Annotated in this window: 52 protein-coding genes and 1 pseudogene (2 of these 53 cut by a window edge); 27 read left to right on the plus strand and 26 right to left on the minus strand. The window is 70.5% G+C overall.

Translation table 11 applies throughout. The features are described 5' to 3' along the window. On the minus strand, window positions 1–570 hold the 5' portion of the coding sequence (locus SACGLDRAFT_RS13050) for a LacI family DNA-binding transcriptional regulator (RefSeq protein WP_005465238.1). Its footprint begins 435 nt before the window's first position; only the first 570 of its 1,005 coding nucleotides appear in the window; the start codon lies at window positions 568–570; its stop codon lies off the left edge, out of view. Window positions 571–799: 229 nt separating this feature from the next. On the opposite strand from SACGLDRAFT_RS13050, the gene SACGLDRAFT_RS13055 reads away from it, so the two are divergent. Further along, window positions 800–3,832 carry a glycoside hydrolase family 3 protein gene (locus SACGLDRAFT_RS13055; RefSeq protein ID WP_005465239.1) on the plus strand — a complete coding sequence of 1,011 codons (3,033 nt, stop codon included), beginning with the start codon at window positions 800–802 and terminating at the stop codon, window positions 3,830–3,832. Between the two features lie 3 nt (window positions 3,833–3,835). Here SACGLDRAFT_RS13055 and SACGLDRAFT_RS13060 read toward each other — a convergent pair whose 3' ends face one another. Beyond that, the gene (locus SACGLDRAFT_RS13060; protein WP_040919961.1) at window positions 3,836–5,929 is read right to left on the minus strand and encodes a S9 family peptidase; all 2,094 of its coding nucleotides are present in this window, start codon (window positions 5,927–5,929) and stop codon (window positions 3,836–3,838) included. A 165-nt stretch (window positions 5,930–6,094) separates the two neighbouring features. Here SACGLDRAFT_RS13060 and rocD point away from each other — a divergent pair, with 165 nt between their 5' ends. Together rocD and SACGLDRAFT_RS13070 are read left to right on the plus strand one after the other, a co-directional pair. Beyond that, window positions 6,095–7,330 carry an ornithine--oxo-acid transaminase gene (rocD, locus tag SACGLDRAFT_RS13065; protein WP_005465241.1) on the plus strand — a complete coding sequence of 412 codons (1,236 nt, stop codon included), beginning with the start codon at window positions 6,095–6,097 and terminating at the stop codon, window positions 7,328–7,330. Continuing rightward, window positions 7,327–7,971 (plus strand): phosphatase PAP2 family protein, encoded by a 645-nt coding sequence (locus SACGLDRAFT_RS13070; RefSeq protein WP_005465242.1) that lies wholly within the window; start codon window positions 7,327–7,329, stop codon window positions 7,969–7,971. Before rocD ends, SACGLDRAFT_RS13070 begins: the two co-directional genes overlap by 4 nt. Here SACGLDRAFT_RS13070 and zapE read toward each other — a convergent pair. Then, window positions 7,922–8,962, minus strand: coding sequence for a cell division protein ZapE (zapE, locus tag SACGLDRAFT_RS13075; protein WP_040919024.1), 1,041 nt, complete (start codon window positions 8,960–8,962; stop codon window positions 7,922–7,924). The two genes, SACGLDRAFT_RS13070 and zapE, sit on opposite strands and share 50 nt — an antisense overlap. Window positions 8,963–9,018: 56 nt before the next feature. Here zapE and SACGLDRAFT_RS13080 point away from each other — a divergent pair, with 56 nt between their 5' ends. Continuing rightward, window positions 9,019–9,801, plus strand: a complete 783-nt coding sequence (locus tag SACGLDRAFT_RS13080) for a pyrimidine reductase family protein (protein WP_005465244.1) — start codon at window positions 9,019–9,021, stop codon at window positions 9,799–9,801. Window positions 9,802–9,884: 83 nt separating this feature from the next. Further along, window positions 9,885–11,429, plus strand: coding sequence for an alpha/beta hydrolase (locus SACGLDRAFT_RS13085; protein WP_005465245.1), 1,545 nt, complete (start codon window positions 9,885–9,887; stop codon window positions 11,427–11,429). A 7-nt stretch (window positions 11,430–11,436) separates the two neighbouring features. Here the strand turns inward: SACGLDRAFT_RS13085 and SACGLDRAFT_RS13090 are convergent, their stop codons facing one another. Continuing rightward, a complete protein-coding gene (locus SACGLDRAFT_RS13090; protein ID WP_005465246.1) occupies window positions 11,437–12,321 on the minus strand; it encodes an endonuclease/exonuclease/phosphatase family protein in 885 nt (294 codons plus the stop codon). Between the two features lie 66 nt (window positions 12,322–12,387). Between SACGLDRAFT_RS13090 and SACGLDRAFT_RS13095 the strand changes: the two genes are divergently transcribed. From SACGLDRAFT_RS13095 to msrB, 5 genes are all read left to right on the plus strand, one after another. Then, window positions 12,388–13,662 (plus strand): AMP-binding protein, encoded by a 1,275-nt coding sequence (locus tag SACGLDRAFT_RS13095; RefSeq protein ID WP_005465247.1) that lies wholly within the window; start codon window positions 12,388–12,390, stop codon window positions 13,660–13,662. 47 nt (window positions 13,663–13,709) lie between these two features. Next, entirely contained in the window at window positions 13,710–14,420 is a 711-nt protein-coding gene (locus SACGLDRAFT_RS13100) for a TVP38/TMEM64 family protein (protein ID WP_157608806.1), read from the plus strand. A 171-nt stretch (window positions 14,421–14,591) separates the two neighbouring features. After that, window positions 14,592–16,058, plus strand: coding sequence for a serine/threonine-protein kinase (locus SACGLDRAFT_RS13105; protein ID WP_005465250.1), 1,467 nt, complete (start codon window positions 14,592–14,594; stop codon window positions 16,056–16,058). A 48-nt stretch (window positions 16,059–16,106) separates the two neighbouring features. Beyond that, window positions 16,107–16,406 (plus strand): hypothetical protein, encoded by a 300-nt coding sequence (locus SACGLDRAFT_RS13110; protein ID WP_005465252.1) that lies wholly within the window; start codon window positions 16,107–16,109, stop codon window positions 16,404–16,406. 9 nt (window positions 16,407–16,415) lie between these two features. After that, a complete protein-coding gene (gene msrB / locus SACGLDRAFT_RS13115; RefSeq protein WP_005465253.1) occupies window positions 16,416–16,844 on the plus strand; it encodes a peptide-methionine (R)-S-oxide reductase MsrB in 429 nt (142 codons plus the stop codon). A gap of 60 nt (window positions 16,845–16,904) precedes the next feature. On the opposite strand, the gene hemQ is transcribed toward msrB, so the two are convergent. The 3 genes from hemQ to hemE are packed head-to-tail and all read right to left on the minus strand — an operon-like array spanning window position 16,905 to window position 20,117. Continuing rightward, the gene (gene hemQ, locus SACGLDRAFT_RS13120) at window positions 16,905–17,597 is read right to left on the minus strand and encodes a hydrogen peroxide-dependent heme synthase (RefSeq protein WP_005465254.1); all 693 of its coding nucleotides are present in this window, start codon (window positions 17,595–17,597) and stop codon (window positions 16,905–16,907) included. Between the two features lie 4 nt (window positions 17,598–17,601). After that, window positions 17,602–19,059: a protoporphyrinogen oxidase gene (hemG, locus tag SACGLDRAFT_RS13125; protein WP_005465255.1), complete on the minus strand. Its 1,458-nt coding sequence runs from the start codon at window positions 19,057–19,059 to the stop codon at window positions 17,602–17,604. Continuing rightward, window positions 19,056–20,117 carry a uroporphyrinogen decarboxylase gene (hemE, locus tag SACGLDRAFT_RS13130; protein ID WP_005465256.1) on the minus strand — a complete coding sequence of 354 codons (1,062 nt, stop codon included), beginning with the start codon at window positions 20,115–20,117 and terminating at the stop codon, window positions 19,056–19,058. The genes hemG and hemE overlap by 4 nt, the downstream gene beginning before the upstream one ends. 96 nt (window positions 20,118–20,213) lie before the next feature. Here hemE and SACGLDRAFT_RS13135 point away from each other — a divergent pair, with 96 nt between their 5' ends. The 3 genes and pseudogenes from SACGLDRAFT_RS13135 to SACGLDRAFT_RS13145 all read left to right on the plus strand — a co-directional run bounded on the left by SACGLDRAFT_RS13135 (window position 20,214) and on the right by SACGLDRAFT_RS13145 (window position 23,244). Then, on the plus strand, window positions 20,214–20,768 hold the full coding sequence (locus SACGLDRAFT_RS13135) for a DUF3000 domain-containing protein (RefSeq protein ID WP_005465260.1): 555 nt from the start codon (window positions 20,214–20,216) through the stop codon (window positions 20,766–20,768). A gap of 450 nt (window positions 20,769–21,218) precedes the next feature. Beyond that, window positions 21,219–21,934: pseudogene (locus tag SACGLDRAFT_RS13140) on the plus strand (response regulator transcription factor). A gap of 68 nt (window positions 21,935–22,002) precedes the next feature. Beyond that, window positions 22,003–23,244, plus strand: a complete 1,242-nt coding sequence (locus tag SACGLDRAFT_RS13145) for a ribonuclease D (protein ID WP_005465261.1) — start codon at window positions 22,003–22,005, stop codon at window positions 23,242–23,244. Between the two features lie 2 nt (window positions 23,245–23,246). Here the strand turns inward: SACGLDRAFT_RS13145 and SACGLDRAFT_RS13150 are convergent, their stop codons facing one another. From SACGLDRAFT_RS13150 to dxs, 3 genes are read right to left on the minus strand one after another with little or no spacing between them, the layout of a single operon-like run. Then, a complete protein-coding gene (locus tag SACGLDRAFT_RS13150) occupies window positions 23,247–24,386 on the minus strand; it encodes a sensor histidine kinase (RefSeq protein WP_005465262.1) in 1,140 nt (379 codons plus the stop codon). After that, entirely contained in the window at window positions 24,383–25,078 is a 696-nt protein-coding gene (locus SACGLDRAFT_RS13155; protein ID WP_005465263.1) for a response regulator transcription factor, read from the minus strand. The genes SACGLDRAFT_RS13150 and SACGLDRAFT_RS13155 overlap by 4 nt, the downstream gene beginning before the upstream one ends. Before the next feature lie 47 nt (window positions 25,079–25,125). Beyond that, on the minus strand, window positions 25,126–27,063 hold the full coding sequence (gene dxs / locus SACGLDRAFT_RS13160; protein WP_005465264.1) for a 1-deoxy-D-xylulose-5-phosphate synthase: 1,938 nt from the start codon (window positions 27,061–27,063) through the stop codon (window positions 25,126–25,128). Between the two features lie 192 nt (window positions 27,064–27,255). Here dxs and SACGLDRAFT_RS13165 point away from each other — a divergent pair, with 192 nt between their 5' ends. Continuing rightward, entirely contained in the window at window positions 27,256–28,812 is a 1,557-nt protein-coding gene (locus SACGLDRAFT_RS13165; protein ID WP_005465265.1) for a GMC family oxidoreductase, read from the plus strand. 22 nt (window positions 28,813–28,834) lie between these two features. Here the strand turns inward: SACGLDRAFT_RS13165 and SACGLDRAFT_RS13170 are convergent, their stop codons facing one another. Then, window positions 28,835–29,551 carry a FadR/GntR family transcriptional regulator gene (locus SACGLDRAFT_RS13170; RefSeq protein WP_005465266.1) on the minus strand — a complete coding sequence of 239 codons (717 nt, stop codon included), beginning with the start codon at window positions 29,549–29,551 and terminating at the stop codon, window positions 28,835–28,837. A 95-nt stretch (window positions 29,552–29,646) separates the two neighbouring features. On the opposite strand from SACGLDRAFT_RS13170, the gene SACGLDRAFT_RS13175 reads away from it, so the two are divergent. The 4 genes from SACGLDRAFT_RS13175 (at window position 29,647) to SACGLDRAFT_RS13190 (ending at window position 34,612) form a co-directional block, all read left to right on the plus strand. Beyond that, complete coding sequence (locus tag SACGLDRAFT_RS13175) at window positions 29,647–30,168, plus strand: gluconokinase (RefSeq protein WP_005465267.1); 522 nt, start codon at window positions 29,647–29,649, stop codon at window positions 30,166–30,168. Window positions 30,169–30,216: 48 nt separating this feature from the next. Then, window positions 30,217–31,605, plus strand: a complete 1,389-nt coding sequence (locus SACGLDRAFT_RS13180) for a GntP family permease (protein WP_005465269.1) — start codon at window positions 30,217–30,219, stop codon at window positions 31,603–31,605. A gap of 108 nt (window positions 31,606–31,713) precedes the next feature. Beyond that, window positions 31,714–32,310 carry a TetR/AcrR family transcriptional regulator gene (locus SACGLDRAFT_RS13185; protein WP_005465270.1) on the plus strand — a complete coding sequence of 199 codons (597 nt, stop codon included), beginning with the start codon at window positions 31,714–31,716 and terminating at the stop codon, window positions 32,308–32,310. Window positions 32,311–32,401: 91 nt separating this feature from the next. Continuing rightward, complete coding sequence (locus SACGLDRAFT_RS13190) at window positions 32,402–34,612, plus strand: MMPL family transporter (protein ID WP_005465271.1); 2,211 nt, start codon at window positions 32,402–32,404, stop codon at window positions 34,610–34,612. Window positions 34,613–34,769: 157 nt separating this feature from the next. On the opposite strand, the gene SACGLDRAFT_RS13195 is transcribed toward SACGLDRAFT_RS13190, so the two are convergent. Both SACGLDRAFT_RS13195 and SACGLDRAFT_RS13200 read right to left on the minus strand, forming a co-directional pair. Beyond that, window positions 34,770–35,972 (minus strand): class I SAM-dependent RNA methyltransferase, encoded by a 1,203-nt coding sequence (locus SACGLDRAFT_RS13195; RefSeq protein WP_005465272.1) that lies wholly within the window; start codon window positions 35,970–35,972, stop codon window positions 34,770–34,772. Beyond that, window positions 35,969–38,014: an APC family permease gene (locus SACGLDRAFT_RS13200; RefSeq protein WP_040919030.1), complete on the minus strand. Its 2,046-nt coding sequence runs from the start codon at window positions 38,012–38,014 to the stop codon at window positions 35,969–35,971. Before SACGLDRAFT_RS13200 ends, SACGLDRAFT_RS13195 begins: the two co-directional genes overlap by 4 nt. Window positions 38,015–38,176: 162 nt before the next feature. On the opposite strand from SACGLDRAFT_RS13200, the gene SACGLDRAFT_RS13205 reads away from it, so the two are divergent. Beyond that, window positions 38,177–38,842 carry a potassium channel family protein gene (locus SACGLDRAFT_RS13205; RefSeq protein ID WP_005465274.1) on the plus strand — a complete coding sequence of 222 codons (666 nt, stop codon included), beginning with the start codon at window positions 38,177–38,179 and terminating at the stop codon, window positions 38,840–38,842. Beyond that, the gene (locus SACGLDRAFT_RS13210) at window positions 38,842–39,525 is read left to right on the plus strand and encodes a potassium channel family protein (RefSeq protein WP_005465275.1); all 684 of its coding nucleotides are present in this window, start codon (window positions 38,842–38,844) and stop codon (window positions 39,523–39,525) included. Before SACGLDRAFT_RS13205 ends, SACGLDRAFT_RS13210 begins: the two co-directional genes overlap by 1 nt. A gap of 13 nt (window positions 39,526–39,538) precedes the next feature. Here the strand turns inward: SACGLDRAFT_RS13210 and SACGLDRAFT_RS13215 are convergent, their stop codons facing one another. Further along, window positions 39,539–40,327, minus strand: a complete 789-nt coding sequence (locus tag SACGLDRAFT_RS13215) for a DUF3159 domain-containing protein (RefSeq protein WP_005465276.1) — start codon at window positions 40,325–40,327, stop codon at window positions 39,539–39,541. Window positions 40,328–40,339: 12 nt separating this feature from the next. Then, window positions 40,340–40,720 (minus strand): OB-fold nucleic acid binding domain-containing protein, encoded by a 381-nt coding sequence (locus SACGLDRAFT_RS13220; protein WP_005465277.1) that lies wholly within the window; start codon window positions 40,718–40,720, stop codon window positions 40,340–40,342. A gap of 114 nt (window positions 40,721–40,834) precedes the next feature. Between SACGLDRAFT_RS13220 and SACGLDRAFT_RS13225 the strand changes: the two genes are divergently transcribed. After that, window positions 40,835–41,593: an alpha/beta fold hydrolase gene (locus SACGLDRAFT_RS13225; protein ID WP_040919033.1), complete on the plus strand. Its 759-nt coding sequence runs from the start codon at window positions 40,835–40,837 to the stop codon at window positions 41,591–41,593. Here SACGLDRAFT_RS13225 and SACGLDRAFT_RS13230 read toward each other — a convergent pair. The 3 genes from SACGLDRAFT_RS13230 to dut are packed head-to-tail and all read right to left on the minus strand — an operon-like array spanning window position 41,550 to window position 43,342. After that, the gene (locus tag SACGLDRAFT_RS13230; RefSeq protein ID WP_005465279.1) at window positions 41,550–42,179 is read right to left on the minus strand and encodes a LysE family translocator; all 630 of its coding nucleotides are present in this window, start codon (window positions 42,177–42,179) and stop codon (window positions 41,550–41,552) included. The two genes, SACGLDRAFT_RS13225 and SACGLDRAFT_RS13230, sit on opposite strands and share 44 nt — an antisense overlap. An 11-nt stretch (window positions 42,180–42,190) precedes the next feature. Beyond that, a complete protein-coding gene (locus tag SACGLDRAFT_RS13235; protein ID WP_005465281.1) occupies window positions 42,191–42,886 on the minus strand; it encodes a DUF3710 domain-containing protein in 696 nt (231 codons plus the stop codon). After that, complete coding sequence (gene dut, locus SACGLDRAFT_RS13240; RefSeq protein WP_005465282.1) at window positions 42,887–43,342, minus strand: dUTP diphosphatase; 456 nt, start codon at window positions 43,340–43,342, stop codon at window positions 42,887–42,889. Window positions 43,343–43,376: 34 nt separating this feature from the next. On the opposite strand from dut, the gene SACGLDRAFT_RS13245 reads away from it, so the two are divergent. Then, window positions 43,377–43,877, plus strand: a complete 501-nt coding sequence (locus tag SACGLDRAFT_RS13245) for a DUF3093 domain-containing protein (protein ID WP_040919035.1) — start codon at window positions 43,377–43,379, stop codon at window positions 43,875–43,877. A gap of 143 nt (window positions 43,878–44,020) precedes the next feature. Here the strand turns inward: SACGLDRAFT_RS13245 and SACGLDRAFT_RS13250 are convergent, their stop codons facing one another. Further along, window positions 44,021–44,329, minus strand: coding sequence for a DUF4193 domain-containing protein (locus tag SACGLDRAFT_RS13250; protein WP_005465284.1), 309 nt, complete (start codon window positions 44,327–44,329; stop codon window positions 44,021–44,023). 448 nt (window positions 44,330–44,777) lie between these two features. Between SACGLDRAFT_RS13250 and cei the strand changes: the two genes are divergently transcribed. Next, on the plus strand, window positions 44,778–45,479 hold the full coding sequence (gene cei, locus SACGLDRAFT_RS13255; protein WP_005465285.1) for an envelope integrity protein Cei: 702 nt from the start codon (window positions 44,778–44,780) through the stop codon (window positions 45,477–45,479). A 26-nt stretch (window positions 45,480–45,505) separates the two neighbouring features. Here the strand turns inward: cei and SACGLDRAFT_RS13260 are convergent, their stop codons facing one another. Further along, complete coding sequence (locus tag SACGLDRAFT_RS13260; RefSeq protein ID WP_005465286.1) at window positions 45,506–46,327, minus strand: inositol monophosphatase family protein; 822 nt, start codon at window positions 46,325–46,327, stop codon at window positions 45,506–45,508. An 82-nt stretch (window positions 46,328–46,409) separates the two neighbouring features. Here SACGLDRAFT_RS13260 and ppgK point away from each other — a divergent pair, with 82 nt between their 5' ends. After that, window positions 46,410–47,171 carry a polyphosphate--glucose phosphotransferase gene (gene ppgK, locus SACGLDRAFT_RS13265; protein ID WP_005465287.1) on the plus strand — a complete coding sequence of 254 codons (762 nt, stop codon included), beginning with the start codon at window positions 46,410–46,412 and terminating at the stop codon, window positions 47,169–47,171. A 206-nt stretch (window positions 47,172–47,377) separates the two neighbouring features. Then, entirely contained in the window at window positions 47,378–48,811 is a 1,434-nt protein-coding gene (locus SACGLDRAFT_RS13270) for an RNA polymerase sigma factor (RefSeq protein ID WP_040919038.1), read from the plus strand. Window positions 48,812–48,842: 31 nt separating this feature from the next. On the opposite strand, the gene SACGLDRAFT_RS13275 is transcribed toward SACGLDRAFT_RS13270, so the two are convergent. After that, window positions 48,843–49,685, minus strand: a complete 843-nt coding sequence (locus SACGLDRAFT_RS13275) for an EamA family transporter (RefSeq protein ID WP_005465289.1) — start codon at window positions 49,683–49,685, stop codon at window positions 48,843–48,845. Window positions 49,686–49,951: 266 nt separating this feature from the next. Here SACGLDRAFT_RS13275 and SACGLDRAFT_RS13280 point away from each other — a divergent pair, with 266 nt between their 5' ends. Further along, complete coding sequence (locus tag SACGLDRAFT_RS13280) at window positions 49,952–50,131, plus strand: DUF7455 domain-containing protein (protein WP_005465291.1); 180 nt, start codon at window positions 49,952–49,954, stop codon at window positions 50,129–50,131. Between the two features lie 85 nt (window positions 50,132–50,216). On the opposite strand, the gene SACGLDRAFT_RS13285 is transcribed toward SACGLDRAFT_RS13280, so the two are convergent. From SACGLDRAFT_RS13285 to SACGLDRAFT_RS13305, 5 genes are all read right to left on the minus strand, one after another. After that, window positions 50,217–51,386, minus strand: a complete 1,170-nt coding sequence (locus tag SACGLDRAFT_RS13285; RefSeq protein WP_005465292.1) for an ROK family transcriptional regulator — start codon at window positions 51,384–51,386, stop codon at window positions 50,217–50,219. 25 nt (window positions 51,387–51,411) lie between these two features. After that, window positions 51,412–52,830, minus strand: a complete 1,419-nt coding sequence (locus tag SACGLDRAFT_RS13290; protein ID WP_005465293.1) for a sugar ABC transporter permease — start codon at window positions 52,828–52,830, stop codon at window positions 51,412–51,414. 30 nt (window positions 52,831–52,860) lie between these two features. Further along, window positions 52,861–53,676 (minus strand): ATP-binding cassette domain-containing protein, encoded by an 816-nt coding sequence (locus SACGLDRAFT_RS13295; protein WP_005465294.1) that lies wholly within the window; start codon window positions 53,674–53,676, stop codon window positions 52,861–52,863. A gap of 8 nt (window positions 53,677–53,684) precedes the next feature. Next, the gene (locus tag SACGLDRAFT_RS13300) at window positions 53,685–54,815 is read right to left on the minus strand and encodes a sugar ABC transporter substrate-binding protein (protein ID WP_005465295.1); all 1,131 of its coding nucleotides are present in this window, start codon (window positions 54,813–54,815) and stop codon (window positions 53,685–53,687) included. Between the two features lie 141 nt (window positions 54,816–54,956). After that, window positions 54,957–56,723 carry a DEAD/DEAH box helicase gene (locus tag SACGLDRAFT_RS13305; RefSeq protein WP_005465296.1) on the minus strand — a complete coding sequence of 589 codons (1,767 nt, stop codon included), beginning with the start codon at window positions 56,721–56,723 and terminating at the stop codon, window positions 54,957–54,959. Window positions 56,724–56,920: 197 nt separating this feature from the next. On the opposite strand from SACGLDRAFT_RS13305, the gene SACGLDRAFT_RS13310 reads away from it, so the two are divergent. Continuing rightward, a protein-coding gene (locus SACGLDRAFT_RS13310; RefSeq protein WP_040919042.1) for a YihY/virulence factor BrkB family protein crosses the window boundary here: on the plus strand, window positions 56,921–57,127 show its 5' end (the start). It continues 972 nt past the right edge of the window; only the first 207 of its 1,179 coding nucleotides appear in the window; the start codon lies at window positions 56,921–56,923; its stop codon lies beyond the right edge, outside the window.

Genomic DNA, 57,127 nt, shown 5'->3' on the forward strand with positions numbered 1-57,127 from the left:
CTCGTACACGGTGGGCGAGGGTCCGACGAGCGCCACGTCGGTGTGTCCGAGATCGGCGAGGTGATGCACGCACCGAGCCGCCGCCGCCCGAAAGTCCAAGTCCACACAGGACAGATCCTGCGGATCGTCCGGGACGCCGATGAGCACGGCGGGCCGCAACAACGATCGCAGCACGGGAATTCTCGGTTCGTCGGCCTCGACGTCCATCACGAGGATCGCGTCGGCGATGGCGGACGCCGCGACCCGGCGCAGTCCCTGCGGGCCCTCGTCGTTGGTCAGCAGCAGCACGTCGTGGTCGTGTTCCCTGGCCACCGTGACCACCGAGGTCACGAACCGCATCACCACCGGGACGTCGATGTCGGTGCGCAACGGCATCACCAGCGCGAGCACGTTCGTGCGACTGCTGGCCAAGGCCCTCGCCCCGGCGTGCGGGTGGTAGCCGAGCTTGCGGATGCTGGCCTCCACGCGACGCCGCGTCTCCGCCGAGATCGACCGCTTGCCCGACAACACGTAGGACACGGTGCTCGCGGACACCCCCGCGTCGCGGGCGACGTCGGCGATGGTCACCATCGGCGGCCTCCTTGCGCAGTCGAAGCGCATCGACTCGAAGTCGAGCGATTAGACCGTAGAGCACCTGTCAAGGAACCGACAAGAGTCGACGCCGATTTCCGTTGTCCGGCTCCGGCGATAGGCGGTTGACCGGCACGATCACCGGTGGCATAGTCCCGCTGCACCGCGCTCTACCTCACATAGCAACGTCGCACAGGTGTCGAATCGCTTCGACATGGAGGTGGCCTTCATGCGCCCGCATTCCCCCGACCGGCCCACCGGCTCCCCGTCCCTGTCCCGCCGCCGAGTCCTCGCCCTCGCGGCCGGAGCGGCCACGCTTCCCGTGCTGGCTTCGACCGCTCACGCCTCCGCCGTCACCGCGCCCGCCCCGGCGTCCCGCCCCGCCCGGTTTCGGGACCCGTCCCTGCCCCTGGCCGCGCGGGTGGAGGACCTGCTCTCCCGACTGACCCTCGACGAGAAGATCGCATTGCTGCACCAGTACCAGCCCGCGATCCCCCGGCTGGGCATCGGCCGGTTCAAGACGGGCACCGAGGCCCTGCACGGCGTGGCCTGGTCGACCGACTTCGACAACGGCGGCGCCGTGGTGACGGCGACCGCGACGGTGTTCCCGCAGACGGTAGGGCTGGCCAGCACCTGGAACCCCGCCCTCGTCCGCAGGGTCGGCGAGGTCGTGGGGGTGGAGGCCCGCGCCTTCCACTCCCGACGCCCCGAACTGTGGGGCCTGCAGTTGTGGGCGCCCGTGGTGAACCTGCTGCGCGACCCCCGCTGGGGCCGCAACGAGGAGGGGTACTCGGAGGACCCGTATCTGACCGCGCGAATCGCCATCGCCTACGGACACGGCATCCAGGGCGACGACCCCGACCGGTTGCGCGCGGCCCCGGTGCTCAAGCACTACCTGGCCTACAACAACGAGACCCACCGCGACACCACCTCGTCGATGGTGCCGCCACGGGTCAAACGGGAGTACTACGAGGCCGCGTTCCGCGCCGCGCTGTCGGCCGACGCCGCCACGGGGGTCATGTCGAGCTACAACCTCGTCAACGGCCGCCCCGCGACGGCACACCCCGACTACAACGACGTGGTCCGCACCTGGACCGAACGCCCGCTGTGCAACGTCACCGACGCGGGCGGCCCCAACAACCTCACCGGCAGCCAGGGCTACTACGCCACCCAGGCCGAGGCCGACGCGGCCGTGCTCAAGTGCGGCCTCGACAGCTTCACCGTCGACGACACCGACGCCGGCCCCACCGTCGCGGCCGTCACGGAGGCCCTGGACCGGGGCCTGCTCAGCGAATCCGATGTGGACACCGCGGTGCGGAACATCCTGAGCCTGCGGTTCCGGCTCGGCGAGTTCGACCCCGACGGCGGGCCCCACGCCGGGATCGGGGAGGAGGTCATCGACAGTCCCGAGCACCGCGCGATCAACCGGGAGGCCGCCACCGAGGCCGTGGTGCTGCTCAAGAACACCGAGGCCACGTTGCCGCTCGACGCCGAACGCATCCGCAAGGCGGCGGTGGTGGGGCCGCTGGCGAACACCCTCTACACCGACTGGTACTCCGGCGCCCTGCCCTACCGCGTCACCGTCCTGGACGGACTCCGCGACCGCCTCGCCGCGGCGGAGGTCTCGCACGAGGAGGGCATCGACCGCATCGCCCTGCGCACCGCCGACGGCCGCTACGTCACCGCTCCCACCGAGCCCGGCGCCCTGCGGGCCACGACCGATCCGGTCGAGAGAGCCGCGCACTTCGACGTGGTCGACTGGGGCGAGGGCATCGTGACGCTGCGCGCCGTGGCCAACGGCCGTTACGTCTCCTTCGGCCCCGACCGCACGCTCGTCAACGACGCCGAGCAGCCCCACGACTGGTTCGTGCAACAGCAGTTCAGCCTCGTCCCCCACGGCGCCGGCCACGTGCTGCGCTACGCGGGCAACGAGACCGACGACTCCTGGTTCGGCGACCGGGTCTACGTGGTGGTGGACGAAACCGGGCTGCTCACCGTCACCGCCTCGGCGGAGGCCGACGCCACCGTGTTCACCCGCGAGGTCGTGCGCGACGGCGTCGAGGAGGCCCGGCGGGTCGCGCGGGACGCCGACGTGGCGGTGGTGGTGGTCGGCAGCATGCCGTTCATCAACGGCAGAGAGGACGACGACCGCACCGACCTCGGACTCGCCCCGAGACAGCAGGAGCTGCTGGAAGCCGTGCACGGCGCCAACCCAACCACCGTGCTGGTGCTCAACAACAGCTACCCGACCGCGATCACGTGGGCGCAGGACCACGTGCCCGCCATCGTGTGGACCACGCACGCGGGTGCCGAGACCGGCAACGCCGTGGCCGACGTCCTGGTGGGGGCGGCCAACCCGAGCGGACGGTTGCCGCAGACGTGGTACCGCTCGGTCGACGACCTACCGGACATCCTCGACTACGACCTGATCAAGCACCGCCGGACCTACCAGTTCTTCGAGGGCTCGCCGCTGTACCCGTTCGGCCACGGCCTGTCCTACACCTCCTTCGCCTACGGCGAGCCGACGGTAAGCGCCCGCGTGCTGCGCCCCGCCGGGGAGGTCACCGTCGCGGTGACGGTCACCAACACCGGCTCGCGCGCGGGCGCGGAGGTCGTCCAGCTCTACACGCACCAGCGCCGCTCCCGAAACCCGCAACCCCGGCTGCGCCTGCGAGGCTTCCGCAAGGTGCACCTGGAGGCGGGGGAGACCACCACGGTGCGCATCCCGCTGCGGGCCGCCGACCTGGCCCACTGGGACGTCACGCGGGATACGTGGGTGGTCGAGTCGGCCGTGCACGACGTTCTCGTGGGCGCCTCGGCGACGGACATCCGCGGCACCACCTCGGTGCGTGTGGTCGGGGAACGCATCCCGCCCCGCGACCTGTACGTCGAGACGGAGGCGCAGAACTTCGACGACTACGACGGCATCACACTCACCGACCGCAGCAAGACGCACGGCACCTCGGTGGCGGCCACGCGGGCGGGCGCGTGGCTCGTCTTCCGGGACGTGGACCTGCGCCGCGGGGTCCGCGGAATCGAGGTCCGGGTGGCCAATCCCGCCGCGCCCCGCGGCCGGATCGAGGTGCGGCTCGGCGATCCCGCCTCGGGCCGGGTCCTCGGCGCGGTGCCGGTTCCCTCCACGGGCGACCGGTACGCCTACACCACCGTCCGAGCGGACCTGTCCCCGGCCCGAGGCAGGCACGACCTGGTGCTCGTCGTCGACGAGCCGGTCGTCGTCGCCTCGCTGCGGCTGCTGCGCTGACGCCTACTCGGTGGCGACGCCGAGCTGGCGTTTCAGCCAGCGCACTTGCGTCAGCATGAGGTTCTCGGCCACCTCCTCGGCCTGCGGGGTCATGTGAGTGGCCCCGACCAGCGGCAGGAAGGTGTGGTCGCGGCCCGCGGCCAGCAGCTCACCCGACAACCGCAGCGCGTGGGCGACGAACACGTTGTCGTCGGCGAGCCCGTGCACGATCAGCAGGGGCCTGCGCAGCGACGGCGCGTCGGCGATCAGGGAGTTGTGTTCGTAGACGTCCGGGTTGTCGTCGGGATGCCCCAGGTACCGCTCGGTGTAGGCGGTGTCGTACAACGCCCAGTCGGTCACCGGGGCACCCGCGACGGCGGCGTGGAAGACGTCGGGCCTGCGCAACACCGCCAGCGCCGACAGATAGCCGCCGTACGACCAGCCCCGAATGGCCACGCGGTCCAGGTCCAGCAGGCCGGGGTACCTCTCGGCGACGGCGTGCAGGGCGTCCACCTGGTCGGTCAGGGTGACGTCGGCGAAGGAGTGGTGGATCTCCTTCTCCCAGGCGTTCCCGCGTCCCGGCGTGCCCCGCCCGTCGGCCACGAGCACGGCGAAGCCCTGGTCGGCCAGCCACTGCGGGGTGAGGAACGCGTTTCGGCTCTGCAGGACTCGCTGCGCGTGCGGGCCGCCGTAGGGGTCGAGCAGCACCGGCAGCGCCTCCCCGCCGTCGTCCACCGTGCGTCCCGTGGGCAGGACGAGCGCCGCGCGCAGGGCGCGTTTGCCCACCGTCAGCCACACCGGGCGGGGTTCCAGGCCGGGGTCCATCGGGTACGACACGACGTCGGCGACGTGGTCGCCGTCGCGCAGCACCGACACCTTCGGGCCGCTGTGGGCCAGGCTCCACGTCGAGAGCACGGTCACCTCCGCCGTGCCCGCCCCGACGTGCACGCCATCCACAGTGGACAAACGTTCCACCCGGCCGCCGTTGGTGCGGTAGACGTGGATCTGGGTGGGGTCGTCCTCGGAGGCGGAGAACAACACCTCGTCGCCCACATGGAGCACGGAGCGCACCTGCAGCCCCGGCGGGGTCACCGGCTCGCCGTCCACGAGCACGCGGTAGGTGTCGTCGCGCACGCCCACGTACACGAGCTTGCCGTCGGTGGTCCACGCGGGAACGCCCGTGACGACCTCGACCCACCGCTCGTCGGTCTCGCTGTGCAGCAACCGCGTCGAGCCGTCGCGGGGATCGACCGCGTAGACGTCGATGCGCCGCTGGTCACGGGGCGCCACCGCGATGAGCGGGTCGCCTCCGGCGGACCAGTGCACGGCCACCAGGTACTCCCAGTCCCCTCGTTCCACGTCCACCCGGCTGCCGTCGAGGCCGAGGAACGACAGCGACACCGTCGCGTTGGTGGTGCCCGCGGCGGGGTAGGCCACGGTGGTGGCGGGGGTGTCCGGGTGAGCGGGGTCGGAGATGGTCCACACCGGAACCTCGGACCGGTCGGTGCGCTGCACCAGCAGGCTTCGCCCGTCGGGGGACCACCAGTAGCCGCGCGTCCGGTTCAGCTCCTCGGCGGCGATGAACTCGGCGAGCCCCCACGTGACGTCGGGTCCCTCGTCGGCCACGAGGGCTCGGTCCTGCCCCGTGGCGAGCTCGATCACACGCAACCGACGTTCGCTGACGTAGGCGACGTGGGTTCCGGTTGGGTTCGGCCGCGGGTCCACCACGGCGGCGTCCACCAGCAGCCGGACCTCACCGCTGTCGAGGTCGGCCGTGTAGAGCTTGCCGGACAGCGGGAAGGCCACCAGGCGGAACGCCTCGTCGGTGGCGTAGCCGACCACTCCCCCGGAGGTCTCCCTCGCGCGCTCGCGGCGGGCACGCTCCTCGGGGGGCAGGTCCTCCTCGCCCGGCACCAACGCGGCGGCGTCCACCACCGTGGTCTCCTCGCCGGTACGCAGGTCGAGGCAGAACAGGCTGTTGCGCCGGTCGGTCGCCGTCCGCGACCGCAGGAACAGCAGTCGGGTACCGTCACTGGAGAGGCGGAAGTTCTTCGGCGTCCCCAGCGTGAAGCGTTGGGTCCGGGCCTGTCGACGCAGGAATGAGAGATCGTCTGTCACGAGGTCCCACTGTCGCAGACGCCACACTCGCCGCGCCAACCACGGCACCCATGCGTGGTCGGCGCAACGATTCGTATCCAATTAGGGCAGAATGCGCAACAACCGACAGCATTCGGCAATGTTTTCCGGGTGATTTCGCCGATGGCTTCGCCCTAGTCTGAACGCATGACGACGTTCGCCGAAAAGTCCGCGGAGACCCACAGCGCCACCGACTACATCGCGCTGGACGAGCGCTGGAGCACGCACAACTACCACCCGCTGCCCGTGGTGATCGCCGAGGCCGAGGGCGCGTGGGTGACCGACGTGCGGGGCGAGCGCTATCTCGACTTCCTGTCGGGCTACTCGGCGCTGAACTTCGGGCACCGCCATCCCGACCTGGTTCGCGCGGCGGTCGAGCAGCTCGGCCGGGTGACGCTGACGTCGCGGGCCTTCCACCACGACCAGCTCGGCCTGTTCTGCCGCGAGCTGGCCGAACTCACCGGCACCGAGATGGTGCTGCCGATGAACTCCGGCGCCGAAGCCGTCGAGTCCGCCATCAAGGTCGCCCGGAAGTGGGCTTACCGGGTGAAGGGCATCGCCGAGGAACGGGCACAGATCGTGGTGGCCGACTCCAACTTCCACGGCCGCACCACCACCATCGTGTCCTTCTCCACCGACGACCAGGCGCGCGCCGACTTCGGCCCGTTCACCCCCGGCTTCGTCGTGGTGCCCTACGGCGACGCGGCGGCCCTGGAGCGGGCCGTCACCGAGAACACCGCCGCGGTACTGCTGGAGCCCATCCAGGGTGAGGCCGGGGTCATCGTGCCCCCGGACGGCTACTTCGCCGAGGTCCGCAGGCTGTGCGACCGGGCGGGCGCCCTGCTCATCGCCGACGAGATCCAGTCCGGACTGGCCCGCACGGGCACGATCTTCGCGTTGGACCACGAACGGGTCACCGCCGACCTCTACACGTTGGGCAAGGCCCTCGGCGGCGGCATCGTGCCGGTGTCGGCGGTGGTCGGGCGCGCCGACGTGCTCGGGGTCCTGCGCCCCGGCGAGCACGGGTCGACCTTCGGCGGCAATCCGCTGGCGTGCGCGGTGGGCCGCGCAGTGATCCGGCTGCTGTCCACGGGTGAGTTCCAGCAGCGCTCCACGTCCCTGGGCGCCCGCCTGCACGCGCGACTGTCCGAACTCGTCGGCAACGGACTCGCGGCCGTGCGCGGACGCGGCCTGTGGGCGGGGGTGGACCTTCCCGCCGACGGCCTCACCGGACGCGAGGCGTCGGAGGCGCTGATGACCCGCGGCGTGCTCTGCAAGGAGACCCACGGACACACGCTGCGCCTGGCTCCCCCGCTGGTGATCGAGGAAGCCGATCTGGACCGCGGACTGGACGCGCTCGCCGAGGTCGTCGGCCGCGGATGAGCCACGGCTCTCCCGGTCTCCCGTCCCGTCGCACCCTGGCCCTCACGGCGGTGCTGTGCGGAGCGTTCGCCTTCGCGCTCGGCATCGCCGTGACCGGGCAACGCGTCCCCACCGGGCTCGACGCGGCGTTCGAGGACGGCGTCGAGGCCATGGTCGACGAGGTGTGGGTGCTGTCGGTGCTCGTCGCGCCCACGGAACCCTGGGCGGTACTGGCCGCTCTCGCGATCGTCGTCGGCCTCGGGGTGGTGCGACGCCACCCCGGAACCGTCGTGCTCGCCGTGACGGGGCCCGCGCTGGCGGTGGCGGTCAACACCTGGGTGCTCAAACCCGCCTTCGGCCGCTACTACGACGACCACCTGGCCTACCCCAGCGGACACACCGTCAGCCTGGTCGCCACGGTGACGGTGATCGCGCTCCTCGTCCGTACCTCCCGCGCCCGCCTGCTCACGATCGCGTGCGGCACGCTGCTCACGGGCTGCGCGGCCGTCGGCATGGCGGGCCTGGGCTACCACTACGTCACCGACGTCGCGGGCGGTGCCGCCACCGCCGTGGCGCTGGTGTCGGGGGTCGCGTGGGTCGAAATCGCGACCGTCAGGCCCGAGCTCCGGACTCCGACACGGCGTCCCGAGCCAACGCGGTGAGCCTGCTGACCGCCCTCAGGTACTTCTTCCGGTAGCCGCCCGCGAGCATCTCCTCGTCGAACAGCTCCCCCAGCGAGCCGCCGGAGACCAGCACCGGGATGGCACGGTCGTAGAGCCGGTCGGCGAACGCCACCAGCCGCAGCGCGATGGCCTGGTCCTTCGCCGGCCGGACCCCGCGCAGGTGCACGGCCGCCACGCCGTCGACGAGCCTGCCGTAGCGGGAGGGATGCAGGGTCGCCAAGTGGTCGCACAGAGCGTCGAAGTCGTCCAGCGTCGCGCCCGGCCAGTTCTCCGCCGACGCGACGAGCTCGTCGTCGCCGTACGGCGCGGGCGGCTCGGGCAACCCGCGGTGCCGGTAGTCGGGACCGTCCACGCGCACCACGTCGAACTTCGCCGCCAGCGACTGGATCTCGCGCAGGAAGTCCTCGGCGGCGAACCGGCCCTCGCCGAGCTTGTCGGGCAGCGTGTTCGAGGTGGCGGCGACGAACACGCCCGCGTCGGTCAGCTCCCGCAGCAGCCGGTTGACCAGCATCGTGTCGCCGGGGTCGTCGAGCTCGAACTCGTCGATCGCCAGCAGCCGGTGCCCGGACAACCGCCGCACGGCCTCGCCGAACCCGAGCGCGCCCACCACGTGGGTGAGCTCCACAAACGTCCCGTAGGCCTTCGGACCCGGCACCGCGTGCCAGATCGACGCCAGCAGGTGGGTCTTGCCGACCCCGAATCCGCCGTCGAGGTAGAGCCCCGGCCGGTCCGCCTGCTTGCGACCCCGCCCGAACAACGCCCGCCAGCCCTTCGCCGCGCCACCGGAGCCACCCACCCGCTCGGCGAACGCCGAACACGCGGTCACGGCCTCGGCCTGGCTGGGTTCGTCCGGGTTGGGCACGTAGGTGGAAAACCGCACCCCGTCGAACCGGGGCGGGGGCACGAGCGAGGAGATCAATTCGTCGGGAGCGATCTCGGGACGGCGCGCGGTGAGCTGCTCGGTCGGCATAGGCATCAGCGTAGGTGTCGCCCCCGCGGCGACCGATCCGGTCGGCCCGTGTTGTGATGACTGTTGTGCACCGGCTTCTGCCTCTCCCGGAGAATCTCGCGACCCCGGAACCCGTCACCGACGCGGAGCTCGAACGCCTCTACGACTATCCGGACCGGCTGACCCGCCCGTGGGTCCAGGTCAACTTCGTGGCCTCGGCCGACGGCGCCGTGGCCGTAGCGGACCGCTCCGAGGGCCTGTCCCACCCCGCCGATAAGCGCGTCTTCGCGCTGGGACGCGACCTCGCCGACGTGATCCTGGTGGGCGTGGGCACGGTGCTGGCCGAGGGCTACCGCGGGGTGAGGCCGCGAGAGTTGCGGGTGGAGCGCCGCAGGCGACTCGGGCTGAGCGAACTTCCGCCCATCGCGGTGGTCACGGGCTCGTGCCGCCTCACCCCGAACGACCCGATCGTGACCGACACCACGGTGCCCCCCATCGTCGTCACGACCACCTCGGCCCCGGCCCGCCGCAAGGCCGACCTGGCCGCCGCCGGGGTGGACGTCGTCGAAGCGGGCACCGAGACCGTCGATCCCCGGCTCGCGCTCGCCGCCCTGGCCGAGCGGGGACTGCTGCGCGTCAACTGCGAAGGCGGACCTCAGCTGTTCGCATCCCTGATCGCCGCCGATCTGGTCGACCAGCTCTGCCTCACCATCGCGCCGCTGTTGGCCGGCGCGGGCCCGGACCGCATCGCGGCGGGGACACCGAGTTCGCTGCCCCGGTCGCTGCGCCTGGACTCGGTGCTGCACGAGGACGGCTTCCTCATGCTGCGCTACCGCAGGATCGAACTCCCCCGGTCGTGAGGCCCCGCTCACGACCGCCTCACCGACGCCATGCCAAGGTTGACGGCGAGGAAGGTCAGCCGCAGGAAGTGAGGACCGGTTCCGTGCCACGCCGTGGTCGCGCTCGCCGCCAGCTCGTCACAGCCGTCCTGGTCGGACTGTGCGCGGCGAGTTGCACGGCGGGACCGTCGTCCCGCCCCGCCGTGCTCGAAGGCGAGAACGCCCCCGCCCCGGCCTCCGACACCGAGGACTCGCCCAACGTGCCGCTGCCCGACCTCGCCGAGCCGAGGAACTCCTCCCTGGCGTGGGAGGACTGCGACCCCGACCTGCTGGACGGTCTCGACGTGGCCGACTCGCTGCCGGTGTCCTGCGCGCGGATCACGCTCTCGCTCGACGCCCCCGGCCTTCCGGGGCTCGGCCTCACCCGGATCGGGCTGACGAAGGTGGGCACCGGGCGCATCCCCCTGGTGGTGGTCAACGACGTCGGCGGGGAACCCGGCACCCGGTACGCGGTGCGCCTGGCCGAGACCCTGCCCGAGGACGTGCTGTCGACCTTCTCGCTCATCGGGGTCGACCGCCGGGGCACGGGCATCTCCGAACCGGTGAACTGCATCCCCCAGCCCGAACGCGAGACCCTGCTGGCGCACGACCCGACCACCACGGTCGAGCCGCTCCTCGACGCGGCGAGGACGGCGGGACAGCAGTGCGCGATCGCCCTGGAGGACGTCCAGACCGCCTACGACAGCTGGCGCACCGCGGGGGATCTGGAGGAGCTGCGCGTGCAGCTCGGCGTCGAGCGGCTCAACATCCTCGGCCACGGCGACGGCTCCGTCCCCGCCGCCTACTACGCCTCCCGGTTCCCCGCGCACGCGGGCCGGATCGTGCTCGACGGCGTGCCCGACCCCTCCTCCGACACGGCCTCCGTGCTCTCGGACGTGGCCGCGAGCGCGGAGGCCACGCTCGACGAGTTCGCCGCCGACTGCGCCCGCCGCAACTGCCCCTTGGGGGAGGACGCCCGCGCGGCCGTGACGGAGCTGATCGACGACGCCCGCGCGAGGCCACTGCGCATCGACGACCACCGGGTGAGCGCCACGCTCGTGCAGCGCGCAGTGCTGTCGGGGCTTTCCCAGCCCGCGCGCTGGCCGGAGCTCGCCGACGCCGTCGCCGCCGCCCGGCAGGGAGACGGCGGCCCCCTGTTCGCGTTCGTTTCGTCCTGGGTCGACGACACCGACTACCGCGTTCCGCGGATCGACGGCGTGCTCGTGACCCACTGCAACGACACCGCGACCCGGCTTCCCACCGACCAGCTCCGCGAGACCTCCCGCAAGCTCGGCACCGAGCACCCCGTGTTCGGCCCGATGCTGGCCCAACAACTGGTGTGGTGCGGGCCGTGGCCGAACCGGCAGGAGGACGTCCCGGACCTCGGGTCTCCCGAGGCCCCGCCGATCCTGGTGCTGAGCACCGCCACCGACCCGATGACGCCCGAGAAGGGCACCATCCGGGCGGTGGAGCGGATGCCCGGCGCCGTGCGGGTGGCCTGGCAGGGCGCGGGACACGGCGCGCTCGGCTCCCCGTGCATCGGCGAGGAGGTCTCGGCGTTCCTCGTGGACGGCGAGGTGCCGAGGGACGGGACGCTGTGCCCGGCGTGACCGCCGGTCAGCGCAGCAGCAGGGTGGCCACCACGGGCCGGTGGTCCGACGCCGTCGCGGCGGGCACGGACGCGTTCAAAACCCGCACCGGACCGGCCACGGTCACGTAGTCGATCCGCTTCACCGGCTCGTCGGCCGGGAAGGTGAGCCCGCCGTCCCGAGCACCCCAGGCGTCACGCGCGTAGGTGAACAACGGCGCCAGCTCCGGAGCGTCGGGTTCGGCGTTGAAGTCGCCGAACAGCACCTGGCGCGCGCCCGGTGGGTCCCGACGCAGCACGTCCACCGTCTCCTCCACCTGCTGCCGCCGCACCGTGGGATCGGGCCGGAAGTCCAGGTGGGTGTTGTAGATGTGGACGAGCGTGCCCCGGACCGACACGACGACCTCGGCGAAGCCCGGCGCGGGCCGCGGTTCGGCGTCCGGGTCCACGGTGGACCAACGGGTGATCTCGTGGTTGGTCGCCGACAGGATCGGGTGGCGGCTCAACACGGCCACGCCGTAACGGCGCCGCTTCGTGTGCCCCGGCTCCGGGTCGAGGTCGTAGATCGGTGCGAAGTAGGCGGACATGCCCGTCAGCCGGGCCAGCTCGGCGACCTGGTCGGCGTAGTCGCTGCGGTCGGCCCAGTAGACGTCGACCTCCTGCAGCGCCACGACGTCGGCTCGGGCGGCGCGGATCGTGGCGGCGGTTCGTCCGAGATCGAGGCGGCCGTCCACCCCGATGCCGGTGTGGATGTTGTAGCTCATCACGCGCAGCACCGCGGCGGAGGCGGTCGCCGCCGACGCGGGCGTGGGGAGAGTAGTCAGCAGGAGCGCCACGACCGCCGCGATCACCCCGAGCGGCGACGCGAACCGCCGGACACGGAACGGATCGGAAACGACACGTTGGGTCAACATGTCTAGACCATAGTGCTCCGGAGGTGGTCTTGACTGAACAGCGGACAGATGTTTCGCTGACCCTCGGTGAACCTTCTGTCGTTGCTCGCAGGTCAGACCAAGCGCGACCCGCACGCCCTCATCGCGATCGACGCCGATCCCGACCAGCCGCAGCATGTCAGTCGCTCGGAACTGTGGCGCCGCACACTCCAGTTGCGTGCCGACCTCGCTACGGCCGGTGTCGGACGCGGTGACGGCGTGCTCGTCGTGGTGCCCGCGTGGTCGTCGGTGCTGGACTGGCACGTCGCGACCGCCTCGCTCGGCGCGTACGTCGTGTGCGCCGCGCCCGGTAGCTCGGTGGGCGAACTCGCCGACGTGCTGCGCCGCGTACGGCCCAGGGTCGTGGCCGCGCCGTTTCCCTGGACCGGCCGCGAGACCCTGCACGAGGCCGTCCGTCGCTGCGAACCGCTCGGGGTCGTGGCCCCGACCGTGGCCGTCGTGACGGAGCCGGGTCGCGTCCCGCCGGTCGACCCGTCGCCGTACGACGTCGGGGCGGGCGCGTGGCTTCCGAGCGCCCCCACCGTGGGAATGCCGATGCCACGGACCCACGGCGACGAACTCGCCGTGGCCTTCCTGCCCGAGTTGGCGGCACACCGCGAGTCCACCCTCGTCCGGCATGCCATCGACAACGCCGACGCACTCGGCCTCGCCGGTGACGACGTGGTGCTGTGCGCGTGCTCGGTGACCGACCCGGTGTGGCCGGCCTTCGCGTTCGCCGCCGTCGCCGCCGGGGTCACCTGCCTGCTGGAACCCTCCCCGACCGCGGAGTCGGTGCTCGCCGACGTCACGCGCTTCGGCGTCACGCACGTCGCCGCCGACGCCGCGCTGGCGCGAGCCCTCGTCGACCCCGCCGCGCGGCCGGCCAAGGACGTGTCGTCGTGGCGCTGGCTCGGGGTGACGGGCGACCCGGCCGCGATCGCGGACGCGGTGCACCACGCGGAGCGGGCCTTCGACCTGACCGCCACGGCGCTGTACTCCTCACCGGGGCTCTACGGCCCCGTGGCCCTGTGGCCCTCGACCACTGCCCCGGAGGTACGAGGCCGTGCGGGCGGCAGACCCGTGGGCGACGGGGTGGAGGTACGCGTCGTCGATCCCGCCACGGGCTCCCCCGTGGCGCCGGGCCACCCCGGTGAGATCCAGGTGCGGGGCCACGTCGTCGTCGACTCCTTCCTGGGCGACCCGGACGCCCTGCCCCAACGCCGCACTCCCGACGGCTGGTTCTGCACGGGGGACATGGGCACGCTCGCCCCCGACGGTGGCCTGCGACACACCGGCCGGGTCACCGCGGGCAGCCGGGACTGACCGGGACCGGCCACCACGCCACGGGGCCGTCCCCTCGGTCGTCTACGGTGGTCGCCGTGCGTAGACCGGCCGGGGTGTTCGTGGGACTCGTCGTACTCGGTGCCCTCGCCGTCGCCGCCGTGCTGGTGCCGCTCCCCGGCCCCGCCCAGGTCCGCCAGTGGGCCGAGAGCCTCGGCGTCCCCGGCGTGGTGGCGTTCTTCGTCGCCTACTCCGTCCTCACGGCCGCCCCCGTTCCCCGCACGGTGTTCAACCTCGCCGCGGGTCTGCTGTTCGGGGAACTCGTCGGCGTCTCGGTCGCCCTGGTGGCGACGGTGCTCTCCGGTCTGCTCGGGTTCCTGCTCGCCCGCGCGCTGGGCCGCGACGTGGTGGTGCGACATCTGCACCGCAAGCCGGTCAGGACGGTCAACGACCGACTCTCGGGCGGTGGCGTGCTGGCCGTGGCCTCCCTGCGGCTGATCCCGGTGGTGCCGTTCGCCCCGCTCAGCTATCTCTGTGGGGTCTCGGCGCTGCCCCCGCGGCCCTACCTGATCGGCACGGCGATCGGGAGCCTGCCGGGCACCGTGGCGGTGGTCGTGCTCGGTGACGCCCTCACCGGCACCACGCCTCCCGCGCTGGTGGCCTGTTACGCGGTCTTCGCGGTTCTCGGCGCGCTGGGACTGTTGAAGGCGGTGGGACGGACGAAAGAGAAAACCGTTGCGGCAGCAAAGGAAACGGAATCGAACGCGGAGCCGACGCGTGTCGAATCGCCCGGCGGTTGACGTCGACGCCCGCGACGGGACCGCTACACTCATCCGAGTGCGGAGATCACAGTTTTTCCCGCACGCGCAGCTTGTCACGATCACGGAACGTAACCGAGGAGTAGTGCCATCAACACCGGTCAATTGATCGCAGGTCACTATCGCCTCGTCGAGCACATCGGAAGCGGTGCCATGGGCATCGTGTGGCGTGCGATCGACGAGCGCCTCGAACGCTCCGTTGCCGTGAAACAGATCATCGCGCAACCCGGCCTCTCCGAGGCCGAGCGCGACACCATGCGACAGCGCGCCATGCGGGAAGCTCGCAACGCCGCCCGGTTCCAACACCCCAACGCGATCGTGGTGTTCGACATCGCCGAGCACGAGGGGGACCCGTGCCTGGTGATGGAGTACCTGCCGTCGCGGAGCCTGTCGGCGATCCTCGTCGAGCACGAGACCCTGCCGGTCCCGGAGGTCGCGCGCATCGGCGAGCAGGTGGCCTCGGCGCTGATCGCGGCCCACCGCGCCGGCATCGTGCACCGCGACATCAAGCCGGGCAACATCCTCATCGACGACAACGGCGTTTGCAAGATCACCGACTTCGGCATCTCGCGCGCCACGGGCGACCTCACCCTCACGCAGACCGGCCTCATCGGCGGGACCCCGGCCTACCTTGCTCCCGAACTGGCCAGGGGCGCCGACCCGAAGCCCAGCTCCGACGTGTTCGCCCTCGGCGCCACGCTGTACCACGCGATCGAAGGCGTGCCCCCGTACGGGGACAACACCAACCAGCTCGCGCTGCTCTACGCCGCCGCCAGCGGCAAGATCAACCCCCCGCAACAGGCGGGGCCCGCCACCGCGCTGCTGATGCGGCTGCTCAGCCCGGAACCCGAGGACCGGCCGAGCATGACGGAGGCCCGCGACAAACTCGCCCAGTTGGCCTCCGGGCAGTCGAACGTCGCGACCGCCATCGCGCCGCCCCCGGCGCCGAAGGAACAGACCCGTGAGATGGCCGCCACGCCGGCCGCTCCGGCGAGCCCGCCGCCGTGGCGCCGCGACAAGTCCCCGGAACCGGTTCCGCAGACACCGGCCGGCTCGGCCGCCCCGGCCCCGGCGAGTGCCTCGGCCGCCCCCGGCGACCCGTCGGAGGGCGGCACGCGGAAGAACCTGATCTTCGGAGCCGCCGCCGTCGTCGTGCTCGTCGTCGCCGCGGGCCTGGTGATCGTGCTGACCAACAGCGGCGACGAGACTCCGCCCCCGGCGGGCCCGAGCACCTCCCAGTCCTCCAGCGCCGCGCCGAGTTCGGCCCCCCCGACCACGGCCAGCAACACGGGCGGCAACGTGGCGTGGGGCTCGGCGGGACAGCTCGTGGTCGACTACTTCGGGGACCCGGCGGACGAGTGGAACCTGCTGCATCCCTCCGTCCAGGCCCTGTGGCCCAACGAGGACGCCTACGAGGAGTACTGGGAGTCCAAGGACGTGCAGTACGCCAAGAGGGCGACGGCGTACAAGCACGCCAACAACGAGGACGGCTCCGTGGACATCTCGGTCATCGTGGTCACGGGAGGCGGCGAGCAGCTCGTCTACGTCCGCGTCGTCGACCAGGGGGGAAAGCTCCTCATCGGCAGCGACCCCCGGCTGGAGAACAACCAGCAGCTCTGATCCGCCCGTTCCCGTGGCAACGGGCGCGACGTGGCTTACCGTGGAGGTATGGCCGAGAACCCGGGCGCCGAGCGTCATCCCCGCTTCGACGACGACCTCGTCGGGCTCGACCCGGACGACCCCGAGGCCCGCGCGTTCGCCGAGCACCTCGACCGCATGCAACGCTGCGAGCCGACGTTCACCGTCGAAGGGTCGCTGCGCGGCGTGGCGGACTTCGCCGAGGGCAGCAACCGGGCCAGCGGATTGCGTTGGTGGATCGCCGCGCTCATCGCCTGCCTGATCATCGTCGGCGTGCTCGTCAGCGCCTGGGACATCGTGGTCGATCTCCTCGCGTGGCTCGCGAGGTAGCCTGGGAGTATGGAGTCCGGCACCGAAACGACACCGAAGGTCGTCAAGACCGAGCAGGAGTGGCGCGCCCAGCTCAGCCCCGAGGAGTACGCGGTACTGCGGCAGGCCGCCACCGAACGCCCCTTCACCGGTGAGTACAACGACACGAAGACCGAGGGCGTGTACGAGTGCCGGGCGTGCGGGGCCGAGTTGTTCCGCAGTGACACGAAGTTCGAAAGCCACTGCGGCTGGCCCTCGTTCTACGATCCGGCCGACTCCGACGCCGTGCTGCTGCGGGAGGACCGTTCCCTGGGCATGGTGCGCACGGAGGTGTTGTGCGCGTCGTGCCACAGCCACCTCGGGCACGTCTTCGAGGGCGAGGGCTACGACACGCCCACCGACCAGCGGTACTGCATCAACTCGATCGCGCTGCGCCTGGTGCCCACCGAGAAGGGCTGACGGCGACAAGGCTGACGACCGGGCCGCCGAGGCGTCATACCCCGGCGGCTCGCGTCCTGCTCACGGCAGGTTGAGCACCAGCTCGCTCGGCTGCACGCGGGTCCCCGTGTAGAAGGGAGTCTCGACGCGCACGTGCCGCCGCGCGTCGGTGGCCCGCAGGTGCCGCATCAGGTCGACGATGCGGTGCAGTTCGTCGGCCTCGAACGCGAGGATCCACTCGTAGTCGCCGAGCGCGAAGGACGCCACCGTGTTCGCGCGCACGTCCGGGTAGTCGCGCGCTTCCTTGCCGTGCTCGGCCAGCATCCTGCGCCGTTCCTCGTCGGGCAGCAGGTACCACTCGTAGGAGCGCACGAACGGGTACACGCACACGTACTTGCGCGGCTCCTCCCCCGCGAGGAAGGCCGGAATGTGGCTCTTGTTGAACTCGGCGGGACGGTGCAGGGCGAACTGGCTCCACACGGGCGTCGAGACCCGCCCCAGCGGGGTGCGGCGGAACCCGGTGTAGGCGGATTGAACCTGCTCGACCTCCTCGGCGTGCCACCAGATCATGTAGTCGGCGTCGGCACGCAGCCCGGACACGTCGTACACGCCCCGCACCACGACACCCTTGCCTTCGAGGGCGTCGAGGTACTCGGCGGTCTCCGAGGCCGCCTGCCCCCGGTCCTCACCCAGCTTTCCCGGCTCGACCCGGAAGACGGACCACGCCGTGTAACGAATGGTGTTGTTCAGCTCGTCGTAGTTCAACCGCGCCATGGTCCTATCGTCCCACCACTCGAAGCGCCGCGGCTGTTCCGGTGGCCACACATGCGGGGATGCCCACACCGTGCAGGGCCGCGCCCGCGACCGCGAGCCCGTCGAGCCGCGCGACGGCCCGTTCGATGCGCGCCACGCGCTCGGCGTGCCCCACGCCGTACTGCGGCAGCCCCCCACCCCAGCGCATGACGTAGGTGTCCACCGGCTCGGCGGTGATGCCCGTCAGCTCGGCCAGGTCCGACCGCACCCGTGTGACGAGGACGTCGTCGGCCACCTGCAACGACCGGGCCTCTCCGAACCGGCCCACGGACCCGCGGACCAGCAACGGGCCGCCCTCCTCGCCGTGGTGGGCCCACTTCCGCGCCGAGAACGTGAATGCCTTGGCAGTGAACCGGCTGCCGTCCGAGCGAAGCTCACGCTCCCCGATCAGCACCCCCGACGTGGGCGGGAGTTCGGTCCCCGGCGGCAACGCCAACGCGACCACCGCCATCGAGGCCAGTTCCATCTCGCCGTACGCGGCAGCGGCCTCGGGGGCGACGGAGGCGAGCAACCGGCTCGCCGCGGGCGGCGGGACCGCCAGCACCACCGCGTCGGCCTCCAGATCCGCGTCGAGCGGGACATGGGCCTCCGCGGCGGCGCCCAACCGCAGCCGCCACCCGCCGCCGGGACGGCGGTGCAGCTCGCGCACGGGCTGGCCGAGCCTTAAGTCGGCGGCGCTGCTCTCCACGAGCCGGTCGACGAGGTCGCCGAGGCCGCCCCGCAGTGTCGCGAACACCGGTGCCGCGGGTTCCGTATCCTGCGTCCGCTTCCGCGGCATCGTGCTCGCCACGGCCTCGGTGAGCGACGACGCACCCGCGTCCACGGCGGCGGCGACGGCGGGCAACGTGGCGCGCAGTCCCAGACCGTCCGCGCCCCCCGCGTAGACGCCTCCCAACAGCGGGTCCACGATCCGCTCGACGAGCTCGTCCCCGAACCGCTCGCGCAGCAGACCGCCCAACGACACGTCGTGCTCGGGCAGCCTCAGCGGCGGCGCGGACGCCTCCTCGGCCACCGCCCGGACGCCCTCGGGGGTCAACAGGTCGGCCACGGCGTCCGCCGACGCCGGGATCCCCATCATCGTTCCCTTGGGCAGCGGCAGCGTCCGGCCGAGCGCCCGCACCGAACCGGACGCCGAAGTGGGATGCACCATCCGGTCGCCGAGCCCGACCTCGCGCATGAGCCCCACCGCCTCGGGCCGCCTGGCGAGCACGGCTTCCGCCCCCACGTCGAAGCGACGTCCGGCCAGCGACACGGTCCTGATCTTGCCGCCGGGCACGGACGCCGCGTCGCACACCGTGATCCGCGCGTCGGGGCCGAGTTCGACGCGAAGCCGCCACGCGGCGCTGAGGCCCGCGATGCCCGCGCCGACCACGACCACGTGACGCGGTCGGGCTCGTTCCCCGGTCTTCCCGTTCTCCGTCACAGGCTGTGCACCAGCTCCACGATTCGTGTCAGTACGTCGGGGTCGGTGTCGGGCAGGACACCGTGCCCGAGGTTGAAGACGTGGCCCGCCGCGGCCCGCCCCTCGGCGACGATGCGGCGTACCTCCGACTCGATCACCGGCCACGGCGCCGCCAGCAGGGCCGGGTCCAGGTTGCCCTGCACCACCGGGGTGGGCTCGCCGGACGCGGTGAGCCGCCGCACGGCCTCGGCAAGCGACAGCCGCCAGTCCACACCCACGACGTCGGCCCCCGCGTCCCGCATGGCCGGGAGCAGTTCCGCGGTGCCCACACCGAAATGGATGCGCGGCACGCCGTAGTCGGCCACGCCCTGCAGCACCGTGGCCGAGTGCGGCAGCACGAACTCCCGGTAGTCCCGCTCCGACAGCGCTCCGGCCCAGGAGTCGAAGAGCTGCACGGCGTCCACACCGGCGTCCAACTGGGCCCGCAGGAACGTCAGCGTGATCCGCGCGAGCGCGTCCGCGAGCGCGTGCCACAGCTCGGGGTCGCCGTGCATGAGCGCCTTCGTCCGGGCGTGGTGCTTGCTGGGCCCACCCTCGATCAAATACGACGCGAGGGTGAACGGGGCCCCGGCGAACCCGATCAGCGGCGTCTCACCGAGCCGCTCCACCAGCAGCCGCACGCCGTCGGTGACGGGACGTACTCGCTCGGGGTCGAGTTCGGGAAGGGCGTCCACGTCCGCCCGCGACCGCACCGGGTCGGCCACGACGGGTCCGGTGCCCGCCACGATGTCGATGTCCACGCCCGCGGCGTACAGCGGCACCACGATGTCGCTGAACAGGATCGCGGCGTCCACCCGGTGCCTGCGCACGGGCTGGATCGTGATCTCGGTCAACATCTCGGGGTCGAAACAGGCCTTCAGCATGGGCACGCCCTCGCGGAGCTGCCGGTATTCCGGAAGGGACCGCCCGGCCTGACGCATGAACCACACGGGCACGTGCGCGGGCTTCCCGCCCCGCGCGGCGACGAGGAACGGCGCGTCGGTAAGGGCGCGACGAGCCGACGCAGAAGAAGTTGTCATCACGACAATCGTGCCATGTCGGTCCGAAGGGGCCGCTCCCGGCGCGCCTGTCCCCGTACGGACGGCGACGCACCTTACAGTCGAGTGGTGACCGCGATGACCGAGACGCCCGAGGAGTTCCGTGCCGCCGTTGCCGCGTTGCGCTCCGTGACTCCGCGGCCGGAGGTGACGCTGGAGCCGATCAAGGCTCCCCAGCGGTTGGCACCGTGGGCGTTCGCCCTCGCGGCGGAGACCACCGGCCCCGGCGACGTGCCCGCGATGGGACGTCTCGTGCTCCTGCACGACCCCGAGGGACAGGAGGGCTGGCACGGCGTGTTCCGGCTCGTCGTCTACATGCGGGCGGAACTCGACGCCGAACTGGCCACCGATCCGTTCCTGCCCGCCGTCGGCTGGTCGTGGCTCACCGACGCGCTCGACGCCACGGGAGCGGACTGGACCGCGTTGGGCGGCACGGTCACCGAGACGTCGTCGGCGCGATTCGGTGACATCGCGGAACCGACCCGGACCGACGACATCGAACTGCGAGCCTCGTGGACACCGACGAGCACCGACCTTCGACCGCACGGTGAGGCCTTCTCGATAGCGCTGTCGCACTACGCGGGCCTGCCGCCGGTCGGAGTGACCGTGTTCGGCCGACGGCGCGACGACTGAACCACCCGCGATCATTCCCGAAACCGTTTCGGTGGCGCTTTTTCACTCGCCGACTCTTCCCTTACGTAAGGGAAGACCACGGGCGAACCGGCCTTCACTCCGCGGCCGCCGCACGCCTCGCCGCCACGGGACGAAAGCGGGTCGCGGGACCCACCAAAACCCGCCTGCACAGGGCAAATGCACGCGCGTTCGACGAGCGAGAACTTTTCTACATCGTCCACGCTGAGCAATGTGTTAACCACCTTCCGTATAAGAACCCGAATGCGCTATAGAGGAGGTGGTGAGCTGTTACCCGATAGGGATAGATCCGCGGTGAATGTCCCCACTGGCCCACCTGGACGGCTAGAGTGCTTTCGACGACACCACTTTCGGTCTAAAGCTGGCGCGGCTGATTGGCCGAAAGTCCCGGTGCCGGTCGGGGGGCACGACCGACTCCAGGGAGGTAGTGACGTGGCTACCGTCGGCTTTACTCAGGCCGTTCGATCCACGCCAGCCGGCTCGTTGCCGGCGAGCATGGTCCCGCACCCGCGGGAGGAACTGTTTTCTGTGTTGGTGGTCGACGACCACCCACTGTTGAGGGAGGCGATCGCCGCACGACTTGCGCAGATGGGCGCGGGCACGGTCCACGAGGCCGCGAGCGTCGCCGAGGCGAGGGCGAGGGCGGCCGCAACCGGGCCGTGCGATCTCGCGATCCTCGACCTCGGGTTGCCCGATGGCAGCGGCATCGAGCTGGTCACGGAGCTTCGGAGCAGTGGCTGGCCCCGTGTCGTGGTCCTCGCGTCGTCCGACGACCCGTACGCCGTGCGTTCGGCGTTCCAGGCGGGCGCGCAGGCCTATCTGCTGAAGTCCGCGTCGCCGGTGGTGGTCACCGACGGCGTACGGCGGGTGCTGGAGGGAGGTGTCTACGCCGATCCCAGCGTCGCACCCGTCCTGGCCACCGGAACTCGGGTGGCGGTACCGACAACACGCCGCGCGAGCTGTCCGCTCGCGAGGTGGAGGTGCTCCAGCTCGTGGCCGATGGCCAGTCGAACAAGGAAATCGGTGAGGAGCTCAACCTGTCCGCGCTGACGGTGAAGTCCCATCTGTCGCGGATCGGGCGCAAGCTCGGAACCGGCGATCGGGCGCAGATGGTCGCACTGGCCATGCGCGCGGGCGTCATCCGCTGATCTCATCTCAAGGCTCTACGGGACGGGCGAGCCGGGCGCGGTGGACCCGTCCCGTAGGGTTCACAAACGTGGACAACGCAGATCAAAGCTCCGACGTACCGGAGGACTCTGCGCCTCTTCTGCTGACGGAACCGGCCGAAGGCACCCCTGACGTCATCGCCGATCCCGACACGCTGCGTGCGGCGTGCGCCCGGCTGGCCGAGGGCAGCGGCGCGCTCGCCGTGGACACCGAACGTGCTTCCGGCTATCGGTACTGGCCGAAGGCCTACCTGGTCCAGATCAGGCGCGAGGGTGCCGGCACGTTCCTGATCGACCCCATCGCCCTTCGCAACGACCTCGCGCCCCTGGCCGAGGTGATGAAGGACGTCGAGTGGGTCCTGCACGCGGCGTCGCAGGACCTGCCCTGCCTCGCCGAGCTGGGGCTGCGCCCGCCGTCGCTGTTCGACACCGAGCTCGCGGGACGACTCGCGGGCCACCAACGGGTGGGGTTGGGCACGCTGGTCGAGGAGTTGTTGGGCTACCGGCTGGAGAAGGGCCACAGCGCCGCCGACTGGTCGCGCCGCCCGCTGCCGATCGACTGGCTGAACTACGCGGCGCTCGACGTGGAACTGCTCGTCCCCCTGCGCGACAAGCTCGAAGCCGAGCTGGCCGCGGCGGGCAAGCTGGAATGGGCTCTCCAGGAGTTCGAGGCCGTCCGCACGGCCGAACCGCCGGCCCCACGTCCCGAGCCGTGGCGCCGCACCTCGGGCATCCACAAGATCCGCACTCCGCGCGGCCTCGCCGCCGTGCGGGCCCTGTGGGAGGCGCGGGACGAATTGGCCCGCAAGCGGGATCGCGCACCCGGCCGCATCCTGCCCGACAGCGCGATCATCAACGCCGCGCTCGCCGACCCCCGCTCCCCCGCGGAACTGCAGAAGCTTCCGGTGTTCGGCGGCCGGGTCCAGCGGCGCTACACCACCCGCTGGCTCAGACAACTACATCTCGCCCGGACCCTGCCCGAAGCGGACCTGCCGAGCACCACCGTCGCCCACGACGGACCGCCCCCGCCGAACCGGTGGGCGGACAAGGACCCGGACGCGGCGGCCCGGCTCGCCGCCGCGCGGACGGCGTTGGCCGAGATCGCCGAGCGGCATCGCGTGCCCGTGGAGAACCTGCTGCTGCCGGATCTGCTGCGTCGCACCTGCTGGCGCCCGCCCTCGGACACCTCGCGGGAGTCCGTGGCGGCGGTCCTGACGGCAGGCGGGGCCAGGCCGTGGCAGGTGGAGTTGACCGCCGAAGCGCTCAGCGAGGCACTGCGCGCCCGCGCCTGAGGTCACCGAGCGGCGGGCAAGCGCACCTCGACCGCGAGCCCGCCACCGGGAACGGGTTCGGCCCGCACCGACCCCCCGTGGGCCCGCACGGCCGCCTGGACGATCGACAACCCCAGGCCCGCGCCGGTGCGAGCGGTTCGGGCGACCCCGGCCCTGCGGAACGGTTCGAACAACTCGGCCACGGTCTCGGGTTCGACGACACCGCCGGACGACCGCACGGTGAGCACCACCCACGGACCGTCTCCGGGACGCACGGTGGCCTCGATCCACCCGTTCTCGACATTGTGGGTGACGCCGTTTTCCAACAGGTTCCCGGCGACGCGTTCCAGCAGGGCCGGATCGCCGACCGTCTCCGCCTCGCCGAGGTCGAACCGGGCGGTGACGCCTTTGCGTTCGGCATTGGCCTTGACCGCGCGCCACGCGCTGTCCACGACCTCGGTCAGGTCCACCCGCTCGGTCACCGCGAGTTCCGTGCTGTCGGTGCGGGCGAGCAGCAACAGCGAGTTCACCAGACGTTCGGCACGGTCGGTCGCGTCCCGCACCACGCCCGCCATCCGACGCAGTTCCGCCTCGTCGGCCTCCTCGTCGGACAACGTCACGTCCAACTCGGTACGAATGACCGCCAAGGGGGTACGCAGCTCGTGACTGGCGTTGGCCACGAAGTGCCGCTGGGCCTCGAAGGCCGCCTGGAGACGGTCGAGCATGGCGTCGAAGGTGCGGGCGAGTTCGGCCAACTCGTCACGGCTGCTGACCTCGCCGATACGCTCGCCCATCGACTCCACCGACAGTCGCCGGGCGGTGTCGGTGATCTCCCGCAACGGCCGCAGCACGCGGGAGGTCAACGTCCACGCGAGAATGCTGCCCGCCGTCACCACGAACACGAACGCGGTGAGGCCCGCCGCCACCATCCGTTCGCGTGCCTGCTCCCGCAGATGGTCGGCGAGCACGGACGCCTCCACGTCGACGCCGTCCACCTGCACGAGCGTTCCGGGCGGAAGCTGGGGCACGGCGGCGACCGAGTCACCGACGAGCCGCCATGCCAACCACAACAGGACCACGCTCACAACGGCGACGAGCGAGGTCGCGAGCACGGTGATGCGGGCGCGCAGTGTTCGCGCGGGAAGAGCGGTGCGGCGAATCACCGATCCAGCGAAGCAGACTCCGCCGAAGCGCCCGCACCGGGCACCCGGTACCCCGACCCCACCACGGTCTCGATGATTCCGGGCTCACCGAGCTTTTTGCGCAACGTCATCACCGTGACCCGGACCGTCGTGGTGAACGGGTCGGCGTTTTCGTCCCAGACGCGCTCCAGCAGTTCCTCACTGCTCACCACGGCCCCCTTGGCCGCCAGCAGCACCTCCAGGACACCGAACTCCTTACGCGTGAGCTCGATCGGACGCCCCGCCCGGTGCACCGTGCGCTTGGCCGGGTCCAGTTCCACGTCGTCGGCCACGAGCACCGGCGGAGTGGCGGGCGTGGCCCGCCGCCCCAGCGCCCGCACTCGCGCCACCAGCTCCGGGAAGGCGAAGGGCTTGGCCAGGTAGTCGTCGGCCCCGAGGGACAGTCCCTCGACGCGATCGGACACCGAACCGCTCGCGGTGAGCATGAGCACCCGTGTCAGCTCACCCGAGGTCACGATCTCCCGGCACAGGTCGTCGCCCGACATGCCCGGCAGGTCCCGATCGAGCACCACCACGTCGTACCGGGTGATGGACGCCTTCTCGTGGCCCTCGTCGCCGTTGAGCGCGACGTCGACCGCCATCCCCTCGCGCCGCAGACCGCGTGCGACCGCCTCGGCCAACGGCGCCTCATCCTCAACTACCAATACGCGCACGTGAACACCGTGTCACAGTTCCCTGAGAGGAATCTGATGGCACACCCCTAGTCGCGAGGTGTGTCCACCGCCTCTTCCGTGGTCTCCTTCACGTTCTCAGTGTCCTGCGCGGTGTCGCCGAGCCGACCCGCGGCCCACTCCGTGACCCTGCGCGCCACATCCTGCGCGGTGAGGCCGATGCCGGCCAGCACCTCCTCGCGCGTGCCGTGCTCCAGGAACCGCTGGGGAATCCCGAGGTCGCGCAACGGCACGTCGCAGTCGACGTCGCGCAGGGCGGCGGCCATCGCCGACCCGAAGCCGCCGTGGCGTCCGTTGTCCTCCAGCGTGACGACGAGCCGGTGGGACTCCGCCAACGACACCAGCTCCTCGGGGACGGGCAGCACCCACCGCGGGTCGACCACCGTCACGCCGATGCCCTGGTCGGCCAGCCGGTCGGCGGCGGCGAGCCCGAGCCGGGCGAAGGCCCCCACGGTCACCAGCAGCACGTCCCGGCGCTCGTCGCCGCGCAGGACGTCCACGCCACCGACGCGGTCGACGGCGGGCACCGACTCCACGACGCCGCCCTTGGAGAACCGCAGCGCGGTGGGACCGTCGGAGATCTCCACGGCCTCGCGCAGTTCCTCGCGCAACGTCTGCGCGTCCCTGGGCGCGGCCACCCGCATGCCCGGCACCATGCCGAGCAACGACAGGTCCCACATGCCGTGGTGGCTGGGGCCGTCCGGCCCCGTGATGCCCGCGCGGTCGAGCACGAGCGTGACGGGCAGGCGGTGCAGTGCCACGTCCATGAGCACCTGGTCGAACGCCCGGTTGAGGAAGGTGGAGTACACGGCCACGACGGGGTGCAGGCCACCCATCGCCAGCCCCGCGGCGGAGGTGACGGCGTGCTGCTCGGCGATACCGACGTCGTACCAGCGGTCGGGGTAGGTCTCGGCGAACGAGTGCAGGCCCGTGGAACGCAGCATGGCCGCCGTGATGGCCACCACGTCGTCGCGCTCCGCCCCGATCTTGACGAGTTCGTCGCCGAACACCGAGGTCCAGCTCAGCCCCTTGGCGGGCGGCTTGCCGGTGTGCGGGTCGATCGGGTCGGTCTGGTGCATCTGGTCGGCCTGGTGGTTCACCGCGGGCGCGTAGCCGTGACCCTTCTCGGTGACGGCGTGCACGATCACCGGGCCGCCGAACGCCTTGGCGCTCTGCAGTGCCTTCTCCAGGGCCGCCAGGTCGTGCCCGTCGACCGGACCGATGTACTTGAGGCCGAGGTCGGAGAACATGACCTGCGGGCTGAGCGCGTCCTTGATGCCGGCCTTGGCCGCGTGCAGGGCGGTGTAGAGCGGCTTGCCCACGACCGGGGTGTTCTGCAGCAATTCCTTGCCGCCGTCGAGCAGGCGCTCGTAACCACGGCGCAGGCGCAGCGACGCGAGGTGCTCGGCGAATCCTCCGATGGTCGGCGAGTACGAACGGCCGTTGTCGTTGACGACGATGACGACGGGACGCTCCCGGTCGGCGGCGATGTTGTTCAGCGCCTCCCAGCACATGCCACCGGTCAACGCACCGTCACCGACGATCGCCACGGCGTGCCGACCGAGGCCCGCGAGCTGGTAGGCCTTCGCCAACCCGTCCGCATACGACAAAGCCGTGGAGGCGTGGCTGTTCTCGATGAAGTCGTGCTCACTCTCCGCACGCGCCGGGTAGCCGGCGATCCCGCCCCGCTGGCGCAGCCGGTCGAAATCACGGTGCCGACCCGTGACGATCTTGTGCACGTACGACTGGTGACCCACGTCGAACAGCAGGGCGTCCTTCGGGGAGTCGAACACCCGGTGGACGGCCAGAGTGATTTCCACGACACCGAGGTTGGGTCCGAGGTGACCGCCCGCCCTGCGCACCTTCTCCACGAGGAAATCCCTGATCTCCCCGGCCAGCACGCTCAACTGGTCGTGGTCCATTCGTTTGAGGTCAGCCGGCCCGTGCACGGACTCCAGCAACGTCACACTCCACCTCGCTCGCCGTCGTTCTCGCTGCCTCGTTCTGCTTAGTCTAGGGAGGTCTCCGACCGCAGCCCACCTTCGGGCAAAGCGCTGCCGCGAAGACCGGTACGCCGGATACTGGTCTCGTGGCGGCAGCGGCGCCGCCGTGTCGCGGTGCCGGAAGTCCCACGAGGCGAGCGGACGAGAGGAGTCCCCATGCCACGGGAATTCGATTACGTCGTCGTCGGTGGTGGGACGGCGGGGGCGGTGGTCGCGGCCCGATTGTCCGAGGATCCGGACACCTCCGTCTGTCTGCTGGAGGCGGGGCCATCCGATGTGGACGACCCCGCGATCCTGCGGCTCGACCGGTGGATGGCGTTGTTGGAGTCCGGATACGACTGGGACTACCCCGTGGAGCCGCAGCGGAACGGCAACTCCTTCCTGCGACACGCCAGGGCGAAGGTGCTCGGTGGCTGCTCCTCGCACAACTCGTGCATCGCGTTCTGGGCTCCGGCCGAGGACCTCGACGAATGGGCGTCGCTGGGACTGCCGGGGTGGTCCGCCGCCGACCTCTTCCCCCTGTTCCGGAGGCTGGAGAACAACGACGCTCCCGGAGACCACCACGGTCGGAACGGACCGGTGCGCATCCGCTCGATCCCCCCTCACGACCCGGCGGGCGTGGCGCTGCTGGAGGCCTGCGAGCAGGCAGGTATTCCCAGAGCCGAGTTCAATTCGGGCACCACGGTGACCAACGGCGCCAACTGGTTCCAGATCAACGCGTTCGAGGACGGCACGCGGGCGTCGTCGTCGGTGTCCTACCTGCACCCCGTGATGGGCAGACGTCCCAACCTGGAGGTCCGGACCGGGGTACGTGCCAAGCAGCTGACCTTCGACGGGCTGCGGTGCACCGGGGTGGACATCCTCACCGAGGACCTCGTCCACAGTGAACACGTGGCCGCGCGCGGTGAGGTGATCGTGAGTTGCGGGGCCATCGACAGTCCAAAATTGCTTCAACTCTCCGGGATCGGCCCAGCCGAGGAACTCGCGGGCTTCGACATCGACGTGCTCGTGGACTCCCCCGGAGTCGGCCGTAACCTCCAGGACCACCCCGAGGGCCTGGTCCAGTGGGAGGCCCGCAAACCGATGGTCGAGGAGTCGACCCAGTGGTGGGAGATCGGCGTCTTCACCACCACCGAACCGGGGCTCGACCGACCCGACCTGATGTTCCACTACGGTTCCGTGCCCTTCGACCTCAACACCCTCCGGCACGGATATCCGACCACGGAGAACGGTTTCTGTCTCACGCCGAACGTCACTCGGGCGCGCTCCACCGGCACGGTGAAGCTGCGGACCCCCGATTTCCGGGACCGGCCGAAGGTCGACCCGTGTTACTTCACCGATCCCCACGACATGCGGGTGATGACGTACGGCATCCGGCTGGCCCGCCGCATCGTCTCCCAACCGGCGATGCGGGAGTGGGCCGGTGCGGAACTCGCGCCGGGGCCGGAGGCGCAGACCGACGAGGAGCTCGCCGACTACATCGTCAAAACCCACAACACGGTGTATCACCCGTCGTGCACGGTGAAGATGGGGCCGGCCAGCGATCCCTTCGCCCCGTTGGACGAACGGCTGCGGGTGCGCGGCGTGGAACGACTGCGGGTGGTCGACGGGTCGGTGATGCCGTTCCTGGTGGCGGTCAATCCGTGCATCACCACCATGGCCATCGGGGAGAAGGCCGCGGACATGATCGTCGAGGACGCCAAGCGGCGGTGAGGCCCGCCGGACGTGGCCGACCTCACCGCCGCCACAGCGGCAGCATCGCGTCCCGGACCTCCGCCAGGAGTTCGGTCATGGCCGCCTCGGCGACGTCCGGCTCGCCCCGCGCGACCGCCTTCGCGACCCGTTCGTGGAGGTCGAGCGCCTCGGGCACGGGCTGAGGAGGCATGAGACCGAGATGCGTGCGTCCGCGCAGGACCGCGGCCACGACGTCGGACAGGGCCCCGAACATCTCGTTGCCACACGCGCGCAGCAACAGCGTGTGGAAGGCGACGTCCCGCTCCATGAACTCGTCGAGCCGACCCGCCTCCCCGAGTTCGCGCATCTGCGTGGCCAGGTCGACGGCCCGCGCGCGTTCGACGGCCGAAGCACTCCGCGCCGCGGCGGCGGCCGCGAGCGGCTCCACCGCGATCCGCAGTTCGGTGAGCGAGCGCAACTGCTCGTCGCGGCCGGGGCCGGAAAGCCGCCACCAGATGACCCTCGGGTCGAACACGTTCCAGCTCGACCGGGGCTGGACGGTGATGCCGACGCGCCTGCGGGATCGCACCAGGCCCATCGACTCCAGGACGCGCACGCTCTCGCGGGCGACCGTCCGGGAGACGCCGAACCGCTCCTGAATGCGATCGAGAGTGAGCACGTCACCGCAGGCGAGTTCGCCGCTGGTGATGTCCGAACCGATCGTGTCCAGCACGGTGTTGTGCAGGACCTCCGCCCCCACCTGTGGTTCAACGCTCACGTGTCGACCCTATCCCCCCACCACGCCTTCACACGGCTCCATAAATGGTGCTATCTTTCGCCGCTAAAAGTAATACCTTTTAACCGAGGAGCGCCATGAATGCCACCTGTGTGGTGGTGATGGGTGTGTCCGGCGCGGGCAAGAGCACCATCGCCCAGCACCTCGCGGAGAAACTCGGCTGGCCGATGGCCGAGGCCGACGAGTTCCACCCACCCGCCAACATCGAGAAGATGTCCGCGGGCACCCCGCTCACCGACGCCGACCGGGCACCCTGGCTGGCCTCACTGCGCGACTGGATCACCGAGCACGCCGAGTCGGGCGAGAACACCGTCGTCACATGCTCGGCGCTGAAGCGGTCCTACCGCGACCTCCTCCGACAGGCCCGTGCCCGAGTGCGGTTCGTGCATCTCGCGGGGGACGCGCCCGTGATCAGGGAAAGGCTGTCGGCCCGCGCGGGCCACTTCATGCCGCCCTCCCTGCTGGACTCCCAGTTCGCCGACCTCGAACCACTGGGCGCCGACGAGGACGGCGTCACCGTCGATCTCGGACAGCCCCCCGAGCGGATCACGGAGTTCGCTCTCGCCCAGCTCGGCCTCCGCCCCCGACCGGGACGGTAGGCGCCCTGCGGAACCCCTCCCCACCCCCGACAAGCAACGGAGCTTCGGATGAACACCGACGAGTGGACGCAAACCCTCGGTACGGCCCCGCTACTGGGCATCGCCGCGGGAGCGGTCGTCGTCCTGCTGCTGCTCATCATCACCCTGCGGGTGCACGCCTTCCTGGCACTCGTGGCGGTCAGTCTGGCGACCGCGTTCGCCACCGGCATCCCCGCCGACCGGGTCGTGGACACGCTCACCGAGGGGTTCGGATCGACCCTGGCCAGTGTGGCGCTGCTGGTCGGCCTCGGCGCCATGCTGGGCAGACTGCTGGAGGTGAGCGGCGGGGCCCAGTCCCTCACCGACGCACTGGTTCGGCGGTTCGGCGAGAAACGGGCCCCGTTGGCGCTCGGCATCGCCTCGCTGCTCTTCGGTTTCCCGATCTTCTTCGACGCCGGTCTCGTGGTGATGCTGCCGATCATCTTCTCGGTGGCCCGCCGGCTCGGCGGCGGCGTGCTGCGCTACGGCCTGCCCGCGGCGGGCGCGTTCTCGGTCATGCACGTCTACGTGCCGCCGCACCCCGGTCCCGTCGCGGCGAGCACCCTGCTGGGGGCCGACGTCGGCCTGGTCATCGCCTTCGCCGTGGTGCTCGCGATCCCCACCTGGTTCCTCACCAGCTATCTCTACGGCGTGTGGGTGGGCAAACGCATCGTGCTGCCCGTCCCCGAGCTGTTGCGGGGCAAAGACGACGACATCGAGTCCGACACCGAGCCCCCGAGCCCCGGCACGGTCATCGGCCTCCTGTTGCTGCCGCTGGTGCTGATCTTCGCCAACACCGGGCTGAGCACCGCTGCCGAAGCGGGATGGATCGACCCCGAGGCGGGCTGGCTCGACATCGCCGTCGCCCTCGGGTCCACGCCGGTGGCCCTGCTGATCACCGTGTTCGTCGCCATGTACGTGCTCGGGACTCGCCGCGGCCGGGGCAAGGACGTGGTGGAGCGGCTGGTGGACTCCGCTCTGGGGCCCGTGTGTTCGATCATCCTCATCACCGGCGCCGGGGGCATGTTCGGTGGCGTGCTGCGGGCCAGCGGGATCGGTGACGCGCTGTCGAGCACGCTGGCGGACCTCGGCCTCCCGGTCATCGTGGCCGCCTACGTCATCGCCACGGTGCTGCGGATCGCGCAGGGCTCGGCCACGGTCGCGCTCACCACGGCCGCCGGCCTGGTGCAACCGCTCGTGCTCGGCGGCGGATTCGGCTCCGTCGAGGTCGTGGCCATCGTGCTGGCCCTGGCCGCCGGGTCGGTGACGGCGGGCCACGTCAACGACTCCGGCTTCTGGCTCGTCGGCCGGTTCTTCCAGATGGACGTCAAGACGACGTTCAAGACCTGGACCGTCATGCAGACCACCATCGGCCTCGTGGGCTTCGGCTTGGCATCCGTGCTGTACCTGTTGGCGTAATCACCCCGTGCGGCCCCGTCGTCGGCGGGGCCGCACGGTGTCACCGGGGTGGGACGTGGCTACACTGGCAGAAGTACGAAACAGTTTCGTTTCTGTGTGGAGTCCAGCATGCCCGCCCAGGCGCCCTCGGCACCCCGTCGTACCCGGCTCACGCCGGAACGCGAACGGGAGCTGTTCACCGCCGTGGTGGACCTCGTCCGTGAACACGGCTACGAAGCCCTGACCATGGACGCCGTCGCGGCCCGGACCAAGGCGAGCAAGGCGACCCTCTACCGACAGTGGGAGAGCAAGCCGAAACTCGTCGCGACCGCCCTACGGCATCTGGCGGGCACCGCGCCCTTGGATGTGGACACCGGTTCCCTGGCGGGCGACCTGCGCCGGATAGCTCACGAGTTGATCACCCACGCCACCGAGGACACGGCTCTGCTCAACGGGTTGGCACACGCCGTGACCAAAGACGCCCAACTGTGGGAGGCGCTCCACGAGCTTCACATCCGGCCCGGACTGCAATCGCTGGACGCCGTGGTGAACCGCGCCATCGCACGAGGCGAACTGGCTCCCGACAACCCGGCGAAGGACTACATCGTGCACCTGCTCCTCGGAGCCCTCGGCACCCGTCGGCTCATCGAGAACAAGGACATCGACGCCGAGTACATGGAGGGCTATCTCGACGCGGTGGTCTTCCCCGCACTCGGCATCTCCTGACCCACCGTTCCCCTCCTCCCTCGACCGAGGGACCGGGGACCTTCGCCACCCATTTTCCCGTCCCCACCGACCGACCAGGAGTTCTCCCCGCATGGCCACGATGCTGTATCGGCTCGGCCGTTTCGCCTTCCGGCGACGCGGCTTGATCGCCGTGCTCTGGGTACTGGTGCTCGCCGCCGCGGGCGGCGCCGCCGCGACCTCGTCCTCGACGGCCTCCACCACGATCTCGATTCCCGGAACGGAAGCCCAGCAGGCGTTCGAGCTGCTGGAGGAACGCTTCCCCGGCAGCAGTCCCGACGGCGCCACCGCACGGGTGGTCTTCCAGGCCCCCGAGGGCGAGCGACTCTCCGACCCGGAGAACCGAGCCGTCATCGGCGACATCGTCGCCGACCTGGCCGAAGGGTCGCAGGTCCAGCAGGCCGTCGACCCCTTCCAGGCTCAGACCGTCAATCGCGACGCCACGATCGCCTACACCCAGGTCACCTACAACACCTCGCCGCTGGAACTCACCGACGAGACCCGCGACGCGCTCGAAGCCGCGGCCGAGACGGGACGCGACGCCGGCCTGACCGTGGAAATCGGTGGTAACGCGCTGCTGACGCTCCCGGAGACCGGGGTCACCGAGGTCATCGGTGTGATCATCGCCGCCGTCGTGCTGCTGGTGACTTTCGGCTCCCTCGTCGCCGCCGGACTCCCGCTGGCCACCGCACTCGTCGGGGTCGGCATCAGCGTGTCGATCATCACGGTGCTCACGCAGACCTTGGAGCTCGACAGCACGACGCCGATCCTGGCCACGATGATCGGCCTGGCCGTCGGCATCGACTACTCGCTGTTCATCGTCTCCCGCTACCGCGCCGAACTCGCCGAGGGCCGCACGCCGCTGGACGCCGTCGGACGCGCGACGGGCACCGCCGGCTCCGCCGTCGTCTTCGCCGGCCTCACCGTGGTCATCGCGCTGGCCGGGCTCGCCGTGGTCAACATCCCCATCCTCACGAAGATGGGTCTCGCCGCCGCCGGTGCGGTCGTGCTGGCCGTGCTCGTGGCGCTGACCCTCATCCCGGCGCTCATCGGCATGGCGGGCAAGCACATCCTGCCGCGTAAGCAGCGCAAGAGCGACACCCCCGCCAACGGCGAGGACAAGCCCGGTGCGGGCACCCGCTGGGCCCGCTTCGTCCTCCGCCACCGGGTGGTCGTGCTGCTCCTCGGTGTCGTGGCCCTCGGCGTGATCGCGGTCCCCGCGACGGACCTCCAGCTCGGCCTGCCCGACGACGGCTCCAAGCCCACCGACACCAGCCAGCGCAGGGCCTACGACCTCATCTCGGAGGGCTTCGGGCCGGGCACCAACGGACCGCTCGTGGTCGCCGTCGACGCACGCGGCAGCGAGAACCCGCAGGCCGCCGTCGAGGCCACCGGTGCGACGCTGCAGGGGCTGGACAACGTCGCGATCGCGACCCCGCCGACGTTCAACCGGGACGGCGACACGGCGATGATCACGGTCATCCCCATGTCCGCCCCCAGCAGCACCGAGACCGAGGAACTGGTCCACGCGATCCGCGACGAGGCGAGCGACATCGCCGACTCCACCGGCGCGCGGGTGCTCGTCACCGGCCAGACCGCGATGGGCATCGACGTCTCGCAGAAGCTCGACGACGCCCTGCTGCCCTACCTGCTCCTGGTGGTCGGCCTCGCCTTCGTCCTGCTGGTGATCGTCTTCCGGTCCATCCTCGTCCCGCTCAAGGCCGCGCTCGGCTTCCTGCTGTCGGTCGTCGCCGCCCTGGGCGCCGTGGTGGCGGTCTTCCAGTGGGGCTGGCTCGCCGACCTCTTCGGCGTGGAGCAGACCGGGCCGATCATGAGCCTCATGCCGATCTTCCTGGTCGGCCTGGTGTTCGGGTTGGCCATGGACTACGAGGTGTTCCTGGTCACCCGCATGCGGGAGGCGTACGTCCACGGCGAGACTCCCCGGGAGTCCATCGTCACCGGCTTCCGCCACGGCGCCCGCGTGGTCACCGCCGCCGCGTTGATCATGATCAGCGTGTTCGCGGGCTTCGTCGGCTCGTCCGAATCCATGATCAAGATGATCGGGTTCGGCCTGGCGATCGCCGTGCTGTTTGACGCCTTCGTGGTCCGTATGACTATCGTGCCCGCGGTACTGGCCGTGCTCGGCAAGGCCGCGTGGTGGCTTCCGAAGCCTCTGGACAAGGTCCTGCCGAACGTCGACGTCGAGGGCGAACGTCTGCAGCAGCGGCTGGCCGAGTCCGATGAACGGGAGGACCGGAAGGAGACGGTCGGCAGTCGTTCCTGACGACGGCCGACGCCCGAGGTCGCCATCGGGGGCGTGACCTCGGCCGCACCGCGGCCTATCGGGGCCGAGACGACCGCGGTGCTCCCATCGGGCCGGTCCGGCGAACCCCACGAGGGTGCCGGGCCGGCCCGTGCCATATGGGCTCGGCGACGGTGGTTCAGTCCCCCGTCCCGACCCGTTCGAGCAACGCGACGCACTCCACGTGGTGGGTCATCGGGAACGCGTCGAACGCCCGCAGCCGAGCCAGTCGATACCCGCGACCGGCGAACGTCGCGACGTCACGCGCGAGCGCCGCCGGATCGCAGGCCACGTACACGACGCGTTCGGGCCCCGCGGCGGCGATCCGCTCCACCACCTGCCGGCCCGCTCCCTTGCGCGGCGGGTCCAGCACCACGACCTCCGGGGAGTCACGACGGTCGCGAAGCACGTGCTCCACCTGCCCGCACCGCCACGAGACCTGCCGCAGGTCCGCGAGATTGGCCTTGCCGTCGGACACCGCGCGCCGCCCCGACTCCACCGCGAGCACCCGGCCACTCGGGCCGACCTGTTCGGCGAGCACGGCCGCGAAGAGCCCCACCCCGGCGTAGAGGTCCCAGGCCCGCGCCCCCGGCGAGGCTTGCGCCCACTCCCCCACGACCCGCGCGAAGGTGTCGGCCGCCTCGGGATGCACCTGCCAGAAGCCGTGCGCGGCGAGCCGCCAGTCCCGGCCCGCGGCACGCTGCACCGCGACCCCACCGCGACGTCGCTCCGGACGCTTGCCGCGTCCGGGCAGGCGGCGCACGTGGACCTCGCCGTCGGCGTCCTCGGTGGCCTCGATCTCGTCACCGGCCGGCCAGCGTTCCGGCAGCACGGCGTCCACCGCGCCGCGCACCGTGATCGGGCAGTCGGCCAGCGGCACCACCCGGTGGCTGCGGTGGGCCCGCAGCCCCGCGCGCCCCTCGGCGTCCGCCACGAACCGCACCCGCGTCCGCCACCGCAACAACCCGCCCGGCAGCTCCTCGACCGTCACCGGCAGGTCCAGACCGGCGAGCCTGCTCAACTGCTCCTCGACGACACGGGCCTTGAGCTCGCGTTGCGCCCGCCCGGTCGCGTGCTGCCAGTCACAACCACCACACAACCCCGGACCGGCCACGGGGCACGGTGGCTCGACCCGGTCGGGCGACGGCGTGAGCACCCGCACCGCGTCCGCCCGACAGAACGACTTCCCCGTGTCCTCGGTCACCTCGGCGAGCACCCGCTCGCCCGGCAACGCGTGCCGGACGAACACCACCCGGCCGTCCACACGCGCCACACAGTGACCACCGTGCGCCACCGCTCCGACGGTCAACTCAAGCGTGCGGCCCGTCCAATCCAGACTCACGAACGCGTCTTCCTCTCTCCCGCTCCGGACGCGGTGTCGGGCTCGCCCGCGTGGAAACCACGCCGCACGTCCCCGGCCACCGGACGACGACGTCGACGAGCGAGGCGCGTGGAGGCACGCCGGGAGGACTCCAACTGCCACGGCACACTCGTCACCATCACGCCGGGCTGGAACAGCAGCCGCGTCTTCAGGCGCAACGCGCTCTGGTTGTGCAGCAACTGCTCCCACCACCGCCCCACGACGTACTCCGGAATGAACACGGTGACGACGTTACGCGGCTGGCCACCCCGCACCCTGCGGACGTAGTCGAGGACCGGCTTGGTGACCTCCCGATACGGAGACTCCACGACCTTCAACGGAATCGACATGCGGCGCTTTTCCCACGCCCGCAGCAACGCGCGCGTCTCCTCCTCGTCCACGTTGACCGTGACGGCCTCCAACACGTCCGGCCGGGTCGCCTTGGCGTAGGCCAACGCGCGCAACGCCGGCTTGTGCAGTTGCGACACCAACACGATCGCGTGATTGCGAGCGGGCAGGGTCACCTGTTCGTCGGTTTCCGCGATCTCGGTGGCCACGGCGTCGTAGTGCCTGCGGATGGCCCGCATGAGGACGTAGAAGACGGCCATCGCCGCGAGCGAGATCCACGCGCCCGCCACGAACTTGGTGGCCAGGATGATGAGCAGCACGCTCGCCGTGGTCACCAGTCCCACGGCGTTAACCACCTGGGCCCGGCGCATTCGCGCCCGCGCCGCGGGGTCGCTCTCGGCCCGCAGCTCCCGCCGCCAGTGCCGGATCATGCCGCTCTGGCTCACCACGAACGCCAGGAAGACACCCACGATGTAGAGGTGGATCAACATCGTCACCTGGGCGTCGAACGTGATCACCAGCACGATGGCGAACCCGGCTAGCACCAGGATGCCGTTGCTGAACGCCAGCCGGTCGCCTCGGGTGTGCAACTGCCGGGGCAGGAACCGGTCCTGCGCCAGGATCGCCCCGAGCACGGGAAAACCGTTGAACGCCGTGTTCGCCGCGAACACGAGCACCAGCCCGGTGAAGAAGATCACGTACCAGGTGCCGGGCTCGAAGTCGTCGAACACGGCCCCGGCGACCTGCGCCACCAAGGTCTTCTGCTCGTAGTCCCCCGGCACGCCGACGAGCTGCCGCTGGGGGTCCTCGGCCATCACGACACCACTGACGTCGGCGAGGAACAACAGGCCGAGGAACATCGGGATCGACAGCAACCCCATCAGCAACAGTGTCGTGGCGGCGTTGCGCCCCTGGGGTCTGCGGAACGCGGGAACCCCGTTGGCGATGGCCTCCACACCGGTGAGCGCGGCGCTTCCGGACGAGAACGCACGCAACACCAGGGCCGCGAACCCCAGTCCGGCGAGCTGGTCGGGGTCCCCCACGAGTTCGAACCCGGCGCTCTCGGCCCGCAGCTCGTCACCGAACACGAACGTCCGGACCGCGCCCCACGCGATCATGCCGAGGATGCCCACGACGAACGCGTAGACCGGGATCGCGAACACCGTGCCCGACTCCCGGACCCCCCGCAGGTTCGTCGCGGCCAACACCACGATCGCGCCGACCGCGAACTCCACCCGGTGCTCGGCCACGAACGGCACCGCCGACCCGATCGTGGCGGCCGCCGAGGAAATCGACACCGCCACCGTGAGCACGTAGTCCACCAGCAGCGCCGCCGCGACGGCGAGACCGACCCGTCTGCCGTGGTTGGTGGTCGCGATCGCGTAGGCGCCCCCACCGGACGTGTAGACACGCACGTTCTGGCGATAGGCCGCGATCACCACCACCATGACCAGCGCCACGGCCACACCGATCCACGAGCTGTAGACGTAGGCGGAGGCACCGGCGACCGACAGCATCAGCAGGATCTCCTCGGGCGCGTACGCGACCGAGGACATCGGGTCGGAGGAGAACACCGGCAACGCGATCCGCTTGGGCAACAACGTGAGGGGCAGACGATCACTTCGGAAAGGCCGGCCCAGCAGGATGCGCTTCGTCGCCGTGGCGAACTTGGACACGGCAGGAGCGTAAACCCCACCGGCCCCCACCGTGCGACGACCGCCGGCGGTCCTCACCCACGTGGTCGGCCCGGCGGCGGAGCGGGTCCCACCGCCGGGATGCGCGGAGTAGGTTGGGCGTGGGCGTCGGGCGCAACGCCGGCCGGCGAGGAGGAGAGCAGCGTGCACGTGGTGATCATGGGGTGCGGCCGGGTCGGCGCATCCCTCGCGATGGCCCTCGAACGACTGGGGCACGACGTCGCGGTCATCGACAAACAGCGGGACTCGTTCCGCAGGCTCGGCACCCATTTCCACGGCCAGCAGGTGCTGGGCATGGGATTCGACCGGGACGTCCTCATCGAGGCCGGCATCGAGAAGGCGGGCGCGTTCGCCGCGGTCTCCAGCGGCGACAACTCCAACATCATCTCCGCCAGGGTCGCGCGGGAGACCTTCGGCGTCGAACACGTCGTCGCCCGGATCTACGACTCCAAGCGCGCCGCCGTGTACGAACGACTGGGCATCCCGACCATCGCCACCGTCCCGTGGACCACCGACCGGTTCCTGCGCACGCTCCTGCCGGAGGGCACCGCCACCTCCTGGCGCGACCCGACCGGCACGGTCGCGCTGTTGCGCCTGCCGCTGCACGAGGACTGGATCGGCCACAGCGTCCGCCGGCTGGAGACCGAGGCGAACTGCCGGGTGGCCTTCATCATGCGCTTCGGCACGGGCATCCTTCCCGACTCCAGGACCGTGATCCAGGCCGACGACCTCGTCTACGTCTCGGCCCTGTCCGGCACCGTCACCGACGTCACGAGCGTGGCCGCCCGGCCGCCGCAGGAGGAGAACTGATGCGGATCGCGATCGCGGGTGCGGGCGCGGTGGGTCGCTCCATCGCCTCGGAACTCATCGAGGCGGGCCACACCGTCATGCTCATCGAACGCCAACCCCAGCAGTTCGTGCCGGAGACCGTCGAAGGAGCCGACTGGGTCCTCGGCGACGCCTGCGAGGTCTCCACGCTGGAGGACTCGGGGTTGCAGCTGTGCGACGTGGTCATCGCCGCGACCGGGGACGACAAGGTGAACCTGGTGTTGTCCCTGCTCGCCAAGACGGAGTTCGCCGTCCGCCGAGTGGTGGCCAGGGTCAACAACCCCGCCAACGAGTGGCTGTTCAACGAAAGCTGGGGCGTGGACGTCGCGGTCTCCACCCCGCGCATCTTGGCCGCGATGGTGGAGGAAGCGGTCAGCGTCGGCGACCTCGTGCGGCTGATGACGTTCCGGCAGGGCCGGGCCAACCTCGTGGAGATGACCTTGCCCCCCGACACCCCGCTGGCGGGCAAGGCGGTGCGGGAACTCACCCTGCCGCGCGACGCCGCGCTGGTCACCATCCTCCGCGGTGAACGGGTCATCGTTCCGCAGCCCGACGACCCCCTGGAACCCGGTGACGAGCTGTTGTTCGTCTCCGCGTCCGGCGCCGAACCCGAGATCCGCCACGCCTTGGGCGTCGACGGAGGTGACGCCGAGACGACACCGTGACGAGGAGGCCCGGTCAGGCGCCGGTGGGCGGCTGACCGTACTTGACCCGCAACCGGGCCTCGATCTCCTCGTCGGTCTCGACGGGGTCGGCCGCCGCCAGCTCGGCGAGTCTGCGGTCGGAGCGCCGCACGGCCCACACCACGACCAAAAGCGCGAGCCCGTACAGCGGATACCCCATCGCGATCTTCGCGAAGGCCAGCCACCCGGTGAGATCCTCGTCGTACAACCACCGCTGCACCACGAACCGCGCGGCGAACACCGCGGCCAGGGCCAACGTGGCGATGTCGTAGCCGAGGCGGGACTTCTTGTCCTTCCTCCAGGCCATTCCACTGCCGTTGAGGAGGTTCCACACCACGCCCGCCAACGGCCAGCGGATCACGACGGACCCGGCGAGAACCACGAAGTACACCAGGCTCGTCCAAATGCCGAAGAGGAAGAACCCCTTGGCCGAGCCCGTCCGGTACGCCAGGTACGCGGCCACCCCGACCCCGATCAGACCCGAGATCGCGGGTTGCACCGGCTCTTTGCGCACCAACCGCACCACGGCGATCGCCACGGCGCTCCCGACCGCGCTCCAGATGGCGACGGTGAGCCCGAACACCGCGTTGGCCAGCACGAACACCACGACCGGCAACGACGAGTACACCAGCCCCGAGACCCCGCCCATCTGTTCGAGCAGGGTCGGCTGGGTTTCGCGCGACTCCGCCTCCGCCGCCTCCCCGGTCCGGCGCTCGTCCTCCTCGGACGCGTTGGCACGGTCGGTGTCGCCGGCGGGGTGGGATCGCTCGGAATGCTCAGTCACGCGCGAATACTCTCATCTAGTGGGCTGCAACAGTTCGTAATACGGGTTGTACAGCACCTTGCGACCGTCGCGCTCGGCGAGCCTGCCCCGCACCTTGATCGTCCGGCCGGGCTCGATCCCCGGGATGCGGCGTCGTCCCAGCCACACCAGCGTCACGTCGTCGGTGCCGTCGAACAACTCCGCCTCCAGCGTGGCCGCGGCACTGCCGGGGCACAAGTCCACGCTGCGCAGCCTCCCCAGTACGGTCACTTCCTCCCCGGAGCGACAGTCACACGCTCTGCGGGCTCCCCCGGCCTCGGAGCGTTCGGAGAGATCGTCGGCGTCCAGTTCGTCGATGTCCCTGGTCAGCTTACGAACCAACCGGCTGAAATAGCCGCCGTCCTTGGCGGGCATGGCGCCTGCTCCCGTGTCATCCTCACAAGCCCGGATTCCGGGTCTCACCATCAGCGTAACCCTGTCGGGGGTAGCGAATCGAACTTGCGCCAGGATCGCAACGTGACCTCGGCTATGCCCACCCGAACCGCCGTACTCCTTCCCGGAACCGGGTCGGACGAGACCTTCGTCCACGCGGTCTTCACCCGTCCGCTCGCCGCTCTCGGCATCGCGGTGACGGCTCCCCCGCCGCCACCGGGTGAGGCCGTCGTCTCCGGCTACCTCGCCCTGCTCGACCGGATCGCCGACGCGACGAACGGCCCCCTGCTCGTGGGAGGCGTGTCCCTGGGCGCCCACCTGGCCACCGCGTGGGCGCTGCGCAACGCCCATCGCTGCGCCGGCGTACTCGCGGCTCTGCCCGCCTGGCACGGTCCGGGCGAGACCGCGCCCGCGGCCGTCGCCGCCACCGCCTCCGCCGAGCTGATCGAACGCCACGGCCTGGAGACCGCGCTCTCACTGACCACCCGCGACGTCGCCCCGTGGCTCGCCGAGGAACTGACCCGCGCGTGGCGGCGACACGGACCCGGCCTGGCGGCGAGCCTGCGAGCCGCCGCCGGGCATCCCGCCCCGGAGCTGTCCGCGCTCCGCACGCTCGACGTCCCAGTGGGGATCGCCACGTGCGTGGACGACCCGGTGCATCCGTCCGAGGTCGCCGGAGCATGGGCCGGCGCGCTGCCCCACTCGGCAGTGGTCGAGACCACACTCGCCGCGCTCGGCGCCGACCGGGAAAGCCTCGGACGCGCCGCGACACTGGCGTGGCTGCGAGCGTGGTCTCGGCGGTGGAGCCGCTCTACTCGGTCACCGCGACGAAACCGCCCAACCCGACCATGCTGAGCCCGGCGGCCACCCGCTGACGCACCCGCCACCGCGGGTTGCGCGAGAACCAGCTCGACAACCCGCCCGCGAACACCGCGACGGCGAGGTCCACGAGAGCGGCCAGGAACACCGCGATGAGGCCGAGCACCGTGAACACGAGCGGCGCCGGAGTGGTCTCGGGATGCACGAAGTGCGGCAGCAACGCCATGAAGTACAGCGCGGTCTTCGGGTTGAGCAGCTCGGCGATCATGCCCTGGAGCAGCGGCGACCTCGCCCAGCGTCGGGCGACGCCACCCGAGTCGGCCTCCCCGTCGTCGTGGCGCCGCACGATCGCCTGCACCCCGAGGTACACCAGGTAGGCCGCGCCGGCGATCTTGACGACCGTGAAGGCGACGGTGGAGGCCGCCAACAGGGCCGAGAGCCCCAGTGCCGCCGCCAGGACGTGCACCGAGGCACCGAAGGCGTTGCCGAGCACCGAGCGCACCCCCTCGGCACGCCCGCCCCGCAGACTGCGGGCGAGCACGTAGAGCACGCCGGGGCCGGGGCTCAACGCGAACAGCGCCGCGGTCCCGAGGAAGACGATCCACTCCGCCGCCGTGGGCATCCGACCCTCCTCTACCGTTGCGGCTGCGTCTGCCGGGGTTGTTGGGCCGCCGCCTGCCTTCCCTTGATGTGGGAGGCGATCGCCTCGGGCAGGGTGATCTGCAGCGGCGTGCGCACCGGCATCGGCGCCCGACCCCGGTCGACGATCGTGCCGCGCATGATCGACCGCAGCACGTCGGGGGCACGAGCCGCCTCCGACTGCGGGCCCGCGATCACTCCCCGCAGCATCCACCGCGGACCGTCGACCCCGATGAACCGCAGCGCGACCTCGCCCACGATGGCCGACAACTCGATCCCCCACTCGCCGCGCGCGAGGGTCACGCGCGCACCGTCGGAACGCAGTTGGTCGGCCAGCTCACCACTGACCTCGCGCCACAGCCCTCCCGACTTCGGCGCCGCGTACGCGCTCACCGTGACCTGGCCCTGCGGGGTCACCACGTGGACCGCGCGCACCGTCCCGGTCTTCTGGTCCATCTCCACCTGGACCTGTGACCCGTTCGGCACCGGAACCCGGATGGAACCGAGGTCCATCCTCGGAATCCCGTCCTCGGGCGCCTCCGAGATGTCATAGGGCCCCTCGGAGGGACCGTCCGAGTCCTCGGGCTCCTCCGGTTCGGCCCCCTCCTCGGTCTCGGCGTCGTACGACTCACGTTCGACCTCGTGGTCGTCAGCCGCCCGCTTCCGCTTCCGTCGTCCGAAAATGCCCACTCAGCTCTCCGTTCCGAGCGCGGCGTGGCCACCCGTCGAGCCGTAACCGCCCGCTCCCCGTACCGTCTCATCCAACTGCTCGACCTCGACGAAGTCGGCGCGCTCCACCCGCTGTACCACCAGTTGCGCGATGCGGTCCCCCCGCCGCAGCACGATCGGCTTCTCGGAGTCGAGGTTGACCAGGCACACCCGGATCTCGCCCCGGTAACCGGAGTCGATCGTTCCGGGTGCGTTGACGATCGAAAGCCCCGTCCTGGCCGCGAGGCCCGAGCGGGGATGCACGAAACCGGCGTACCCCGCGGGCAGCGCGATGGCGATGCCCGTGCCCACCACCACCCGTTCACCGGGCGCGATGCGCACATCGGACGTCGTCACCAGATCGGCACCCGCATCACCGGGATGCGCGTACGACGGCAACGCGACGTCGGGGTCGAGCCGGGAGATGAGGACCTGCACGCTGGACACGACTCGCGAGACTACCCTGAGACGGGTGACCGAGAGCGCGAACACGCGGACAAGAACTGATCTTGCGTATGCCGAGCGGCTCACCGTGTCCTGGTGGGGCTGGTTGCTACCGTTGGCGGCGGCCGTGCTCCTGGCGGCGCAGATCCAGTTCGCCTACCCCGCCCTGCCGCCGTGGGCGCCCTACGTGGTGCTCGTTCCCCTGGCCGTCGCGGCGGTCCTCGCTCTCGGGCGGACGCGGCTGAAGGTGGAGACGGGCGCCGAGCCGCAGTTGTGGGTGGGCGAGGCTCACCTGCCGCTGCGGTACGTCGCGGCCGTGGACGTGGTGACCAAACGCGACAAGCGCAAGGCGCTGGGGCCGGAACTCGATCCGGCGGCGTTCTGCGTCCACAAACCCTGGATCGGGCCGCTGGTGCGGGTCCACCTCGACGACCCGGACGACCCGACCCCCTACTGGCTGTTCAGCACACGCCGCCCGGAGAAGATCGCGGCACTGCTGACCGACTCCCCCGCCTTCGGCGAGCGCTGACAGCGAAGAGGCGGGTGACCTCGGGCCGTACCCGAGACCACCCGCCTCGCGGATTGCATCCCCTCCGGACAAGTGCCGTAGCACCGCTGCGGCGCCCCGCCACCGCGTGGTGACCCGGCAGTACCGGGCAGCACCGGACCGCGTCAGGCGCAGTCGCGGCAGATCAGGCGCCCACCGGACTCCTCGGCGAGCCTGCTGCGGTGATGCACCAGGAAGCAGACGGAGCAGGTGAATTCGTCGGCCTGCTTGGGCACGACCTTCACCGTCACGTCCTCACTCGACAGCCCGGAGAGGTCGGCGCCGGGGAGCTCGAAGTTCTCCGCCGTCGCGTCCTCGTCGACGTCCACGACACCGGACTGAGTCTCGTTGCGCCTCGCCTTCAACTCCTCCAACGAGTCTTCGGCCAGCTCGTCGGCTTCGCTGCGGCGCGGAGCGTCGTAGTCGGTCGCCATTTCTCTTTCACCCCTGCGATCAGCTTTGATACGTGTTCGCGGACACGGCAGCCGTCGCCCGCGAGTTCTTCGTGCCGCTGGTCAACGTTCCAGCGCCCGTGTTTGTGCCCGGATCTCGGCGTGAGTGAGGTCTCTTTCGCCACCTCGCCGTCACCGAGTGGAGCCCGGGAAGGGTAGCCCACCACCTACCCCGACTCGAAGCTGGTCACCCAAGCCTTAAGATACGTCACCCAACAGGGTTAATACCCTGGGGAGCAGGCCTCCATCGTTCGGGTTGTGCCGTGGCACCGGTGGCTACACCGGGCGCCACTCGCTTGCTCGGGCAGGCACCGCCGTGATGCTATCCAGAGGCGGCCGACAATGCCGTGTCATCGCGCCCGTAGCAACGACAACGGTGGACACGGGCGAGCTTTCAAGGGACCAACTTCTCACGCGAAGGGACGTGCAGGTGGCGGCGGGGTCAGGGGGTCGCGCAGGGGCCGACAGGAAGCGGACGGTTCGTCCCTACCGCAAGCGGAAACCGTTGCCCGCACTCATCTTTTTGGGTGTGTTGGGAATCGCGGCCGTGGTCGTGTGGGTGAACGTGATCAGCACATCGAGCGACATCGCCGAAGCCGTCACGTGTGATCCCCGGCCGACCCCACCCGCGGGCACGACGTTCACACCGCTGCCCTACGACGCCCTCACGACCACCTCACCGATCCCGCCCTCGCAGGTCGAGGTCACGGTGCTCAACGCGAACAACACCCGCGGCCAGGCCTCGATCGCCACCGAAGCGCTGAAGCAGCTCGGGTTCACCCGTGTGACCGAACCGGCCAACGACACCGTGTACACGGACGGCACCGTGGCGAACTGCCACGGTCAGATCCGCTTCGGCCCCGCCGGGGAACGCGCCGCCCGCACGGTCCACCTCGTGGACCCCTGCCTGGAGCTGATCAAGGACGACCGCAAGGACGCGTCGGTGGATCTCGCGATCGGCACGAGCTTCAACGACGTGAACCCGTCCGACGCCGCCGTGGAGATCCTCAACCAATTGAAGTCCTGGGCGGCGGAGCACGAGCAGGACGAGACCGACGCGCAGACCACGGACGGCGCCGGTCCCGTCATCGACGAGAAGCTGCTCACCGAGACCCTGCCCAAGCACTGCTGAGGCCCGGCCCCGGCGCGTCGATCGCGTCAGACCCGGTCGACGCCGCACTCCAGCAACGTGATCCGCAACGGGTCCGCAATGGAGGGTGCGGCGGCCAGGACGGCGTCGGGCCCCAAAGCCGAGTCCTCCCCCGGCAGGGTCACCACCGCGCCCGCCTCGGCCGCGACGAGCGCGCCCGCGGCCCAGTCCCACCGGTTGAGCCCGTGCTCCACGTAGGCGTCCACCCAGCCCGCCCCGACCGCGCACAGGTCGAGCGCCGCGGACCCCTGCCTACGCAGGTCCCGAACCCGGCCCAGCAGCTTCGCCGCGAACTCCGCCTGGCGCGCACGACGTTCGGGCCGATAGGCGAACCCGGTGGCGAGCAACGCCACGTCGAGTCCGGCGGGCTCCGAGACCCGCAACGGCCGCCCGTCCAGCCACGCACCCTTCCCCCGCGTGGCGGTCCAGTGACGCCGCGACACGGGCTCCACCACGGCTCCGGCGACGGAGACACCGTCGATCTGCGCGGCCACGGACACGGCGAACCACGGCAGCCCGTACAGGAAGTTCACGGTCCCGTCGATCGGGTCCACCACCCAGGTCACCCCCCCGGACGAGCGGACCGCGCCGTCGGCGCCCTCCTCCTCACCGAGGACCGGCTCCCCCGGCCTCAGCTCGGCCAGACGTTCGCGCACCAGGCGTTCCGACGCGGTGTCCACCGCCGTCACCACGTCGGTCTCACTAGTCTTCGTGTCGACGGTCACGGTCGTGCCGGTCAGCATGGACTCGTAGGCGTCACGTACGAGATCGGCGGCCTCGGAGGCCACTCGCTCGGCGACGGCGGTCAGGATCTCGGAGTCGGATTCCACTGCTCCCACGCCGACTATGGGATCACACCCCGTTAAAGTCTCGCCCAACGACTTCTGAATCGAGAAGGAAGGGGCCTCGCCCATGACGGCGAACCGTGGGTTCGGCATCGACATCGGCGGCAGTGGCATCAAGGGCGCCCTCGTCGACCTGGACAAGGGTGAGCTCATCGGCGACCGGCTGCGCATCGACACGCCCAAGCCGTCGACGCCCGAGGCGGTGGCCGACGTCGTGGCCCGGATCGTGGAGCACTTCGGCTGGGACGGCCCTGTCGGCATCACGCTTCCCGCCGTCATCAAGAAGGGAGTCGCCCAGACGGCCGCCAACATCGACCCGAGCTGGATCGGCCTCGACGCCGGCGCGCTGTTCGCCGAACGGCTCGGCCGTGACATCGGCGACGTGGCCATGCTGAACGACGCCGACGCCGCCGGCATGGCCGAGATGCGGTTCGGCGACCCCGCCGCCCGGAAGGGCGTCGTCGCGTTGCTGACCTTCGGGACCGGCATCGGCAGCGCGCTGTTCCAGAACGGCTCGCTCATGCCCAACACCGAGTTCGGGCACATCGAGGTCGACGGCCACGACGCGGAGAAGAAGGCGGCGGCCTCGGCGAAGGACAACGAGGGGCTCTCCTACCCCGATTGGGCTAAGCGCGTCAATCGTTATTTGACCGTGTTGGAAAACCTCATCTGGCCCGACCTGTTCATCGTGGGCGGCGGTGTGAGCAAGAAGTCGCACAAGTGGGTGCCCCTGCTGGACATCCGAACGCCGGTCATCACCGCATCGTTGCTGAACAACGCGGGAATCGTGGGGGCGGCCGCCGCCGCGAAGGAGGGACTCTCGCACTGAGTTCGGCCCCGCCACGCGCCGCGCATCGGGGGTGAAAACACCGTGCGCGGCGCGAAGATGGCGTCCAAAAAGATGATCGCGGGTGCGACTGCCGCCGCTGCCGTCGTTACAATGGAACACGGCTCTCGGCTGCGGGAGACAAAACCGCAGGCCGGGGCAAGTTCCCCGAACCTGAGGCAGCCGGGACCCCCACGTCTCGGTTCGTCGTGACCGACCGCTGCGAAAGGGCGTACGTGGCAGCCGCAAAGACCGCAACCCGAAGCGGGACGAAGACAACGAGCGCCGCCGAACCGGCGACTGCCGACGAGACCACGGCGGCCGTGGACGGCACGGCCACGCCGGAAGCGAAGTCGTCGGGTCGCAAGACGGCCGCGAAGAAGGCTCCCGCGAAGTCCGCGAAGACCACCCGGACCCGCAAGACCACCACCACGAAGTCCAGCAAGGCGAAGACGACCCGGTCGAAGACCACCAAGGCCAAGAGCTCCAAGAGCAAGGCCAAGACGTCCGCCGCGCTGGGTGACGACGTCGACGCCACCGAGCTCGAAGACGTCGATCTCTCCGACCTCGACGTCGACGCCGTGGAGGTGGACGTCGTCGACGCCACCGTGACGGAGGACTCGGACGACGAGGACTCGGACTCGCGCAACGACCCCGACTTCGTCTGGGACGAGGAGGAGTCCGAGGCGCTGCGTCAGGCTCGCAAGGACGCCGAACTCACCGCCTCGGCCGACTCGGTGCGCGCCTACCTCAAGCAGATCGGCAAGGTCGCGCTGCTCAACGCCGAGGAGGAGGTCGAGCTCGCCAAGCGCATCGAGGCCGGCCTCTACGCCGCCGAGCGGCTGCGGGTGGCCGAGGAGGAGGGCGAGAAGCTCTCCACCCAAATGCGCCGCGACCTGAAGTGGATCGTGCGGGACGGGGAGCGCGCCAAGAGCCACCTGCTGGAGGCCAACCTCCGTCTGGTGGTGTCGCTGGCCAAGCGCTACACCGGGCGCGGGATGGCCTTCCTCGACCTCATCCAGGAAGGCAACCTGGGTCTGATCCGCGCGGTCGAGAAGTTCGACTACACCAAGGGCTTCAAGTTCTCCACCTACGCGACGTGGTGGATCCGCCAGGCCATCACCAGGGCCATGGCCGACCAGGCCCGCACCATCCGGATCCCGGTCCACATGGTGGAGGTCATCAACAAGCTCGGCCGGATCCAGCGCGAACTGCTGCAGGACCTGGGTCGCGAGCCCACGCCCGAGGAGCTCGCCAAGGAGATGGACATCTCCCCCGAGAAGGTCCTGGAGATCCAGCAGTACGCCCGCGAGCCGATCTCGCTCGACCAGACGATCGGCGACGAGGGCGACTCGCAGCTCGGCGACTTCATCGAAGACTCCGAGGCCGTCGTGGCCGTCGACGCCGTCTCCTTCACGCTGCTGCAGGACCAGCTGCAGTCGGTGCTGCAGACCCTGTCCGAGCGTGAGGCCGGCGTGGTCCGGCTGCGGTTCGGGCTCACCGACGGTCAGCCGCGCACCCTCGACGAGATCGGCCAGGTCTACGGCGTGACGCGCGAGCGCATCCGGCAGATCGAGTCGAAGACCATGTCGAAGCTGCGTCACCCGTCGCGGTCCCAGGTCCTGCGCGACTACCTGGACTGACGTTCCCGGCTTCGCCGCCGTGGTGGCGGGGTCAGCCAGCGCGCTCCTCACCGGAGGTGTTCGAGCGCAACGCCACCCCGACCACCACGGCGAGAATGCCGAACGCCTCGCCGAGTGTCGGCACCTGTCCCAACACCACGAACCCGATGACACCGGCCGTCACGGGCAGCAGCGCCAACAGCAGCGCGAACCGAGCCTGCCCGACGCGCCGTAGTACCACCTGGTCGAGCACGTACGGCACGACGGTGGACAACAACCCCACCCCGACGGCGAACGCCAGGAGATCGGGCTCACCCCACACGGCGGTCGTCCCGAGCAGCAACGGTGAGAGCACCACCGTGGCGACGGTGAACCCCACCGCCAGGCTGTCCACCCCGTTCCCCGCGAGCGCCACGCGCCGTCCCAGCACGATGTAGCCGGCCCACGCCGTCGCCGCGCCCAGGGCGAAGAGAACACCGCTCGGGCTGCCCTCCCACTGGACGTCGGCGATGAGCACGACACCCACCGTGACTCCCAGGAGCGCGACGTAGTCCCGCACTCCCCGCGACCCGAGCGCGGCGACCACCACGGGACCCGCGAATTCGATCGCCACCGCCGTTCCCAGGGGCAAGCGGGCGATGGCCTCGTAGAACAACACGTTCATCCCGGCCGTCACCACGCCGAAAGTCCCCGCGAGAGCCAACGCCCGGCCTCGCCAGGCCCGCCGTCCCGGCCTGCGCCACGCCAACAGGATGAGCGCCGCACCGAGGCACCGTAGCCAGGCCACTCCGGCGGGTGTCGCGACGTCGAACAGCCAGACGGCGAGCGCCGCGCCGACGTACATCGAGATTCCGCTGATAACGAACACGATGGGCGCGGGAACGGCGTCCGCCATCCGTTTTCCGGTGGAGATCGTCACGTGGCCACATATTGCCTGACCACCACAAACGGGTGGTGGCGGGGCGGCTCGGAAGGGGCTGCGACATTCGGGGTAATCAGGCGTGACACGGCTCCCACGTGGCACGGGAACACTTGCACGAGCGGAAACGTCTGCAAGAGTGGAGGCAGCGGGCCACCTCGCTCGGGCGGTACGGATCCGACAACGGTGGTCGCGGCTGAAGATGGCATCGGCTGGCGATGCCGGGACGGAGGGAGACTCCAATGACAACGACGACGCTCACCCGCCCCGAACTGACCGCTGCGGACCGTTGTGACCGTTGCGGAGCAGCCGCACAGATGCGCGCCGTTCTCCCGAGCGGCGGAGAGCTGTTGTTCTGTGGCCACCACGGCCGTGAGTACGAGGCCAAGCTGAAAGAGCTGGACGCCGACATCCAGCGCTGACGCCGTCGCCCAGCCGCACGGAGTGTGAGCGGGGGTGGGAAGTCCCGACTCGGGATTCCCACCCCCGTCGTCGTGTCCGGGAGCGCTACACCGTGTCCATGATCTCCTCGAACGCGACCTCGGCCGCGCCCAGGAGCTTGGCGTCGCGGCCCAGGGCGGAGCGCTCCACCCGGACCCCGCCCATGGCGCGGCTCACCATGCTGCGCTGCCGCACCTGATTCGCCACCTCCTCCAGCACCACGTCGGGCAGCTCGGTGAAGAGGTCGCCGAGAACGACGAGTTCGGGGCCCAGGAGGTTCACCACGTTGACGAGGCCGAGGGTCAGCCACTCCGCCAGCTCCCCGAGACGGCGACGCGCCGCGTCGGGATCGGCCTCCAACGCGCGAAGCTCCACCACCACGGCACCCCGCGGACTGTCCTCGGGCAGGCCCAGGGCGCGGCAGAACGCCGCTTCCCCGACCTCGGTCTCCCAGCAGCCCCGGCTGCCGCAGTAGCACTCGCGGCCCTGCGGGCGCACCACCATGTGCCCGAGCTCGCCCACGTATCCCGTCGTGCCGCGCAACGCCGTGCCCTGGGAGATGACGCCGCCGCCCACCCCGACGTCGGCCGACACGAACACCACGTCGTCGACCTCCCGCGCGGTTCCCCGCAGGTGTTCGGCCAGGGCCCCCAGCTCGGCGTCGTTGCCCACGATGGCCCGGACCCCGAGCGCGGCCGACAGCCGCTCCCCCAGGGCCACGTCACTCCACCGCAGGTTCGGGGCCTCGTGCACGTGTCCGTCGAGACGGCGGACCACCCCCGGCACCGACACCCCGCACGCCACCGGCTGGACTCCCAGGTCGGCCGCCAGGGGCGCGGTGGACTCCACGATGCGGGTGAGGACCTCGCCGGGCGCGCGGGTGCGGTTGTGGAGTTTCCAACTGTTGCGGCCGAGGATCTCACCGCCGAGCCCGACCAGGGCCAACGCGACGTGCTCGACCTGAATGTCCACGGCCAGCACGACGGCGGCCTCGGGCTGGGGCAGCACCAGCAGCGACGGTCTGCCCGCCTGCCTGCCCGGCCGCGGCACCCGCTCGGCCACCACGCCCGACTCGGCGAGCCCGTCGACGAGCGCCTTGATGGTGCTCCGGTTGAGGCCCAGCTCGTGGGCGAGCTCCGCTCGGGTGCTCGGCCCGCCGAGGTGGAGCAGGCGTAACAAGCTCGCACGGTTGTACCGTCTCACCTCGTCGGGCCGGGCCACGGGCGTGCTGGTCACGGCCGTAATCGTCGCATCACGGACCTCAACGGGCCGCGCCGGCCGCGCGCTTGCGCGACACCGCGTCCACAGTGGCGGCGAGCAGCAGGACGAGTCCCGTGATGATCGACACGACCGCGGCGGGTTGCTTGAGCAACCCGAGACCGTTGGACACCACGGCGAGCACGGTGCCACCGATGACGGCGTCGGACACCCGACCCTTGCCGCCGAACAGGGACGTACCGCCGATCACGGCGGCCCCCACGGCGAACAGCAGCGTGTTGAGCCCACCCGCCTGCGGGTCGACCGAACCGACCTTCGACGAGTACACGATCGCGCCGAGCGCGGCCACCGAGGAACACACGACGAACACGCTCGCCCTGATGCGTGTCACGTCGATACCCGCCCTCCGAGCGGCCTCCCGGTTCCCGCCGACGGCGTAGATGTGCCTGCCGTAGCGAGTGCGGTTGAGGACGTAGGTCCCGACGGCGAGCAACGCCAGCACGATGGGCACCACGTATGGGACACCGCGGATCTCGATGGTGGGGTTGGGGGATCGGTTGATCGTGAGCAGGGCGGTCGCCACCACGCCGAGGACGGCGACGCCACCCACCTTGAGCCCGACGATGGTGGTCGGCTGGGTCACGAGACCACGCCGCAGCCGCCGAATGTGCCGTCCCAGCACGGTGGCGGCGAATCCTCCGACGGCGACGGCGCAGAGCAGCCAACTGCCGAACACGGACAGGTTGCCGTTCGCGACAGCGTTCAGCACCGGCGAGGTGGAGATACCGAGCACGCCCCCCTCGCCGATGAACTGCAGGATCACTCCCTGCCACGTGAGGAACAGCGCGAGCGTCACCACGAACGACGGCATCCCGATCCGAGCCACGAGGAAGCCGGTGATGCATCCGATGGCGGTGCCCACGCACAGCGCGAGCAACATCTCCACCCACGGATTGGCGGTGAACCCGGACACGGTGAGGACGATGCCGAGCACCGACATCACGGCACCCGCCCAGATGCGGAGCAACGCCGCGAGGACCGCGGCGAGGGCGAGCGCGAGGTTGAACAGGACGAACACTGTCGAGCCCATGCCCCCGAGCAGGTTGCCGTTCTCGACGAAGTGCATCGCGAGGACCGCCGCCGTGACACCGGAGGCGGTGCCCGCCGACAGGTCGATCTCACCGACCAAGAGCACGAACACGATGCCCATCGCGATGATGGTCTGTCCCGCTCCCTGCGCGAGCAGGTTGGCGAGGTTGTTCAACGACAGGAAGACGTCCGACAGGGAGGCGAACACCACCACGAGCACCACGAGGCCGAGCAGGGCCGGCAACGACCCGAGCTGCCCGGCGCGCAGGCGCGCGAAGTAGTCGCGCACGGCTTCGGACGTCGACATCGCGGTGGTGTCGATCCCGAAGTCGGAGATCGCCGCACTTTTCGGTGCGGTAGGGGTTTGCGTCATCTGAAGGTCCTCATTGCTGGCGGAATCCGGTCACAGAGCCGCGTTCTCGGGCCGGGCGAGGCCGAGGTCGCCGGAGCGGCCGGCGGTGATCAGCTCGACCACCTGCCCGTGGGTGACGTCCTTCGTGCGCACCTCGGCAACCATGCGTCCCAGGTACAGCACGGCGATCCGGTCGGATACCTCGAACACGTCGGCCATGTTGTGGCTGATGAGCACCACCCCGAGCCCCTGCTCGGCGAGCCTGCGCACGAGGTCGAGGACCTGCCGTGTCTGGGCGACGCCGAGGGCGGCCGTGGGCTCGTCGAGCAGCACCACCGAGCTCTCCCACAGCACGGACTTGGCGATGGCCACGGTCTGCCGCTGGCCACCGGAGAGCGCGGAGACCGGGGTGCGCACGGACTTCACCGTGCGCACCGACAGCGACGCCAGTGTCTTGCGTGCCGCCTCCTCCATGCCGGCCTCGTCGAGCAGCCACGCGCTTCCCCGTTCCCTGCCGAGGAACATGTTCTGCACGATGTCGAGGTTGTCGGACAACGCGAGGTCCTGGTAGACGACCTCGATGCCCAGCTCGGCGGCGTCCTTGGGCCCGCGGATGGTCACCTCGTTGCCCTTGAAACGAATGGTCCCCGAGTCCACGGTGTGGATGCCCGCGATGCATTTGACCAATGTGGACTTTCCTGCGCCGTTGTCGCCGACGAGGGCGGTCACCTCGCCCGCTCGCACGGTGAAGTCCACATCGTGCAGTACGTGTACCGGCCCGAAACTCTTGTTGACCTCGCGGAGTTCGAGCACCGGCTCCGGCGCGGCCTCGCCCGCGGCCTCGGGATGTGTCACGACCTCGGTCATGGCGGGCCTCACTCGATCCCGAGCTCGGAGCAGACGTCGGCGAGATCCCGCGTGCAGATGTCGTCGGCCGAGACGTAGCCCTCGTCGACGACCTGCTTCACGTTGTCCTTCGTGATCAGGTACGGCTCCAACAACACCGCGCGAACCTCACGCTTGCCCTGGGGGTCTTCGACGGAATCCGTGGCGACCCGCTCGGCGGCGGACTCGTCGCCGTTGACGAGCGCGGCGGCCAGCTCGGCCGTGGCCTCGGCCTCCTCCTTGACCGGCTTGAACACGGTCATGTACTGGTCCCCGCGCAGGATGGCCCGCAGGCCCTCCGCCGTGGCGTCCTGACCGGTGACGGGCACCTTGCCGTTCAGGCCGTACTTCTTCAGCACCGTGATGACGGCGCTGGCGAGTCCGTCGTTGGCGGCGACCACGCCGTCGACCTCACCGCCGTTGGAGGTCAGGATCTGTTCGAAGACCCGACCCCCCTCCTGGTTGTTCCAGTCGTCGATCGGCTGACTGCGCACGAGCTCCAGTTCCCCGGAGTCGTAGAGGGGCTGGAGCACGTTGCGCTGTCCCTCGTGGAACAGCGTGGCGTTGTGGTCGGTCGGAGCGCCCTCGATCTCGATCACCTCGGCTCCGCGCTCTCCGTCCAGAGCTTCGGCGAGACCTTCGCCCTGCAGCTCGCCGACGCGGACGTTGTCGAAGGAGACGTAGTACTCGGAGCTGCCGCCGAGGTTCAGGCGGTCGTAGTCGATGGTGGGAATGCCCGCGGCCTGGGCCTTGGCCGCCACGGCGCCGCCGATCTCGCTGTTGATCGACGAGATGATCAGCACCTTCACCCCTTGCGCGATCATGCCGTCGGCCAGGGTCGAGAACTTCTGCACGTCGCCCTGCGCGTTCTGGATGTCCGGGTCGAAGCCCTTCGCACGCAGCGCCTCTTCCAGCATGGGCTTGTCGAAGCCCTCCCAGCGGGCCGACGAGGCGGTCTCGGGCAGGATCACGCCCACCTTGCCGAGTGGGGCGTCCGACTGTCCGCTCGTGGTCTCCTCCCCGGCGGCGTCACCACCACCGGCATTCGCACCACAGGCCGACAGGGTGAGGGAAAGGCCCAGCGCAACCGCGCAGGCGCTGAGTCGGAAGCGTCGTCGCATCGTCACACCTTCCCGGTGCCGAGATAAATGTTGTGCGCGACAACATATGCACGGCGCTCCCGGAACGGAATACCTGTATCGATTCAGAACACGAGCCCCGAGATGCAACCGTGATTTCACGGGACACGAGGTGTCGGCCGCCTACCAGGACCGGAGGGTGGCGATGCGCTCCTCAAGCTGTTCCACGGTGGCCATCGCCGTGGGCGGACCACCACAGATCCGGCGCAGCTCGTTGTGGATGGCACCGTGCGGCTTACGCGTGCGGTGGTGGTACAGCCCCACCAACGCGTTGAGTTCCTTGCGCAACGCCTTGAGCCGCTCGTCCACCGACATGGGACGCGGCGTGGGAGCGGGCTGCGGTTTCTCGGCCGCGGGCTTGCGACGCTTGGCCTCCGCGAGCTGCTCCTCCTGCCGTTTACGCAACAGGGCTCGTACCTGCTCGGCGTCCAGCAACCCCGGCAGCCCCAGGTACTCCTGCTCCTCCTCACTGCCGGAGAACACGGCCGTGCCGAACGAGTTGCCGTCGTAGATCACCTGGTCGAGCTCGGCCGACGCCCCGAGCGCGGTGAACGACTTCTCCTCCTCGCCACGCTCGTCGTCGGTGCGGTTGGCAGCCACGAGGAGTTCGTCGTCCCAGCCGTTCTTCTCCCGGTGCGGCTTGCCCAGCACGTGGTCGCGCTCGGCCTCCAGCTCACTGGCCAGCTCCAACAGCACGGGCACGCTGGGCAGGAAGACGCTCGCCGTCTCCCCCGGCCGCCGCGACCGCACGAACCGCCCGATGGCCTGGGCGAAGAACAGCGGCGTTGAGGCGCTCGTGGCGTACACGCCGACGGCCAGCCGTGGCACGTCGACGCCTTCCGAGACCATACGCACCGCCACCAGCCACCGGTCGTCCGACTCGGAGAACTCCCCGATGCGCTTGGTGGCCCTGGGATCGTCGGACAGCACCACCACGGGCCGCTCCCCCGTGATGCCCGCGAGCAACTTCGCGTAGGCACGCGCCGACTCCTGGTCGGTGGCGATCACGAGCCCGCCCGCGTCGGGCATCCCGGTCGCGCGAAGCTGCGACAACCGCGTGTCGGCCGCCTGGAGCACCGCGGGCATCCACTCACCCGACGGGTCCAACGCGGTGCGCCACGCGCGCGCGGTCTGCTCGGCGGTGAGCGGCTCACCGAGGCGGGCGGTGAACTCGTCACCCGCGCTGGTCCGCCACGACGCCTCGCCCGAGTAGGCCAGGAACACCACCGGCCGCACGACCCCGTCGGCCAGCGCGTCGGCGTAGTTGTACGAATGGTCGGCCTTGCTCCGCAGCGACCCGTCGGCGTCCGGCTCGTACGTGACGAACGGGATGGGCGAGTCGTCACTGCGGAACGGCGTACCGGTCAGCGCCAGCCTGCGAGTGGCGGGGGTGAACGCCTCCCGGACCGCGTCTCCCCACGACTTGGCGTCGCCGGCGTGGTGGATCTCGTCGAGGATCACGAGTGTCTTGCGGTTCTCGGTGCGCACCCGGTGCAGCGTGGGATGAGCCGCCACCTGCGCGTAGGTGAGAGCGACACCCTGGTAGTCCGACGACGTCACACCCGTGGTGTTGCGGAAGTTCGAGTCGATGGCGATTCCCGCGCGCGCGGCCGAGGCCGCCCACTGGTGCTTGAGGTGCTCGGTGGGCGTGACGATGGTGATCGCCTCGACGGTGCGGTCGGACAGCAGCTCGGCGGCCACTCTCAGGCCGAACACGGTCTTGCCCGCACCGGGCGTCGCCACGGCGAGGAAGTCCTTGGGCTTGCGGGTGAGGTACTTGGTGAGCGCCCGACGCTGCCACGCACGCAGGGGGCGGGCCGTCGCGTCGTGCGCGGGCTCGGGGGCGGCGTTGGCTCGTGCGCCGTCCCGTGCCTGTGCGGTCTCCGACACCGACGCTCCAACTCCTCGACACACGGACATGCGAAAACCCTCACGAAGACGACCAGCTCGGCAGCCGGCGGCCGTGCCGGTGGTCGGTGAGGGTGCCTGCGAAAGCCTACCCGGAGCCTCGGCGATCACCTCGGAAAGGACACGCCGCAGGGGTGGGCGAGCCGAGGGGATGCGAATGCACCATGCTTGAAACCGCGATGCAGACGCAGGACGGCGGCACCACCGACGGCGAAGGCCGACGCCCGCCCGCACGACGGGCCGGGCGGAAAGGCCCTTGGCGGCTGCTGACTCGCACCTTGAGCAAGGCCTGGGACGGCAACATCTTCTCCGAGTCGGCCGAGGCCGCGTTCTGGCAGACGTTGTCGCTGCCCCCGCTGCTGCTCGGGCTGCTGGGAAGCCTCGGG

It is taken from the genome of Saccharomonospora glauca K62 (assembly GCF_000243395.2).
Lineage (GTDB): Bacteria > Actinomycetota > Actinomycetes > Mycobacteriales > Pseudonocardiaceae > Saccharomonospora > Saccharomonospora glauca.

Bases quoted from the DNA above. Each gene is read 5' to 3' on its own strand.
- msrB (WP_005465253.1), top strand. From the start codon at position 16,416: ATGGAGTCCGGCACCGAAACGACACCGAAGGTCGTCAAGACCGAGCAG.
- SACGLDRAFT_RS13175 (WP_005465267.1), top strand. From the start codon at position 29,647: ATGAATGCCACCTGTGTGGTGGTGATGGGTGTGTCCGGCGCGGGCAAG.
- zapE (WP_040919024.1), bottom strand. From the start codon at position 8,962: ATGCCGACCGAGCAGCTCACCGCGCGCCGTCCCGAGATCGCTCCCGAC.
- ppgK (WP_005465287.1), top strand. From the start codon at position 46,410: ATGACGGCGAACCGTGGGTTCGGCATCGACATCGGCGGCAGTGGCATC.
- SACGLDRAFT_RS13290 (WP_005465293.1), bottom strand. From the start codon at position 52,830: ATGACGCAAACCCCTACCGCACCGAAAAGTGCGGCGATCTCCGACTTC.
- SACGLDRAFT_RS13135 (WP_005465260.1), top strand. From the start codon at position 20,214: ATGACCGAGACGCCCGAGGAGTTCCGTGCCGCCGTTGCCGCGTTGCGC.
- SACGLDRAFT_RS13105 (WP_005465250.1), top strand. From the start codon at position 14,592: ATGGGCATCGTGTGGCGTGCGATCGACGAGCGCCTCGAACGCTCCGTT.
- SACGLDRAFT_RS13220 (WP_005465277.1), bottom strand. From the start codon at position 40,720: ATGCCCGCCAAGGACGGCGGCTATTTCAGCCGGTTGGTTCGTAAGCTG.
- SACGLDRAFT_RS13185 (WP_005465270.1), top strand. From the start codon at position 31,714: ATGCCCGCCCAGGCGCCCTCGGCACCCCGTCGTACCCGGCTCACGCCG.
- SACGLDRAFT_RS13090 (WP_005465246.1), bottom strand. From the start codon at position 12,321: ATGTTGACCCAACGTGTCGTTTCCGATCCGTTCCGTGTCCGGCGGTTC.
- SACGLDRAFT_RS13055 (WP_005465239.1), top strand. From the start codon at position 800: ATGCGCCCGCATTCCCCCGACCGGCCCACCGGCTCCCCGTCCCTGTCC.
- SACGLDRAFT_RS13295 (WP_005465294.1), bottom strand. From the start codon at position 53,676: ATGACCGAGGTCGTGACACATCCCGAGGCCGCGGGCGAGGCCGCGCCG.
- SACGLDRAFT_RS13180 (WP_005465269.1), top strand. From the start codon at position 30,217: ATGAACACCGACGAGTGGACGCAAACCCTCGGTACGGCCCCGCTACTG.
- SACGLDRAFT_RS13230 (WP_005465279.1), bottom strand. From the start codon at position 42,179: ATGCCCACGGCGGCGGAGTGGATCGTCTTCCTCGGGACCGCGGCGCTG.
- SACGLDRAFT_RS13225 (WP_040919033.1), top strand. From the start codon at position 40,835: ATGCCCACCCGAACCGCCGTACTCCTTCCCGGAACCGGGTCGGACGAG.
- rocD (WP_005465241.1), top strand. From the start codon at position 6,095: ATGACGACGTTCGCCGAAAAGTCCGCGGAGACCCACAGCGCCACCGAC.
- SACGLDRAFT_RS13190 (WP_005465271.1), top strand. From the start codon at position 32,402: ATGGCCACGATGCTGTATCGGCTCGGCCGTTTCGCCTTCCGGCGACGC.
- SACGLDRAFT_RS13275 (WP_005465289.1), bottom strand. From the start codon at position 49,685: ATGGCGGACGCCGTTCCCGCGCCCATCGTGTTCGTTATCAGCGGAATC.
- SACGLDRAFT_RS13300 (WP_005465295.1), bottom strand. From the start codon at position 54,815: ATGCGACGACGCTTCCGACTCAGCGCCTGCGCGGTTGCGCTGGGCCTT.
- SACGLDRAFT_RS13110 (WP_005465252.1), top strand. From the start codon at position 16,107: ATGGCCGAGAACCCGGGCGCCGAGCGTCATCCCCGCTTCGACGACGAC.
- SACGLDRAFT_RS13080 (WP_005465244.1), top strand. From the start codon at position 9,019: ATGACTGTTGTGCACCGGCTTCTGCCTCTCCCGGAGAATCTCGCGACC.
- SACGLDRAFT_RS13165 (WP_005465265.1), top strand. From the start codon at position 27,256: ATGCCACGGGAATTCGATTACGTCGTCGTCGGTGGTGGGACGGCGGGG.
- hemQ (WP_005465254.1), bottom strand. From the start codon at position 17,597: ATGGCGCGGTTGAACTACGACGAGCTGAACAACACCATTCGTTACACG.
- SACGLDRAFT_RS13070 (WP_005465242.1), top strand. From the start codon at position 7,327: ATGAGCCACGGCTCTCCCGGTCTCCCGTCCCGTCGCACCCTGGCCCTC.
- hemE (WP_005465256.1), bottom strand. From the start codon at position 20,117: ATGACAACTTCTTCTGCGTCGGCTCGTCGCGCCCTTACCGACGCGCCG.
- SACGLDRAFT_RS13250 (WP_005465284.1), bottom strand. From the start codon at position 44,329: ATGGCGACCGACTACGACGCTCCGCGCCGCAGCGAAGCCGACGAGCTG.
- SACGLDRAFT_RS13210 (WP_005465275.1), top strand. From the start codon at position 38,842: ATGCGGATCGCGATCGCGGGTGCGGGCGCGGTGGGTCGCTCCATCGCC.
- SACGLDRAFT_RS13280 (WP_005465291.1), top strand. From the start codon at position 49,952: ATGACAACGACGACGCTCACCCGCCCCGAACTGACCGCTGCGGACCGT.